The sequence below is a fragment of the Brevibacillus sp. NPDC003359 genome (assembly GCF_042878995.1).
In the GTDB taxonomy this organism is placed as follows: Bacteria; Bacillota; Bacilli; order Brevibacillales; family Brevibacillaceae; genus Brevibacillus.
In genome coordinates, this window is record NZ_JBIAOR010000009.1 from 172,774 (window position 1) to 214,363 (window position 41,590).

Below are 41,590 nucleotides of genomic sequence, written 5' to 3' on the forward strand. Positions count from 1 at the left end.
CGTTGTTGCTCCCCCGCCGCCGCATGCTGTCACGAGAACGGTCGTTGCCAAAACAAGTGATGTAATCAGTCCAAGTTTCTTTTTCATTTTGATGTTCCCCCTTTTTCTTTTTGAAAACAGATAACAAGATTCAAAATTTTGTTTCCCCTCTATCGGTTGGGGTAGCCCTGGCACATGTCTTCCAGTCGCCTGTATCCTCTCTTCGTTCGGGCGGTCTCCTTCCAGACATGTACCAGGGCTAGCGAAAAACTAGTGTGTAGTAGGAGCCTTTACAATCAAGAAGGAAACAAAAGCCTCGTAGAAGAAGCGTATTTCCAGTCCAAGCGCCTCTGGAGCGGACAGTCTTCACTCGCAGAGGGGCGGAGGCCGAAGCGTAGACTGGAAATGCGCTTCTTCCCCACGTTAGCTACGCAAAAAATCCTCTTTCACAGAGAAAGAGGACAAAAATCGACAAGATTCTCGCCTCTTATCTGTCAGGTATTCTACCTGTTGGAGTTAGCACCTTGGCTCGAAAGAACTCAATCTCTCGTGCTAGGTTGCCGGGCTTCATAGGGCCATTCCCTCAGCCTTCTCTTGATAAGAGTAGTTTTTATTTTCAAAACGTTTGTGTAAGTATATACAGAATATAATCTGGCAATTACCTATCTGTCAACTGGGTTTAGCGAAAGAAATTTCTTGATAAATATTCCAGTTTCTCATGTAACATCAAGAGGGATTTTGTTGTGTCTTGTCGAATTATCGTAGATTGATACAAGCCTAGCAAATATTTGCGATGGGGATGCTACATGAGTCTATTAAAAGAAGTCATACTTCAATGGTTTTTTGCCATTATCCCGTTTGTGTTTTTCAACATTTATTACCGTGACAAAATGCGGAACTACAGCCGTTCCTTTATTGTCATTACCAGCTCAGCCTGCATGTTTCTCGCAATGACCTTCGCCCCGAGTGTCACGACTGGCATGTTTTTTGATATCCGCCATGTCATCATTCTTTTCGGACTCGTTTATGGCGGAGTCGAGATTGCCTTGCTCCTTCTGATTGAAGCCTTTCTTTATCGTTACTACCTAGGTGGTGAAGGAACGTGGGTTGGCATGCTGATCCTGGCAGTCAATTTTCTCTTGTCACTCTTTATTTATCGGCACTACAAAGCCAGTTATCGGAAAACACTGTATCTTTTTATGACGAGTACGATTTTTTCTATAGTTGCTTTAGGGACTACGTATTATTTTTTTCCCACGTATGTAACTCAACACCTCGTTTACTACACCATGATTCCTATTCAAAACTTTTTCGGCCTCTGGTTATTAATGTCGCTTTTCAGCAAGTGCGTTTCGGATAAGGAGCTGTTTATCCGCCACGCGCAAAATGAAAAAATCCAGACGATGAGCCATGTTGCTGCATCACTCGCACATGAGGTTCGCAATCCGCTGACGGCAGTCAAAGGCTTCTTGAAATTAATACAGGAATGTCCGGAAAATTTGGTAAAAGTCGATCAATACATTCGCATCAGTCTCGACGAAATCCAACGGACAGAAGCCATTTTGACCGAATACCTTGCGATTTCCAAGCCGCTCAAGGAACGGCATGAGCTCATTAATGTTAGCGTGCATCTGCATACCATCCGTGAAGTCATGCTCCCCTTTGCCAATATGCATAACGTGGAGCTTACGCTGCAAGACTTTGAGAGACCTGTGACGATCAAGGCCAATCCAGACGAGTTCAAGCAAGTGTTGGTGAATTTCATCAAAAATGCTATCGAAGCTTGTTCGGATATTTCGGACGGAAAAGTCACCCTGGACTTGCTCATAGAACGAAACAAAGCATTGCTAGTCATCAAGGATAACGGCGTCGGAATGGATGCAGGACAGATTAGCCGTCTTGGAACGATTTACTTTTCTACAAAAACGAGTGGGACCGGACTTGGATTAACGTATTCCTATCATGTCATTCATGCGATTGGCGGAACGGTCAATGTATCAAGCAAACCACGAGTAGGGACCAAGTTCACCATTATGCTCCCGTATAAGGCACAGTAACTGCATGCAGGTTTTGCAGTGTGACTGTGCCTTTTTCCATTCGATAGCTAATGATGTAACGGGGGGACTTTGGCGATTGATCGTTGCGAGAAAGACTTGTTCGGACTCTATCCCCATTTTCTTCAATTCGTACACAAGCCATTGCTCATCGCGATTCCGGTATGACAGCACATCTCGATAAATCTTGCCTTCCACAATGACGGGCAAAGACATTCCCGCAGAAGAAGCCTGGATGTCCAAATCCTGTTTCGTTACGACCTGCTGCTCTACTTTTTTGAGCACAGTTAACCGACCGTTCGCCTCGATAATAGCCAGATCAATCTCTGCCAGATCAAAAATATCTTTTTCGCGAAGCATATGGAGGATATTATCGAGCGAGTAGCGGATTTTTTTCAAGTTTTTGACGTGAAAAGTCCCGCTGTAGAAAATGACGGTCGGTTCAAATGTAACCATTCGGCCAAACCAGCGAAAGACAATAGACAACTGCGATACAACCCGTTGCAAGATACCCAACGTCATAATCGCTACGGCAATCGAAATATGCCGGACATCTGGCTCTGCGATGTCAGCCCCTGCCACTGATCCCAATGTAATAATGATGATAAAGTCAAAAACAGGCAGCTCTCCAATCGAGCGCTTGCCCATGAATAAAGTGACCAGCAGCAATAAAGGAATAATCGTACATACGCGCCCGATGACGAGCATGCTTTCTCCGAATCCTTCCACGCTTGTCCCTCCCCTTTCGAGCATTCGAATCTATTTTTACTATGCAATTTCTGGGAGGGCATTATGCAAAAACAAAACACCAGGAGTCTCCCCCTGGTGTCTCTCTACTAGAATGCAGCCATTTTCTGCTTATGGCATCGATTTCCCGGATGGTTGGGAAGATCGCGTTTTTGCTTTATGCCGCTTGATGATTAAAAAACAAATCTCCAAATGATATCGATAGCCACACCAATAGTTAGAACCATCATTTTTTGGAAAAAGCTAAGCTTGGCCTCTTTACCATTTATTCTTTTATAGGAGGTTTGCAAACCTAGTAGAATCATATACCCGCCTACATAAGCCAGAAAAATCCTGAATAGCTCTGTTAAAATCCAATCCAATATATATGCTCTCCTACATGACAAATCTACCATAAAAAAACCCAAGCAAATACGATTTCTATAGCCACCAGTGCTGTGACTACCAGAAACATTTTCGAGAATCCAATCTTGTCTTCCCATCGAAATAAAAAAAGGCTAGTCAAGCCTTTGACAGGCCGCCTAGCCGTTGCGAGGTTCTGTGAGCGACATCCTTTACCCGTTCAATCAAATACTGGAGTCGTTCTTCCTTCAAATCATACGTAACAATCCCAATGCTTAACGCCCCGATTACCTTTTGGTTGTAATCAATCACCGGTGCTGCGACAGACGCCGTATTTTCTGTCCGCTCCGCAAAACTGACCGCATGACCAGCTGCTCTGATCTCCTGAAGCTTCTCCATAAAAGCAGGCACCTGCTCTTCTCCCACGAGCTGCGCTACGGTTTGTCGTGCTTCTTCCAAAGACATATGTGCCAGCACGACTTTATTGGCTGCACCGATATGCATCGGAATTCGCAAGCCCAACTGGTCGTAGATGCGGATATTATGCTGACTGTCTACGCGCTCAACGACAATCGATTCGAGTCCGCTAGGCTGACTGAAGTAAACACTTTCGTTCACTTCTCTGGCAAGCTCTTCGATCATCGGCTTGATCACTTTGCGATAATCGATCCGATCGAGCACCCGCAAACCGAACTCCATCCATTTAAGGCCCAGCGTATATTGCTTGGTCGCAGCGTCCTGCTCGACCAGCCCGTGCTTCATCAACGTGTACAACAGTCGATAAATGGTGCTGATCGGGAGCTGGCATTCCTTCGCTAAATCATTGATCGTCCACCATTTTCTATGTTCATCCGACGAAAGTGCCGTTGCAATCGCCATCGCTCGATCAAACGATTGAATCACGGTCATCCCCCCTTTTCTCTCTATCTTCTCATATGAAACTATGTTAAACCATTTGCTCTAATTTTGTGAATCGCAAAAAAACTCCAGGTTGGAATCTCAGATTGACAGTCAGAAATCAGAATGTGTAAACTAATGATGAACATTTCGAAATATGAATAATATTCTGCAATGTGGAAAAAGGGAGGCAACTATGTTCCAAGGCAGCCAATCCATGGTCAAAAAGATGAAAACCGTCATCATCAAGCATCCCCACCAAGCATTTATCAGTCAAGAACATCTCGATCAATCGTGGAAAACCTTCAACTATACAGACCGCCCTGACTGGGACCGCGCTCTGCATGAATACGCCAAATTCGAATCGATTTTGCGCGATCATGTGGAAAACATCCTGCACTTGCCACAATCCGATAAAACCGGACTGGATTCCATTTACGCTCACGACCCGGTGAAATTCACTTCCAAAGGGGCGATCATTCTCAAATCTGGCAAAGAGCTCCGTCAGGGAGAGGCTGAAGTATACAAAGCGTTTTTAGAAGAAAACAATATCCCGATCCTGGGGCAGCTCACTGGAGATGCGTTGTCAGATGGCGGCGATCTCGTCTGGCTGGATGACAAAACGCTCGCTATCGGCCTTGGATTCCGCACGAATGAGGCGGCTATCGCTCAAATTACGGAAATGGTCAAGGATTTTACGGATGAAATCATCGTGGTACAGCTCCCATATGATCGCGGTCCGGCGGAATGTCTGCATCTGATGTCAGTCATCAGTATGATCGATCATGATTTAGCTGTCGTCTACTCCCAGCTGATGCCAGTATTTTTCCGCCAGCTGCTCATCGACAGAGGCATTCAATTAATTGAAGTACCGGATGATGAGTACGAAAATCTCGGCAGCAACGTGTTGGCACTCGCACCGCGTGTGTGCATGGTCGTGGCAGGCAACCCGATTACCAAGCAACGCCTTCTCGATGCAGGTGCAACTGTGTACGAGTATGAGGGTGAGGAGATTTCCTACAAGGGAACAGGTGGACCTACTTGCCTGACAAGCCCAGTGGAAAGAGTCTAGCAACAATAATGAATGCAAAAAAAGACCACAGCATATGTGGTCTTTTCGTTATGTTAGTAAAGTTATTTGGTAATAGGTATCACGCCATCCAAGGGGAATCTCTCCAACTCTAGTCCGCTCATCTCTACCTTGTACGTATCCTGTTTGGGTACCTCGAAAGTAAGTGAAACGGTCTCCAGGTTCTCTGCGATAATAAAATCCTTGTAATACTGACCTTCTACACGCAGATTAATCTCCTCTGGTCCTTCGTTCGGGATGACGATGAAAAGCTTGCCTTTTTCGTAATACACCTTATCTATGTTCAGCTTTTTCTTTTTGCCAAACAGGATGCTTTGCGGATATTTGGCATTCCGATCCAGCACTATGTTTTCTCTAATGGACCTATTCGCAGATACCTCGTCGAATCGAAGCTCGAGTTTTTCCGGTACGTCTTCAAAGAAGAGAGATGGGAAAAACTGCATGGTATACTTGTCACTGCTTTGAACCCGGGTAGCATCGCCACCTCGAACCCGTTCCAGATTCTCATTGATTCGGTCATCCATTGCCGGATATTCCTTTCCATTCCCATCTACCAGCTTCACATTCTCCAAGCGATACAACTCGAATCCATCCTGCAAAGCAGCTTCCAGCTCCGCTTCCATCACCGTCGGAGAAGCTATGATCTGATTTACTTTCAGCCTCGTCAACAGGCTGTCTGTTTCTAGCACAGCATCTACTTCTGCATCCGGTTGGATTACTTTTTCTGCTACAGTGACGGACCTTGGCAGGGGCAGCAACACCTCGGCTACCACTTCATCAGCTTCTTTCTTGCGCATATCTACAATTTGCACAGGCAGAACAGGCTTCGTCTGATTCATGAACTCCCGCATTTTTTTCTCGTCAATTCGGTAATTCGGTGTGATGATAAGATAATGCACACCATCGATTAATTGAAAATCTTTCGGAGCATGCCCTATTTCTTTCAGCTCCCCCAAATCTACACGAAGACTCCCATAGAGCATCTCGCTTCTTTTCGATTCATCCGGAATCCGCGCGATCTCCTCCATTTTTTCACCGGAGATTAACAGCGTAAACGTAATCCGCCTCCGATCCACCATAGCGTCCTTGAGTTGATACACAAAACCGTCCTTCTCCAATTTCACCTCAGGCAGAATCGGATAGCCGTTCTTCAAAGCGTGCATGAAACCTTCATCGGGCGTGATCCATTCAAATACTTCCTGACCTCGCTCTGCCCCCGTCAGTCCCCACGAGCTTCCCTCAAAGGGCTGAACAATCTGGAAGAAAAAAGTAGCAGCAACAGCTACTCCAGCTACCCAAGAGGTTACCTGCCAGCGACGGCGACGCTTCTCACGCTGAATTTTTGCCAGGACGTCCTGCTCCAATTTTTCCAAATGAAACGGATATTTCTCACGAACAGCTTGCTTCGCTGATTGGCTCCATTCCCTCCACATGCGATCGTCGCTCATCCTTTTACCTCCTTCGACATGGTCTCCTTCAATTGCTTTCTGGCTCGATGCAAACGAGTACGGACAACCTCTTGCGAAACCGTGAGAATGTCCGCCACTTCCGCAATCGACAGGTCTTCGTAATAGTGTAAGAGGATAACCTGCCTGTACTTCGGTGCGAGGGATTGAATGTACGTGACGACCTCTTCCCGCTTCACCCGGTTTAAAATCTCTTCCTCTACCTGATTGTTTGCCTGCCGATCCATCAGGTCGCCGAGATGATCATCCATCGTCGGAAAAATGTTGCGGAACGACCACGACCGAAAATGTTTTTTGCTTTCATTCATCGCGATCTTGTAGAGCCAATGCTTGATCTGTCCGTCCCCACGGAACTGATCGAGATGCCGATATGCTTTGATAAAAACATTTTGGGTAATATCGTCCGCCAAGGCATGATTCTTTACCGTGAGGCTCACCAGATGAAAAATCTTCTCCCCGTATTGCTGCATCAGCCATTTCAGTCTGGCTTCCCGTGTAACCTCCAGACTCGCTGGCATTGTTTCTGCTTCGTTCAATCCGTTCACCTCATCCGTTGATTGCTTGCTAGTAGGTATGATCCGTCTCACGGCAAAAAGGTGACAGAAAATGCAAAAAGAAACCGCTGTGGGTTCCACAACGGCTACTTCGCTGTTTGTTCGTCCTTTTCCAAAAACCAAACCTTCTGGATCGATCTACAGAAAATGCTGCATCCAAATATTCGGCTCGATATATACCACTTCGTCCTTTTCCACGTCAACCTGAACGGGAACTAATGCGTCTGGAATGATGTATGATCCTGACTCCGGGAATTTCATCTCCGTCCAGCTTTCCCAATCCGTCAAGCTTCCTCTGATCAGCATGGATTCCGGCGCAACCTGCATGATCGTCGCTCCCAGTTTCCAATGCGTACGCACCCATGGATCAAACGGAGCGTCATCGGACGTTTTCCACTGAACATAGTTGTCCATTGGCGTCAGCGGGTACTTGTGCTTGAGCGATGGACGTACGGGTGCCACCAAATAAGCCAAGCCATTTTCCTTGGCGATATCCTTCATCGCCGTAACCATCTGCTTGCTGAGACCGAGTCCACGATAGTGGGGATCGATTGAGATAGAGAGTGCCGATAACGCGTTTGGCTGCTTTTCTTGGCGGTAGTCTTCAATCCCTTGCAAAAAGACATCATCCCAGCCTTTTGGCAGCCCTTCCGCAGTGCCATCCCAATAAAATGGAATCGCATTTCCTACAGCCATCAACTTGTCAGCCTCGTCCGTCAACATGAATTGATAAGAAGAGAACCAGTCATTCAGATGACCGTAATATTCGTTAGCCACTTCGTCATTCAGCATGAAGGCAGACCAGCTTGCTTCAATGAGTGCATCAGCTTGATCGTTTAGATCTGATCTTTGTGCGAACGTGTAGATGTTGTATGACATGCTTGGAATCCTCCTACGAACTCTGATGTGTCTATCCTTCCATCTATTCCCTATTCGATTTTCTTCGACATTTTCCTCTTGGGGTATGTCACACAATCGCTCTCACTCTCGTTATATGGTCAAACCAAACGAGGAGCTGATTGGCATGAAAGAAGTAACATGTGTGATTGTCGGAGGCGGGTACGCAGGTATCAACGCACTAAAAGCCGTTCGGGACACGTGCAAAGGACGCCCGATCCGCTTCATCTTAATTGATAGAGAGCCTCATCACCTTCGCAAAGTACTGTTGTTCAAACCAGCGGTTGCTAAAACAGACATCTCCATTCCGCTAAAAAGCCTGTTTCCAGAGGGCGTCGAATTCATGCAAGGTACAGTCACGTCGATCAAAGGGAAGGAGAAGACCCTCTTATTCCTGAACAAAAACGGCCAAGAACAGACGTTGCCCTACGACATTCTCATCTTGGCAGTAGGAAGCGTCATTCGCCAACCGGAGCCAGAACAAGGCGGCATCGCTTTGACGGGCGTCGAGGCAGCCGAGGAAGTTCGGGATAAATGGCTTGCCAACATGCGCCAAGCCGTCCATGAGAAACAACCATCCGAACGCGAGCGATTGTTGACGATCGCCGTTGCGGGCGCGGGCATCAGCGGGATGGAGACCTCTGCGGAGTTAGCTTTTGCTATGCGCGAGGAAGCGAAGAACCTCGGCATCCATCCTGATGAAGTCAGGGTCTATCTCATCAACGCACAAAATCGCTTGTTTGTAGAAGGTCCTGCCAAAATGGGGCACAAGCTGGAGAGTGCACTCTCAGATAGCGGCGTTACCATTCTCCATGGCCAAAAAGTACTTCATGAGAGGGACGGAATGCTGACGCTAAACAGTGGTCGCACGCTTGCTGTCGGGCTATGCGTCTGGTCGCTCGGACTCCTGCCCAATCCCGCATTGCGTAGCATGGGCTTGCCACTGACCACACGCGGACAGGTGGTCGTCGATGAATCCTATCGCGTAGCGGGTACTCCAGGGGTGTACAGCATTGGCGATTGTGCACGCATCGTAGATCCAGCCAGCGGGCAAGCAGATACGATGACCTGCAAGGAAGCCAGCGGACAGGCGGTGCGCCTGGGCAAAATTGTGTTGGCAGATTTGGACGGTACTCCTGCCCCCGCACACAAAAGCTACATGGACTTTTACTGCATTGGACTTGGCCCAGAACGCGGAATGGTTTGGACGAGAAAATGGGGACTCGATATCATTTTGACAGGGAAATTGGGGTGGAAAATTCGCCAGTTTACCTGGAATATTGCCAGCATGATAAAATAAGGAAAAAACAGGGACGTACGAAGACACAAGAGGAAGTGACACAGCCATGGAGGCTCTGTACGAACAATATAAAGGGCTCATGTTCCGGCTTGCCTATCAGATGCTCGGCTCGGCCACGGATGCGGAGGATGTTGTGCAGGACGTATTCGTGAAGGCCTACGATGTCCCGCTTGCGCAAATGTCTGAACCGAAGGCATACCTGTGCAAAATGACCACCAACCGCTGCCTCGATTTGTTAAAATCGGCCCGAAAAAAACGGGAGCTGTATACAGGACCGTGGCTGCCAGAGCCCATCTCTACCCCTGGTGCTGACAGCTATGACGCTGTCATTACGAAAGACTTGCTATCCTATGCAATGCTCGTCCTGTTGGAGCGGCTGTCTCCCGCAGAAAGAGCGGTGTTTGTCCTGCGAGAAGCCTTTGACTTCCAATATGACGAGATTGCCGAACTGGTTGGGAAAACCGAAGCGAATTGCCGCAAGATCGTTAGTCGGGCTAAAAAGAAAATGGGGATTGCCACAGAAGAACCTCAACTCACCCCAGAAAAAGAGAGCGGGGAAGAATGGATCGGCCGTTTTCTGTCTGCACTGGAGCACGGAAATGTCGAGACATTGCTCACGCTTCTTGCCACAGATGCGGTACTGCTCTCCGACGGCGGCGGCAAGGTCACCGCAGCTCTGCATCCGATCTTATCTGGCGAACGCGTGGCTTCCTTCTTGCTCGGCTTGATGCGCAGCTTCTCAAAGCGTCCACATTTCTCTGTAGCGCTCGCACCTCTAAACAACCAGACCGGGTTTGTAATCAGACAGGACGGAAAAATCTACACCGTGGTGTTTTTGCATATCGAACACGGAGTCATTCGCAACCTCTACTTTGTCAGAAATCCTGATAAGCTAAGATTCATAGAGTCGTAGTCGGCTCCTAGCGTAGCAAACGATTCACACAAGAATCTCACAAGTAAAACCCTCTTTCCTATTTTAGTGAAAGAGGGTTTGATTTCGCGTCATGCATGTTCTAAAAAAGTGTGATCAAAATAGGATTGAAAATTCGGATACAAAAAGACAAGTGACTCTTTAAGCTTGTTCCGATCTGTATTTTCTTCATCCATCTCAAATAACATTTCATGTTCAATCTCGTAGATGGCACACTTCTCTTCATCCGGGCTTTCTTGCAAATCAATACAGTATAGCTTGCCGTACTCCGTATCCCATGAAAAAGGAAGGTAGCCTAACTTGCAAAGCAATGGATTGTACATATCCTTTATACGATCAATTGGCTCATCAATCCCTTGTTCAGGAATGACGTCGAAATAATGATGATAGGTTGAAATAAATGCCTTGTACCACTCCGGAAATGTCAGCCCAAATTCTTCTTCGAGCGCAGCCACATCATCGTGACTTACGATAGAAGGAACTAGCTTCCATCTGGACCATTCTTCATCGACATCAGCTACCTTCATGACATCAGGGACGTCTGGCCGCATCCATCTGCAAAAACCTTCCTCTGTTACTTGGTTATATCGGGCATAGTAAGCCTCAAAACCATTCCTGATATACTCTTTTATATCCATATGTTAGGTCCTCCTTTTTCCTATAGGAAGTCAGTTCCCCCATAATCGCTTCGTTTCCACGAGCACTTCACCCTGAAATTCCATTTGGTAAATATCAGGCTTGGACATCGTCAATAAAAAATCCAAGTCGTACTGACTGTCAAAGTACCCCATCATCAATGTCATAACGGCACCATGCGTTCCTATTACAACTTTCTGCCCTCTATATTGCTCTAAAATATTTCGCAATGTTCTTACCACACGATTCCGACAAATTGTTAAGGACTCTCCTCCACGTAACGAAAAGTCTGGCTCAGTAAACATCTTCTTTACCAATGGATACAATTCGCTATCGGCCATGATCTGATTGTTTCCTATAAAAACGAGTTCTCTCAGCTCTTCTAAAACGACGATCTCTTTCCCTACGGACTGGGCTAGTTCTTCTATGGTTGCCATTGCCCTTTTATACGGACTTGAAATGAACGCATCTATCCCCTCGTCTTTTAACAATTGAGTAATGATACGGGCATCTGACCTACCTTTTTCAGTTAGTCCTCGTGTTCTTTCGTCCCCTTCGGTTTTTGGTGATTCTCCGTGCCTGACCATGTAAATAAAGGTTTTCATACATACCCTCCGTGGAAACTTTTTATTTTCCGCCCTACACCCTTCCTGAAAATATATTACAACAAACCTACCTTCCGTTTTTTACCAGCAAAAAGGGGGGGGCACTCTTAAATTTTAAACCGATGCACGATCTCTTCCATTGTCTGCGTCAAGCCGACATTTCTCTCTGAAATAGCATCGACCTGTTGATTGTTATCCGCAATAATGCGAGATTGCTCTGTGATCGCCTCCACACTGTGGGCACTTTTCTCCATCGAGTTCGTCACTTGCTTCACGACAGAAACCACACTGCTGATTGTGGAATTCAATTCTTCAAAAGACGCATTGAATTCTGCCAGCAACGTATGAAAACGGTGTGCATCCAAAGTGTACTTCTCCGATGTTTCCATCATGCTATCATAGTCAGGACTGACCCGCGTATCGATGAAGTCCAATACACTCGACGAATGAGTCGCCAGATTGTCTACGGATTCGCCCGCGAGCTGGCATCCTGCGCGGTCACAGCACCTTTTCAAATATCTAGTCACTACTATTCATACCACGGATTTAAATGGATCAATACCTCTTCTACTTCTTTCATTTCACTCATGATGGAGACTTTTATGATTCTGCTTATATCGTGTCCTTCTTTAATCGTTAAATCATTTGAAATACTGACTCGTACGTCCACAATCACATAATGGCCATGTTCTCTTGCTCGAATCCGGTCAATTCTTTTTACTTGTGGAACCGCTCGCACAATGCTCTCAAGCTGAAACAACTGCTCAGCAGGTAAGCTTTTCTCCATTAATACACCAATAGACTCCTCCCCCATTTCGTAAGCCAATTTCATCACGAAATAGGAAACGATCAATCCAGCTATCGGATCTCCATATTGTGTAAAAGGTAGATCGTAGCGATCCCCAATTAACGCTACACCAATCCCTACGACAGCAGCAATTGAAGCGTACACATCCGCTAGATGATCGTTTGCCGTTGCAATCAAACTTTTACTATTCTTTTCTCGTCCAAGGCGTATGCAGTATACGTAAAGAACTTGTTTCCACACTAAAGATATAATGGCAGCTATCAATGCTATAATACTTGCTTCTACTGCCGGTTCGAATAAGGCTTCTATCGATTTATAAACCATGAATAATGCAGCTAAAGCTAAAATAATCGCCACAATACCAGAAGCGATAACCTCTGCTTTACCGTGACCATATGGATGGTCTTTATCCGCTGGTTTTTTGGACACCAAAGACGATGTCAAAGCAGCGAATGTAGCAATCACATCACCAGCATTATGAATACCATCCGCAATGAGGACCTGACTATTGAATAAAATTCCAACAACAACCTTTATCACAGTCAATGCCACATTACTGATCAAACTAATCCATAATGCGAGCAATGAAGATGAATTTTGCATATTACCTATCCTCCCCACTTCCGAAACAACATGCTGACTTATTGTACTGGATGATTTTTGAGTGGGTCTAGAGAAACAGTGTTTACTTTATTCATGCATGTAGTAGAAATGAAAATAAGTTGAGTCGCCCCAAAATTTTTTTAAAAGAACCCAGACTGTGTTCCTATTCTCCACCTTCATAAGGTCCATCATCTAATTTTACCCTTTCCTCAATTTCTCTAAGCGTTGGTTTTACTTAGTTAGTCGTTGGGTACCTAGTTTCGGTCAGAGTGAACTTCTCTACCTCGTCGACAGTAATAAAATTTTGTCCTGAACTTGTCAATCCTTCCATGAATTTACTGTGTTTTACCAATATATACAGTAAGATTTACCATTAACACCGTGCCAATAGTGTCAATGAACACCGTATGAACTTATGCCCAAAAACGCCCTACACCGCCATTTGTTATGTTAAAATCGGCTCGAACAAAGATGTTCAAAACGTATGTAGGAGGATACCCACATGCAAAATCGTCAAAACGAAATTATTATTCCTGAAAATCCTGTTTCACACTTCTTGTTCACCAGCACGAATTCCGCTGCGATCTGGTTGATCATCAGACTGTATGTCGGATATGCATGGATTACTACTGGATGGAAAAAAGTCCAGTCCGATAACTGGACCGGAGATGCGGCGGGTGGAGCGATTCAAGGGTTCGTAAAAGGATCGCTTGCGAAAGCAGCCGAAGGAAAGGACGTAACGGCGTGGTATGCCTGGTTCCTGGAAAATGTCGTATTGCCAAATGCCAAGGTGTTTGGCTTCCTCGTCGCTTGGGGTGAGGTTCTCGTCGGACTCGGTTTGATTCTCGGCTGCCTGACAGGGATCGCGGCATTCTTCGGTGCCTTGATGAACGTCAGCTTTCTGTTCGCAGGAACGGTCAGCAGCAACCCGCTCCTCTTTGTTTTTGCTACCTGGCTCGTTCTGGCCTGGAAGGTTGCGGGCTGGTATGGTCTGGATCGCTGGGCACTTTCTTATCTTGGTACACCTTGGACGCGGAAATCGCGCGATGGTGTTTTGCCGATGAACAAGTAATTCTGTCTTACCTCCCTAATGACAAAGCCACCTTTTACGGGTGGCTTTTGTTGTCCCTTCGGATAAATGATTAATTAGGTAACGGACAAATTGTATGAATTTATTCCCATCTGTATCCGTGATTTCCAGCGAACATTTATACATTGTGTTGAATGACTGGATGATTGCTGTGCATTATTCTTTTGGGGAACTGTTAATTTTCTTACTTTTCAAACAATTAAACAGGAGGTATGTATGAACAAGTGGCTATTAGGCATTTCTACTGCTGTATTGTTGTTTAGTCTCTCCGTCGGCTGTAGCTCGAAGCCCGCCGACAATGTCCAATCCCCTCCAGCGGAAGCGACAGCAAAGCCTAAGACCGCAGAGCCAATGGTCTTGCAATGGAGCATCACTGGCGAGCCGTCTACGCTGGATTCCGGCATTGCAACAGATTCGACCTCCATGGACATGATCAACCTCACCTTCGAAGGACTGACCAGTGTCGACCGTCAAGGCCAGATGATCAACGCCATCGCAGAGAGCTACACACATACTCCTGACTTCACTCATTTTACTTTTACCATTCGAAAGGACGCCAAATGGAGCAATGGCGATCCTGTTACCGCTCATGATTTTGAGTACGCCATCAAGCGCAATCTCGACCCCAAAACCGCTTCCGGCTACGCGTACCAGCTCTTCTATATCAAGGGGGGCGAGGATTTTTACACCGGAAAAGGCAAGCAAGAGGACGTCGGGGTAAAAGCAAAGGACGACTACACACTAGATTTCATCTTGCGCTCACCAACACCGTTTTTCCGCGAATTGACCTCATTCACTACCTACTACCCACTTCATAAAAAGACGATCGAGAGCAACCCCCAGTGGGCAACAGAAGTCAAAACGATTGTCGGCAATGGCCCGTTTGTCATGGATGCGTGGGAGCACAAATCCAAGCTCACCTTCAGCAAAAGCCCTACTTATTGGGACAACGCCAACGTCAAGCTAGACAAGATCCATATTGCCATCATCGAGGATAACAACACCGCCCTGTCCATGTTTGAAAATGGCGATCTGGATTGGGGAGGCTACCCTTCCTTTGGCTTGTCGCCAGATGCGGTCGGTCAGATTAAAGCGGAAGACAAGCTGCTCGTCGCAGATAACCCCGGCACTAAAGCTGTCATTTTCAATACAGAGAAGCCCCCATTCACGAACAAAAAAATTCGCCAGGCGTTTTCGTATTCGATCAACCGACAGCAATTGGTGGATAACATCCTACAGACTGGTGTTCCACCCGCTTATGGTTGGGTTCCCGTCTCCATGGGGTTGAATCCGGACGGCTACTTTAAAGAGGATGTGGCAAAGGCCAAGCAGCTTTTGGCAGAAGGCTTGAAAGAGCTCGGGCTGACGCAATTCCCAAAAGTCACGTACTACTACGACACTGGAGAAACGGACAAGAAGCTGGCTCAAGCGCTCCAGGACGAGTGGAAGAAAACACTCGGAGTCGACATTGACATCCGCACCTCGGAATGGAAAGTGTTCAACGAAGATGTCCAAAATGGCAAATACGACTTCGGCATCTGGCTATGGGGGGCCGATTTCAACGACCCGATCAATTTCCTCGAAATGTACAAGAACTTGGGTGGCAACAACGTCGTTCGCTTCGACAACAAGGAATACCGCGATCTGCTAAACAAGAGCTACTATGAGACCGACGAGCAGAAGCGCAAGCAACTCATGTTTGATGCCGAAAAAATTCTCATGGAAGAAATGCCGCTGGCACCGCTGCACTTCCGCGGCAACGCTTATGTGAAAAACGACAAGGTGAAGGACTTTGTGATCTTCCCTCTCGGCGGCTCCTACTTTAAATACGCGTATATTGAAAAATAATAAAGCGCGGGCCTCCTCTCTACGTCAAACAAAGAGAGGAGCCCGCGCTTTCCACTATTCAAGATTCCCCGCAATACGATATGGGTAGGAACTCCGACGGTTTTCTCCGATAGACAGGAAACCGTTCCATCGTAAGCGACTCTCCTTCTATAGCGTTTTCTCCATATAATAGCGATCGTTTCCACTACCATATTCCGCTATCCGTGTCTCGATAACCGCAAAGCCTGCTTTTTGATAGAGTCCAACTGCTCCGGTATTATCAGGGCTTACGGTCAGGCAAATCTGGCGAAACCCATCCTCACGCAACTGCTCCAGCAATCGGTTCAAGAAAGAGAACCCATACCCCATCCCTTTACGATCTGCTCGAATGTAATACCCGTACATGTAGCACTTGTCCGGCTGACGAAAATCCCTCAAGAGCTGACATACCCCGACAGGACTCGCCTCCTCCGCTTCCATGAAAAGAGCAACGCAGCCATGTCTCGCAAGTGGTACGAGCACCCATTCATCAATCGCTCCATGTACACCAAAAGCCTCCTGCTCCATTACCTTGATCATTTGAAGCTGGCTTTCTGTCAATGCCTCGACGACTTCTACTCGTGTATTTTGCATTCCAGTCATCCCCTTATACGGGTTGCCGCTTCGCTCCGATGACTTGCTCTGACTTAACCGTTAGTTCGGCAAGCACCGCTTCGTCTAGCTCTACACCTAATCCTGGCTTATCTGACACAAAAATCTGGCTTCCGTGAATCGCAAGCTCGGCTACGTCCCGCGAAATGATCGCAGGTCCTGCCAGCTCGTTGGAAATGATGTTTTTCTTCGCCAGTGACAAATGAGCACCAGCCGCACTGCCAATCGAGGACTCCAGCATCGAACCGATCTGACACTCCATCCCAGCCATTTCCGCCTGATTCACAAGTTTGAGAGCAGGATAAATCCCTCCGCTTTTCATCAGTTTGATGTTAACTTTATCTGCAGCTTTCTTCGCGATGACCTCCCGCATTTCCTTCGTCCCGTGCAATCCTTCGTCTACCATGATTGGAATAGTTGTTTGCCTGCGAATATCCGCCAAAGCATCCAGATCATCCGCCACAACAGGCTGCTCCATCCAATCAATGTGACAATCCTCGATCTGCTTCAAAGCCAGCAAGGTGTTCGTACGGTTCTCCCAACCTTGGTTGGCGTCCACCCGCAGCCCTACGTCAGGGCCAACTGCCTGCCAAACAGCTCTGATTCGCTGGATATCTGTCCAAAGATCAGCTCCCACCTTTATTTTGATAGAGTCATACCCAGCTGCCACTGCTTGCCTGGCTTCAGCTGCCATGACCTCTGGCTCCAAAATGCTTAACACATAAGGGAAGGAAAGAGTTGTGTGATATTTTCCGCCCAAGAAATGATAAACAGGTTGACCAGCCGCCTTTCCCATCAAATCATAGCAGGCGATATCGATGGCGGCTTTTGCTGCTGGGGCTCCCCAAACAGTCTGGTTCATCTTTTCATGGATTCTCTCGATATCAAACGGATTCTCACCGATCACAACAGGTGCCAGGTTTTGAACGAGCATCGTATAGGTGGACTCCCACGTCTCTCCGGTGACATTTTGATCCGGTACTGCTTCACCTAGTCCGACCAGCCCATTGTCTGTCTCTACTTTTACAATAATGGACGGCATATCCTCATACGAGGCGTACGCGATAATAAATGGGCGTTTTAGCGGCAACCTTATGGCATGAACACATACAGTCGTTATTTTCATATTCGACTACCCTCCGTATCTGCTACTCGTGGAATGATCCGATAATACAGGGACATGGCTTTTACAGAGCCGTCTTCGCCTGTTACAAAACCAACTGTCAGCTCGCTTCCCTCTCTATCGGTGATAAATTGATGCTCTCCAATTGGTCGCAATAGATAGTTCAGTTGTTTTCCACCAAACGCATCCAACGTCTTATCTATCATCATCAGGACACCCTCTACCACATATACGATGATATCCATTCCTTCCCCACTAGCGTATCGACCGGCATACTCCCCTAACTGGGAAAGAGGGACGCTATATGTCTCGAATTGGTACTGTGGCGTATTCAATGGACGCCCTTCTACGGCATGGAGTGCTGTCAGAGTGGCTTTTTCGACGAGACTTCCGGTTAAATTGGCCAAAGCCATGGAGGTAATCCCCCGCTCCGGAACAATCGCTAAATTGGAGGCGACACCTTTGATCGCTCCACCGTGCTTGATCAAGGTACCCCCATAGTAGTCGGGTTGAATGGATAAGCCATATCCGTAATACCTGCCGTAGCTGTTCTGGACATGCGGATAGATCATTTGTTTGACGCTCTCCTCGGATAAAATCCGTTCCTTACCCACGCATCCGCCCGTACGGAATATTTCTGCGTAGTTTAACATGTCTCGTACTGTTGAATTCAAATACCCCGAGGCGGCTACCAACAATCCGTCCTCCCACAGTGGATCAGGGTAAATCTCAGACACTCCATTGTTCTCTTTCAAATGGTAGATGGTGGTGACAGCCGGCAAGTGAGGCAGATCGCTGAGAAGGAAGGTGCTGCTTGGCATGTCTGCTGGTTCCAAAATATGCTCTTTGACATAAACGTCATACGACTTCCCACTCACTCGGGCTATGACTGCTCCCAAGAGAGAATAGCAATCATTCGAATAGCTAAACAATTGTCCTGGAGAGCCCACTAGCTCATATTCCGCCAGGGCAAGAGCTTCCATCAGCTCTTCGAACGTGGAGATCAGTTTCTGGTACTCCTTTTTCAAGTAACGGTGAATCGGGTTATCTTCGTCAGGCATGTCATCGAACATGGAGTTGCGAATCGCCAGGTGATCAATGGGCAGCGGCGGTATGCCCGTCGTGTGCGTCATAAAATGGTGGATCGTCATCTGCTCCGTTTTTTGACGATCCGGGGTACGAAACTCAGGGAGATATTTGATCACTGGATCATGAACAGAGAGCTTTTTCGCTTCCTGTAGCTGCATGATCGCCATGCATGTAAAAGACTTCGTAACGGAAGCCAATCCCATCACGGTATCAGGCGTGATTTCGAGTTCCTTTTCACGATCCCGGTAGCCAAAGCTTTTGCGAAGCAGGCTCTGCCCATCCAAATTCACACCCATGACAAAGCCCGGAACCCTGCCTTCCTTCATTTCTTTTGCAACCAGCTCTTCCCATTCTACTAACCAGCCTTGCTGTCTCATTTGTCCACCTCTTTCGAATGATTTCGCTTTATTCGTTCACCCACATGTCTTGAATAATCAAGGTTGCTAAGGGATTGGGTTTGACGCCTTGAATACGGTTGTTGACGACCACGAATGTTTTTGCGGAATAGAGCGGAATCCAATAGGCCTGTTCCACGATTCTTTTTTGTATATCTGCAAAAATCTTTTGGCGCTGTGCTTGGTCTGTTGTTGTTCGTCCTTTATCTAGCAAGCTATCGAGCTGTTGATCACTGAGGCGAAAGAAATTCAAGCCCCCGATCTGACTCGAATGCAGTAACAAGTTCAAAATATCTGGATCGACGCTGCCATGACCCGTTGAGAATAAATCGAACTCGCCCTTCAGTGCCTGTTCATGAGCTGTCGCCGATTCATACTTTTGGATATGCAATTCGACACCAATCTCTTTGAACATGCTTTGCACCAACTGATGCCCGGGATTTGTATTTTCGATGAGCATCGTCAGGCTGAGCGTTTTCCCATCCTTTTCCCTTATCCCTTGCGCGTTTAGATTCCATCCTGCTTCATCCAGCAGTTGTCTGGCTTGCTCAGCATTGTACTTGTAGCCGTACTGCTCTACTGCCGCATCGTATCCAATCATTGTAGGCGGGATCGGTCCGTAGACAGGTACCCCCTCTCCTTGCAAATCTGCTATGATCAATGCGTCTTTGTTGATCGCCAGGTTCAGTGCCTTTCTCACGCGGACATCTTGCAGGATTTCATTTTCCAGATTCATCCCAATAAAGTTCTCTGTAGGCTGCATCCCTTCCAACACCGTAAAATCTTTGTGATCCTTGTACTTCTTCGCGTCTTTCGGAGGCACAGCGGCCATATCAATCGTTCCACTGTCGAGAGCAGCCATCATGGTCTGGTCGTCTTGAATAAATTTCAGAACGAACTTGTCGGGTCTCACAGGTCCTTGATTCTCAGCAAAAGGAGATGCCCACTTATACTCCTCGTTGCGTACCAGTGTGATCGATTCGCCTGTTTTCCAGCTTTCGAACTTCCATGGACCTACCCCGACAGGATTGCGTCCCAGCTCATTTCCGTATTTGTTTCGTGCCTCTATGGAAATGGGTTGCTGGTAGCCGCCATATGATAAGTTAGAAAGTAACGAAGCGGAGGGCTCATCCAAATGAAAGATCAATGTGGAATCATCAGGAGCTGAAATGGATTTGATCGAAGATACATCCGGTCCCGTAACCGGTGAGGCTGTTTTCGGATCGAGTGCACGTTCATAGCTTTGCTTAAAAACTTTCGCGGTGAGCGGTGTCCCATCGTGGAACTTCACGCCAGAACGAAGCTTGAACGTCATGGTCTTGCCGTCTTCTGAGATCGTGTACGATTCAGCGAGATGCGGCTTCAACTCAAACGTAAAGGGATCGAGGATCAGCAAGGCTCCCCCCAACAGGCCCCCAACAAAATTTCCCGCTGGCATCGACGTCTTTTGCGGGTCCAGTGTATCTGGCTCCATCTGGTAGCCCATGGTGATCGTCCCTCCCTTTTTGGGTTGGGAGCTTTTTGCTGTCTGACTTGCTTGCTTCTCGTCTGTAGCCGGAGTGGGAGCAGAACTGCAGCCAACTATGGGAAAGACGAGTACACACATGAGTAAAACGTTGCGTATTTGGCCTGTTAATCGCTCTGATAGCATGGCGCGACCTCCTTTTTTCGAGTCATTTCCATTCAAAGTCTACTCACGTCGGTATATAGTCGCTAATTAAATCGGATTGCTTCTTAGATGAGGGATGTGGGGGTCCCGGATTTCCTTGCAAACGGAAAAACCGGGACAGGTTGATGTTCATGAGGGGAATCATTGATGATTAAGACGATACACAGCCCGCGGGCGTCCTTGCTGATACGGCTGCTCTTCCCCGACGACCTCTACGACCTGATGCTCGATCAGCTTTTTCAAAGTTCTTTCCGAGCTGCGGCGACTGATCTGGAGGTACTCGGCTAAATCTGAAGCGGTGAAGCGGTTATCGCGGCGAAGCTTGACATACTGCATAATTTTCGTGATAGTAGCGACACTTGCGCCAGTCTTCTCCGCGATCTCCAGCACTTCCTTGTTCTCGCTTTTTAAATGGAACGTCTTCGATTCTGTATTCAACGGACCGATCACTTCTTTTTCATCCGTCACCAAATACGCACTGCTTTCATTCGTTTTCCTGGCATGATAAATCGCAATGCGTGCGTTCGCTTCGGCCTCTTTCGCTGTCAGACCACAACCAAACCCGATGGCAACCGTCACTTTGGCAAGCAGATCGACATTGCCCAATACTTGCATGATCTTGCCGTATTGAATCATTTGCTCAATACTGCCTCTCGTGCCATAGATGATGAATTGATCCAGTCCCAATTTTTGAATGGAAGCGTCAGTCTCTTTGACGAGCTCCAACAGCTCTTGCAGCAAAATAATCGTCGCATCCTGCCATTGTGTTTCGACGGGCGGACCATCATTTTGCTGGATCGCTGCAATCCCCACGGCGATCTGCGAATTTTTGCTAATTTTCAATTGACCATAAGCAACGGCTTGATTGACGGCATCGCGAATATTTTTATCAGGACAGACGAGCGATGCGGAAGGGATGTTCAGCTCACGCAATCGACTGTAAACGTAGTCAACGCCAGTCAAAGCAAAATGGCTCTGTTTCTGTTCCCAGCGCTCCTTGTGGAACTGGATAATCTCCTCCACGTCAAATCTCGTCCCGCCTTCTTCAATAATCTCACTGTAGTCTTTTACATACCAAGCCGTAGAGGTCATGCCCAATTCTTCAGCGACCTTCTCGATATACTCCGCTTTTGGCATATCTATCGAGATGTGGTCCAGTCCTCCTGGTACGTTCAACAAGGTATGAAACAAAGAGAGGGAAATCGTGTATTCATCGAGCGGAATGTACACCGCAGGCAGCTTCTTTTGCTCTACCTTTTCCTTGGCAAAAAAATAAGGAAGTGGGCCAGCAAAAAGCAGCACGTCGCAGTCATGGATTTGGTCAAGCAACGCAGCGCTCTCTTTTGGGTTCTGGTATGTATACGAAGTCAGTTGAATGGAATCGATGGATTGGATATGCTTCAAGATCCTTGGCAAAAATTCTTCCGAAGAGATTAACGCTATCGTGATGGTCAATGTTCCACTCCCTCATCTCTCTATGATTTCCACACGTCCTTGAACACGCGAATAAAATTTTCACCCAAGATACGCTCAATCGCTTCATCCCTGTACCCTCTTTTGGCAAGGGCACGCGCAAGCTCCGGAATCTTGGTATGTCCTTTTACGACATCAAAATCTTTGCGCCCTGCTTGGATAAACACACCGGGAGAATCATATTTCATAAATGGCTCGATGATGTCCAGACCCAGTCCGACGTGCTCAACCCCAACCAGCTTCACGACGTGATCGACGTGGTTGATCATGTGCTCGATATCAGCCTGATCGTCTGTGTCCGCTACGAACAAATTGACGCCATTGATGCCGATTACGCCGTTCGTGAATGCGATCGCCCTGATTTGCTCATCCGTCAGATTGCGCATGGAGCTCGCTAATGTCCGACAGTTGGAATGGGAAGCGATGATGGGCCTACGCGCTACCTCGATCAGATCCCAGAAGCCTTCGTCATTCAGATGGCTGACATCAATGATGATGCCCATTGCTTCTGCCTCTTCGACGACGCGGATGCCGAACTCGGTGAGCCCGCCCTTTCGCCCTTCCCGTACCGGGCTAAAATGACTGCCGTCTCCAACGAAGTTCCGCCTACTCCACACGAGACCCATAAGCCGCACGCCCAGCTCGTAAAAAACACGGAGCATACTCAGATCATTATATAACGGTTCCGCGCCTTCCAGAGAGAGCACAAAACCAATTTTCCCCATTCGCTTCGCGGTCTCGATGTCACTCATACTTTTGCAAACCATGATTTTCTCAGGCGATTCATCTGCCTCCGCATGCAGCGCGCTGATTTGTTGCAGCGCCTTGCGCAAGCCCATCTCCGGCAGAAATTTGTTATCGATATAAATCGCTGCGACTATCGTCTGCACCCCACCCGCCACGAAATCAGGCAAGTAATCCGTTTCAATAACTTTTCGCCGGCCATGCTCGCGTTGAATGGCAACATCCAGCAAAAGGTCAAAATGCCCGTCGATTACATGTGTCATGCCTCATGTTCCTCCTGTTCTTTCAGGTTTTCCGGGTTAAGTGGTGCAAGCTCCGGTAAAAGAAAGCGTCCGTCTCTGCGAATCAAATGATCATCGAACCAAATCTCACCGCCACCGTACTCCGGGCGTTGAATCATGACCATGTCCCAATGGATGTTTGACTTGTTACCGTTGGATGCCTCGTCATAGCATCGTCCCGGCGTGAAGTGGAAGCTACCGTCGATTTTTTCATCGAACAAAATATCCTGCATCGGTTCCCGAATGACCGGGTGAACCCCCAAGGCAAACTCCCCAATGTACCGGGCACCTTCATCCGTATCCAAAATGTTGTTCAAGCGCTCCGTGTCATTGGCTGTGGCTTGGACGATCTTCCCGTCCACAAACTCCAGCCGTACCTTTTCAAAGGTGAAGCCTTGATAAGGCGACGGCGTGTTAAACGATATGACACCGTTCACCGAATCGCGAACAGGGGCCGTAAATACTTCACCGTCTGGTATGTTGTAGTGACCCGGACATGGAATCGCTGGAATGCCTTTAATCGAAAAGGTCAGCTCTGTGCCAGGTCCCGTGATTTTCACGCGGTCAGTTCGCTCCATCAGCTCCTTGAGCGGCTGCATTGCTTTTGCCATTTTGGCATAATCCATTGTGCAGACATCGAAGTAAAACTGTTCGAACGCTTCTGTACTCTTATTCGCTAGCTGCGCCATGGAAGGCGTCGGATAACGGAGATAGACCCATTTCTTTTTGAGACGCACGATACTTACTTCTTTGAAAAAGGACGTAGCCAGCTTCATCTGCTCATCAGGGACATCTGACACTTCATTGATGTTCAGCCCACCCTCGATGATGATGCACGCTTGCATTTTTTCCATTCGCTCTTTGTCCATCTCCGATTCTAAACGGAATTGCTCCTCTGTTCCCGCTAGCAATAATTGACGGCTAATCGAGGATTCACGCAGGTTCACAAAAGAATGTCCGCCTGCTCGTGAAACAGCTTTGACGAGCTCCTTAATCAGAGCGGTATCCACCTCCATCGCATCGATCAGCACGTTATCTCCCGGCTGCACATTCGTCGAGTAATTCACGAGCACATTCGCCAGCTTCGTAAGACGAGGGTCTAGCATCTAACCATCACTCCTGCTTCCTTATTTTTCATAGAGATGACACGCAACCAGTCTGCCGTCTGTGTCTGTTAATAGAGGGGCTACTGTCTTGCACACGTCCATGCACGCCCAGCAGCGCGGGTGAAACTTGCAGCCCTGCGGCGGATTGGACGGAGACGGCAGATCCCCTGTTAAAATAATCCGTTCTTTTTTCTCGTCAGGATCAGTGATGGGAATCGCGGAGAGAAGCGACTGTGTGTAGGGATGCAGCGGACGTTGAAACAGCTCTTCTTTTTTCGCCAGCTCAATCACTTCTCCCAAGTACATCACCGCTACTCGATCGGCGATATGCTCTACGACACTCAAGTCATGCGAGATAAAAAGATACGTGAGCGAAAACTGCTCCTGCAAATCCTGAAGCAAATTGAGAATTTGCGATTGAATCGATACATCCAGTGCGGATACAGGCTCGTCAGCTATGATGAGCTTTGGCCTAAGCATCAAGGCGCGAGCGATCCCGATTCTTTGCCTTTGTCCTCCGGAAAACTCATGCGCGTATCGTGACAAATGACTTTTGTTCAAACCGACGATCTCCATCGTCTCTTCGATCATGGCTGCTCGCTCGCGCTTTGGGATACCATGGGCAATCAACGGCTCTGACAAAATGTGCTGGATCGTCAGCTTCGGATTGAGGGTATCAAATGGATTTTGAAACACCATTTGCATATCACGCCGCAGCTTCTGCATGTCTGCCTTCTGTAAGCTGCGGATATTTTGACCCTCGAACACGATCTCGCCGTCAGTCGGCTCCACCAAGCGTAGAATGCATCTGCCGAGTGTTGACTTGCCACAGCCGGACTCCCCCACGATTCCCAGCGTTTCACCTGCGTTGACAGTCACGTTCACTCCATGGACGGCATGCACGTAACTCGGCGGCTGAAACCACCCTTTGCGGACAAGGAACTTCTTATTCAAATTTTTCACTTGCAAAAGAGGCGTTTTCATCCATTCACCGCCGCGCTTTCCCTGTTCTCTCGATACAGCCAACAACGGCATTCCGACTGTTGATCCACGTCCAGTAAAGGAGGATTTTGTTCCAAACAGACAGGCAGTGCCTTCTCACATCGCGGAGCAAAACGGCATCCCTTCGGATAATCATCGGGGGGCGGCACACTTCCCGCGATACTGTGCAATCTCTTCTGGCCTTTGGCGTTATGTGGCGTCGATTTGATCAAGCCCATGGTGTACGGATGCTTGGGGCTGCGCAACAGTGTGCGAACATCGGCCGCTTCAATGACCTGCCCGGCATACATCACCAGTACCCGGTCACATGTCTCCGCGACGACGCCCAAATCATGCGTGATCATAATGAGCGACATACCCAGCTCTCTTTGGATTTTTTTCATGACATCCAATATTTGCGCTTGGATCGTTACATCTAGTGCAGTTGTGGGTTCGTCCGCGATCAACAGCTTTGGATGGCAGGCAATCGCCATCGCGATCATCACACGCTGCCGCATCCCACCTGACAGCCGATGCGGGTACTCGTGATAGATTTCATTGGCACGAGAAATGCCTACCTGCGTCAACAGCTCGAGCACTCTTTGTTTCGATTGGGCTCGGTTCATGCCCTCATGCTTTTCCAGTCCTTCGCTCAATTGCTTGCCGATGGTCAGTACGGGATTCAGCGAAGTCATCGGCTCCTGAAAGATCATGGCTACCTCTTTTCCTCTGATCCTCTGCATCTCTTTTTCGCTATAGCGCAAGAGATCGGCTCCGTTCAGTTGAATGCTGCCCGCAATGTTTCCGTTTTTACTGAGCAAGCGCATTATGGATAGAGAGGCGACGCTTTTTCCACACCCTGATTCTCCGACGATCCCGACCGATTCGCCTCTTTTGACCTGCAAGCAAAGATTGTCCACCACCTTGAAAGCCTTTTCATTTTTTGAAAACGTGGTAGTCAATCCTGTCACTTCCAACACGTTCGCCATGTTACTCACTCCTTTTTCGTAAACGGAAGCTCGTAAACTATGATTTGGGATCAAAGATATCGCGCAAAGCATCCCCGAGCAGATACACCGTAAAAACGACTGCGGTAATTGCAAGACCGGGAAAAGTAGCGAGCCACCAAGCTTCTCGCAAGTAATTTTTCCCTTCATTCAGCATCGTTCCCCACTCCGGCGTAGGAGGCTGGGCACCCAAACCGATAAAGCCCAGCGCCGAGGTTCCCAAAATGGCACTGCCAATGAACATGGTCGTATAGACGATCAGCACGTTCGAGATGTTCGGGATGAGCTGGCGCGTAATGATCCACCAATTCGAGCTGCCGATGGAGCGGCTTGCTTCCACATATCCGGATTGCTTGATCGAGAGTGCCGCACCACGGATCAGAATCGAAAAGGCCGGGATCGATGATATTCCTATCGCGACCATCGCATTTTCCTGACTCGGTCCGAGTACAGCTACAATTGCTAGAGCAAGCACAATGCCGGGCAACGCTAGCATGATGTCCATGATTCTCATGACCAGATTGTCAACAAATCCACCGAGGTAAGCACATGTCACACCAATCAGCGTTCCTGCTACAAACGTCATGACAGACGCCAGCACAGCTACCGTCAGTGTCACTCGTGTTCCGTACAGCATCCGGGATAAAATATCACGCCCAATCGCATCTGTCCCTAGCCAAAAGTCTTTCGACGGCCCTTGCATGAACGCTTCGTAGTACGTTTTCGTAGGATCATGCGGAGCAATCCATGGCCCGATGATTCCCAGCAATACAATGCAGAGCATCATCAGGAAGCTGTATTTCGCTTTCTTTTGCTGCATAATCTTCTCCCATAACTCGAAACGAGGCATGGACCATTGCCTGCTCCAGAACACGTTACACCCCCTCCTTCGCGGTGTAGTCAATGCGGGGATCGAGAAGAGCGTACAAAACGTCAATCAAAATGACGACAAGGACATACACGGTCCCAATAAACAGGGTCGTTCCTTGAATCATCGGAAAATCCCTAGAGCTAATTGCTTGAATCGCCAAGGTACCCACTCCCGGCCAACCGAATACTTGCTCGACAATCACAGCCCCACCCAGCAATCCAGCCAGTTCCAGCCCAATGACAGCCACAACTGGAATCATCACATTGCGAAAAGCGTGCCGCAGCAGCACAATTCGTTCATTCATGCCTTTCGCACGTGCTGTTCGGATATAGTCATTGGACAAAACCTCTACCATTCCAGCGCGAGTGAGTCGGCTGAGTGCCGTCGCCATCAACGTCCCCAAGGTAAACGCTGGCAGAACGATGTCTTTTAGCCCCGTCCCTCCTGCAATCGGAAACCAGCCCAAATGGACGGAGAACACAAGGATGACGAGTAAGCCTAACCAAAAACCGGGGATGGACATACCAAAGGTGGAAAAGGTCATGATCGCTCCATCGATGGGTGTATCCTTGTATTTCGCCGCTAGGACACCCAGCCCGATCCCGATCACAACTGCCACCACGAGGCTGGCTACTGCCATTTTTGCTGTCGCAGGAAAACGATCCGCAATTTCTGAGCTGACAGGCCGGCCCGTTTTCAGGGAAGTGCCGAGATCCCCTTTCAAAACACCAGAAGCATAGTCGAAATACTGGGCGACAAGCGGTTTGTTCAAGCCCAGCTCTTCACGAAGTGTCGCAATTTGTTCCACAGTCGCCCGCTGCCCCAGCATGATCCGCACAGGATCGCCGGGGATGAGATGAATGAGCAGAAACGTAAAAACGGAGAGTCCAAACAGGACAATAATGCCCGACAATAGGCGCTTCACTATATATTGCTTCATGAGGTCTTCACCCAGATGTGAGAAAGCGTATAAACTAGCTTCTTCCTGTTGCGTTCCGGCACTTTGCTCTCCTCCCTCTTTCTTCATCAACGACACCTGTCGTTATAGTGTCGTTATTAGTTAAAAATAGTCTATTCCAAATTTACAGAAAGTTCAACTCGTTTTTTCTTGCCCCATTTAAAAAGAGCTGAGAGCATCCTCTGTTCATCGTTCTAGTGGAGGAGAAGAAAAAGCGCAGTTCTCTTCGACTCTGACACACCAGCAGGGGGGAATTACTGTCCGTCTACACTTAAAAAAGGGGACCGTCGAGCCAAAGCCACCCTACGGGCGGAAGGTTCTCGAAGAAGAAGTGTTCGACAAGCTGGTCCCCTTTTTTAAGTTCCGACTGGGTAGGCGTTGTCAAGGTCTACGAGCCCTGCGCTTTTTCTTCTCACCAGCTTTGTTGGTTGACCGCTATCTTTAAAACTTATTATAAAAAAGAAAAGGTTGATGCCTTCTGTCACGGCATCAACCTTCACCCATTAACTGATCGCAAACCTGTTACATTTTGTTACGGCAGCAAGCATAGCAGCCGCCAGCTCATTTTCCCGGCTATCTCTGACTCTTCTGAAATATAGACAGCGCAAAAAGTTCTTGCTGTTCACCCGAGCGATTGCTTGGGTACGACTTTTCGGCAGTTCTGCACAGCTTGCCAAACCATTGATCCAGTCGGCAAGCTCCTGCTCGGTAAGCAAACCTTTGTCTATCATGGTATCTACGATGCTCGCGAGTCGTTCGTCCTCTTCCTCATTGAAAATGTGCTTTTCGTTATGAAGTACGCCCTGGATCGCATGAAGAACGTCTCGCTGTACGGCTTGATCGCTCTCTGGGCACTGCACCAGCTCTACGAATACGTCTGCACCGTGAGCCGTACTGTGAGCCCAGCCTCCCTCGGACAAATAGCCGCGCAAATCCTTCTCCTCTTGAAAATAGCGGAGCATGGCAGTTTTCACGTGCTGGAAATCAGCTTGCTCCAAAAAAGGCTTCTGTCTGTGACGACGCATAATCAATGCAATCGGCAACGAAGAGAATGTCCTCGTAAATACGGATGGGTCGCCATCGCTACCGATCTGATAGAATAGATGCTGCTCGTCTGTCAGTTCTCGCAGGAGACTGCGCAATTGCGCCTCCGTCAGATGTTTCTCATCAAGAATCCAGTAATAAAATGCCGGATAAATGAGATTATCACGCAGCTCCGGGTCAGGGTCCCCGATGTATTGCAGCAATAGCCCGACGAAATCCTGTAGTTGCTCCCCTTCACGAATCAGGTATTGTTCCTGCTCCAATCTTTGCAGGTCCAGTATGAGTTTTGTTCTCGTATCCCTCACGTTTTCATCCCCCTCAACATGATCAAAATTTCCTCGACCACGATATCCGGTTCATCATGATGAATATAATGCCCGCTGCGACCGGCAATTCTTTGCTTGCTTGATGTAGATAGCCGCCTGAAATCGGCTTGCAGATTTTGTTCGATTTTCAAAATTTCCTCGTTCGGCCATTCCTCGTCCCATATGTCCGGTAAGCCTCTCGTGATAATCGAGACAGGTATGTCGCTTTGCCGAAAATAGTCCACGATCTCTTGATAGCTCCGTATCTTATCAATCTTCTCGCTGTTTCGCATCGGATTCTCGTAATATTCCCTATTGGCTGCGATCAGGTTATCAGGCAAAACCTTTTCATAGGCGAGCTCCTTATATTCGGGAGCAGCGTCAACCAGAATCATCCCCGAAACGAGATGCGGATACAGGCTGGCAAACAGTCTAGCGACCAAACCGCCAAAAGAATGTCCGACCAAAATACATGGCGGTTCCACCTCAATCTCTTGCAGCAACTCATACAGCTCCTCGACCAGATCACGACAAGTCCGTGGTACGACTGCCGCCGCTGGACTCCTGCCAATACCCGCCCGATCATAGGATAAGGTAGACGCTTCCTGCGAGATGCGGTCTTGAACGATCTCCCATGTCTCACAGCTATCGCCCATTCCTGCTAGAAAGATCACACACGGTGTCCCTCGTTTTCGTGAATACAGCCTATGTATCCGTCGACACATGATCCCAATCGTCCTCCATGTAACGAACCAGCCAGTTCAGTGCTCGGTGTCTTTCTACGACTACTTCGTCATTCAATCCGCCTGCAACCGTGCGATTGTTGATGCGCGCATCCACGCATGCCCAGTCATAGCGGTAGATTAAATCCGCCTGGTCAAGAATCTCTTGTTTGCTTCTCACAACTGCATTGCTATAGAAGGTCTCATAGTCACCTGCGCTTCTGAGAGCGTCAATCGCGGTGTTTACATCACAAATCTCATCTGGGAAATGGAGCTCTTCCACATAGCCGAGTGCCCACAGCAGTACCCAGTAGCATTCGTACATCCAAGCCATCTGAATCATATTGGTACGATCTGGCTGTGGATCATTCAAGAAGTCTCTCTCTTTCTCGGTAAAGAATTCCGCAGCGCCAAACTGCTCGATAATTCCCTCGATGAACTCCCGCTCTTCCTTGATTTGTCCGTTTTCGGCGATCCCTCCTGCATATACCGCAATCAAGCAGAGGGCAATCGCTCGCTGAACAATCTCATCCTTTCTTCTGATGACAGCGTCCTCATCCCCTACGATGACCGGAAGATGCGGGATGTACGGAATGCCTTGCTCTTGCAATAGCTGGATGCTCCGCTCCTTGCGCTCTTCTCCTGACTGAGAGGGCTGAATATGTCCATCGATCAGGTCTACGCTGACCGTCACCAGAAAATCGTCCACTTCCGACTCTCCTGCCGTATTGAGAATCAGCCTTCCTTGTTTATCGAGCATGTCTCCGGTAGGGAGAAAGACAATCCCGTGTACTTCTTCGGCAATCGCCATAATGGACGCAAACATTTTCTCGTCGATTTCCTTGCTCGCCACGATTCCTACCGCCACATTGAGCGCTGTAATTTGGTACAACAGCTTTTGCTGGACTTTCTCGTGGGGCGTTTCAATCTGTGCGAAGAAGCCATACATCCCTTTTTTCATCTGGAGAAACGCTTCTTGGTCATCGTCCTCGCGCATCAGATTGAATGTTATCTTGCTTTTGCTAAACCATTTTTTATCTGTCACGGACACGGCCCGCTCGTCTGCGGATACCTCTACCAATTGATCACGAAAAGCCTCGACAATCGCAGCGACTACTTTCTCGCATTGTTGAATGGAAACATAGATGGTGCTTTGATTCATCTGGTAGCCTCCTTTGCTGGGCAAACATTTTCAAAGTACCGAATTTTGTAATCAATAGTCTATTATGGTATTCTTACCCTGTTTAATCAAGCACAAATCTTTCTAGTTATCGGCGAATCTATGATTGAAGGTGAATCCTATGAAAAACATCCTAGTAGAGGAGTTCTCCCCTATTTGTCCAATTCAAGCTTTTGTCGAAGAAGATGAGAACGGCGTCTTTTTTTATTTGTGGGATTATCCAGGTGAGGAGCACGCCAACATTCGCTCCTGCTGGGTAAGAAATTACGGACCTGCACCGGACTCGATAGATTTTTCTGCGATGGAGGATGGTCAGGCTCCGATGCTTCCACGCGATTGCTGCGCTCATCCGGATGGAGCAGACAGGCTAGACCCGGAGCAGCTCTCGATCGTTTGGCTGGAGGAAGGCGATGCAGCGGTACTTTTGTATGAGAATGAAGTGCTGTGTGTGATTCCCAGTTGGGCTGGTCCTTCCCCGGACGGCTCGCACTATCCTTCGTATGCGCGAGATTGCACCGGAGAATCTCATTTGTGCTTTCCGCTGGGAACACCAGAGACGAACGCCATGTTTGCCCGCATCGAGGCTGCTCAGCATTTTTGGGCGAGCTGGGATGGCAACCCTTGGCCTGACATCCAGCAGCAGTTCATGGACGCAATTACCTCGACTCTCGGCCCAGTGAAACAATATTACGGCATCGACGGCGGTCACTGGCCCCCGAAAGCATTGGTGACAATCGAAAAAGGAGACATCACCTATGCGCTGACCCTCGGCGTGTCCATCTTGCGTCAGCCAAAGGTCGAACAGTATACAGAAGAGCCGGAGTCGCTGCGCCGATTCGAGCTGGCTTTTGCCTGCGAAACCAAATGGATCGCCCAAAACGAAAAGCAATTGCTGGCCTACATCAGCGGTCAAACCTCTCTGCCGTGGTCGTACATGACCTTCCTCGCACAAGGTCACACCATTCCGTGCCAGGAAATCAGTCAGATCAATAGTCGCTTCTCCTTCATGCTGCTTGCAAAACCTGAGGATGCACCGGTTATTCCACTTCCGCTCATGGCTGGCGATCCCGTGAATCTGTTATGGATGATTCCGATTACCGCGGAGGAACAGCAGTTTACAGAAATGAACAGTTCTGAGCAATTGATTCAGCACTCCGCGGGAGATGGAGCGGATTGGATTTTTAATGGGGTAGCGAAGTTTATGAAGTAAGCATGATTTTGAAGACAGTTTTCGCGGAGTAAACTTTGCGGGGACTGTTTTTGTTGTCTCCGAATGTTGTGGTGGGTTTCTCTGTTGTTAAATCTTCATGAATCGACTTTCAAGATGTGATATAAATGCGCTTCTTCCCCCACTACAGCTACATTTCACAAAAAAACCACCCTGCACAGGTGGTTCAAATCGCTAATTCTACATGGAACTACAAATCAAGCAACTCCATTCTCTCCATCTCTTTCTTCCTCTTCGCCTTCATCGCTCTTCTGCCTTCCGACCATGCTAGTGATAGAATCACGATCCCACCAATACCTACTAAAACAATAGTGAACTCACTACCTTCTTTAAATAGACCACTGGTATAACCGTAGGCCAAATACCCAAGAAAGATAGCCGGGAAAATTGCACCCCAATAAGCGTGATTCAGCTTGCCGAGTAAATTTTGCATCCCCACAATACCGAGCCCAACCAATAATTGAATCATTCCCGTACTCATCTGTCCTCATCTCTTTCTTGTTTATATTTTTCAATAATGAGCTTGGCTACTTCCAAACTCATCCGTTCGTCAATAACCAGGTTTTTGATCATTTGCACGAACTCTACTTCCGCTTCCTTGCTATGTAATTCAATCTTTTTAATGATTCGGTCGAGCTTGGCCCTCACTGTTGGGTACGATACACCGTACTCATCGGCCATACCTTTGAGAGAGCCCGAACTGATAATAAACTTCCTGATAAATTCGAGGGTCTCCTTGTCCAGAGCTAACACCCAAGATGGAATTTCGTCGCGTTCCATGAATCGCCTCGCCTCCCGTCTTTAATTATATTAATTAATACTTTAATTTTATTCAAGTATTTTTTAATAAAATGAAAATCAATCATAAAAAAGGAGCATCTTCACCTGATGCTCCCGCTCGTGTCCTCATCCTTCTACTCAACCTTCGTTAATCGAATATCCATCCAATGTGCCCAACTCTCATTATTGCCTAGCAATTCCCAAGTGCCAATGAGCGTGTTGCCATCAACACTGAATTTACCGGTAAAACGTTCGGTTTTCCCTGTGATCGTCCAATCTCTGCCCAATAAATTCGCATAGTAGGAAGCTCTGCTTCCATAATTGTCATATGCGTGCGTGAAGTACATTTGACTAGTCGTATCATAGCCGATGATCTCAATGGTCTTGACTTCTTTATCCCCAGACAGCCATTCGTAGGTATCGGTTGCTTTCAACTTCGCGGCTGGCCCAGCAGGACTTTCCATAATCAGTTTGACATGTTCATTCATCATTCGGAATACCTCCTTATCGGGCAGTGAATTACTGTTAATTCTAGAGCTTTCATGGATGGCATGTTTCTTATGGATTGCTATTTTATTAACCCCGAGCGAATAAAAATCCCGCCCCTCATGATGAGAAGCGGGATCTACTATGTTTATTTGAATTCCTTTCCTGTAACCGCATCCACTTCCGGAAAGGATTCAGTCGGACTCGTGAAATAGTCCATGAAATTGACGATCTCTCCAGTCTCGTGGCAGTTTTCATGACCCATGAGCAGTAGATAGAGACTCTTCAGGTGCCGCTGTTTGAAAATGTGCTCCCCATTCTCGCAAATACTCAATGACAGGTCCCAAGCCTTGCCCTAGCTCGGTCAACTCGTACTCTACTTTTGGCGGAACGACTGGATACACTTCACGCTTGACGATTCCTGCTTCCTCCAACTCCCGCAATTGCTCTGCCAGCATTTTATGATTCACACCGATTATATTTTTCTTTAACTCTCCGTACCTTTTTTTCCCTCGAAGCAGCTGACAAATGATCGATACCTTCCATCTTCCCGCAAAAACCGAAACGGCAAGCTCGATCGGGCAAGGATATTCCTTGCCGTTTAATAGGTACATCATCGATGGCCTCTTCATCCTATTCACTTCCCTTTTCGTAAGTATTAACCGAAAAAGTGCGTACTTACTTTTCTTTAGTGTATTCGGTATGCTCAGTTTTGTAAAACACTTTTAAAGGAGGGAGCTCATGGAAAAGCAAGTTCGAGCAGGCCAAGTCGACGTCGCTTACGCAGTGGAAGGAAACGGTCCCGCGCTGTTATTGATCCACGGTACGGGCGGCAGTTACGAAACGAATTGGAGCGAGATGGTGGGAGCATTGTCCTCCCAGTACACCATCATCACCCCTAACTATAGTGGTTCAGGAAACACCGTCGATCACCGTGAAAAGCTGGAGCTGGATGATCTGGTGGAACAAAATGTTCAAGCCATGAGCAATGAAGGCATCGAGCAATTCCATGTCGTCGGCTATTCCCTTGGTGCCGTGATTGCAGCTGCCATCGCTGCCAAGTACCCGGATCGCGTAAAATCTGCATCATTGATCGCTGGCTGGGCCGAAAGCGATTTGGCCACTGCCTATCAATTTGACCTGTGGCAAAAGCTGTTCCAGACCGACCGTACACTATTTGCTCAATTCGTGATTCATACCGGATTCAGTCAAGAATTTTACCGCCGCTTCCAAAGCATCGAACAGTTGCAGCAATTGGCAAGGGACTTCGCAACTACGCTAGCAGAAGGAACGGCTCGCCAATCCGAGCTGGACAGTCGCATTCATATTCGCCCGCTGCTGGGTAACATCACAGCTCCGACGCTCGTCATCGGCTTGACCCACGATCGCATGGTTCCGGTGGAGCATACCAAAGAGCTCGCCTCGCTCATAAAAGGAGCCATTTATCGGGAAATCAACTCTGGACATTTAGTGCCGTGGGAACAGGGAGAGACCCTCATCGAGGAAATCGCCCATTTTCTATCAACGGTTTCATAAACCTTTTCGAAAGTAGGATGACATCATGCGTAAAGATCAAATTATAGAAGCCTATCAATTCAGACATGCCTGCAAAGAATTCGATGCAGCCAAAAAAATTACGAATGAAGACTTTGACTTTATTATGGAGACAGCTCGACTGTCGCCCAGCTCCTTTGGTTTTGAACCATGGAACTTCCTCGTGCTGCAAGATCCAGCTCTTAGAAAGAAGCTATTGCCTGTCGCATGGGGGGCGCAAAAACAACTGCCGACCGCAAGTCATTTCGTAATTGTACTGGCGCGGACCAAACAAGAAATGGCCGCTGATTCCGACTATATCCAACATATGATGAAAGACACGCAGGACTTGCCGGAAAACGTCGTACAGCAAAAAGGCGCTACTTACGATCACTTCCTGAAAAACGATTTCGCCCTGTTTGACGACGAGCGAGTCATGTTCGAATGGGCATCCAGACAGACCTACATCGCGCTTGGCAATATGATGACGTCCGCTTCCATGATCGGCATTGATTCCTGCCCCATTGAAGGCTTTGCCAAAGAAAAGGTCGAGAATATCCTTGCGGCGGAGGGACTCCTCGACAGAAAGCGCTTTGGCGTCGCTTGCATGGTGGCTTTTGGCTACCGGAAAAATGAGCCCCGTGCGAAAACCAGACAAGCGAAGGAAGAGGTTATTCGTATTATCGGGTAAAACCAACGATTGGCTCCACGTAAAAAGCATTCGTATTCCGAATGCTTTTTGGCGTTCACCTACACAAAAAAGCAGTCGCCCGCAAATGCAAGCGACCTTCTTCCCTACCTATTTCCTTACTCATCCGTATACTGAAAGCCTGCGATACGACCTGCTTCATCCACGGAGATCGTGATTCCCTTGCCTTTGGCTGGACGGAACGTCATCAATGGCAGATTGCAAGCACCAAAAGGTCGAAACGCTCGTTTCAAACGTTTTGTCATGCTCGGGCATGTTGCGCAACTGAACAATTTCGGTATTTATATGGGTTGGAACTGGGCGTTTGTCCGTTTTGCGGTTCAATATTTGGGAGAGAAGATTCGCAACCGTTATATTACGACACACAATATCTGAAAATAGGAAAATACGCCCATTTTATCATTATTTAAATGGGTGTATTTAGTCCCAGTCCCCTTGAGCGTGTAAGAGAGAAGAGTTATTGTTCGAATTTTCCCAATTAACTTCTCGTATTCCCAGTATTATACACCCCATGATAGAATCGGAAAGGAAATTCCGTACATTTCCAATTATGTATAAAAAGGTGGATCAACTCAGATGAAAAAACTAGTATCCGTAGCTTTGCTGCTCTCCATGTTGGCTGTCTCTGCTTGTTCGAACAAACCAGCTGAAACAAAGCCAGCTGAGCAAAACGCAGCACAAACCACAGAAGCCGCTAAAACAACTGAAGCTCCAAAAACAGATTCTGCTGCAACCACAAACGACAAGCTGGAAGCGAAAAAGGTTCTGAACGACAAAGTGGAAATCTTGATTCCAAAAGGCTTTACTGTCATGTCTGATGAGATGGCAAAAGAAAAGTACCCGATGGAAAATCGTCCTTCCTTGATTTATACCGATGAAAAAGGTACCATTAACATTGCGTTTAGTCATACAGAAACACCTATTCAGGACAGCCTTCTCAAAGACATGAAGGATCCGATGAAACAAGCGTTCTCCAACATGTACCAAGATGCAACCTGGTATCGCGATGAAGTAATCCAAATCAACGGGAAAAACGTTGGTGTGTTCGAACTGCTGACTCCTGCTGCTGATACGAAAATTTACAACCTCATTTTCTTTACAGAGCTCGACGGCAAAATGCTGATGACTACTTTCAATTGCACCGAAGCACAAATGGAAGAGTGGAAGCCGCTCGCACAAGAAATTTTGATGTCTTATAAAGTGCAATAAGGAAACATCGCTCACTTCACAGAATAAAAGCACCCTTCAATGGGTGCTTTTTAGTTTTTCCTTCTAAGCAAAGCCTCCCGCGAAGGATACGGATTGGGCAAATGCAATGCTTGCTCGATAGATTGAAGAGCTTGAGCAGGCAAACCTGCTTTTGCTTGCGCATCCCCCAGGTTGTACCAATACATCGCCGAATTGCTCTCTTCGAGGACAGACTCATAGTGGGCAATCATCTTCTGAAAATAATAGGGATAGACATCGTCTGCGATTACCAGATTCCCTGCGTTCCACCTATACACCTCTACTTGAAACGCTTTTCCACTATCATGTATCCACAGCGCAAGCTCAGCGTTGCCATCCATTCCATTAACCCCTGGCATATCTTCCACCTCAACCCTGCTTGCTCGTGTCTCTTGATGGAGCATGTGCATAAATCCGTTCGCCGTCCACTGCAAAACATCTATGTTCGACCATACCCCACCTGTTTGCCACCCAATCAATAAGCTATCCATTTGGGCATCTACTACCCATCGAGATCAGCTAAGATAATCGCTGGTTGATCGTGCGGCTTTGGCATGACCACTAGTTCTGCCGTAGGAGGGATCAAGCTCTTTATTACGCGCCAATGCTGCGTTCCGATTCGCTCCATAATGATCTCACCCATTTTTCCAGTCTCAACAAAATATATGCTCTTTTTTTCACTACATATTCGCAGTATCCCACATTGTATTCACACATAAATTATAATAGACATTTTTGTAAAACGTCTATTATAATAAAAACATGACGCGTAAACGTTTGGATTTTATTTGAGGGAGGCACGTCATGAATCAGTTTGAAAACAAAGTAGCGGTCATTACCGGAGCTGCCAGCGGTATTGGTCGTGCATTGGCAATGCGCTGTGCCGAGGAACAGATGAAGGTTGTTCTTGTCGATGTGGAAGTAGCGGCACTTCAAAGAGTGGAGCAGGAGTTGAAGGCAGCAGGAGCAACTGTCCTCGCGGTTGTAACAGACGTAGGCAAAGAAAAAGATATCCAGGCGCTTGCACAGAGAACGCTGGACTCGTTCGGTGCTATCCATCTGTTGTTCAACAATGCAGGGGTTGGCGGAGGCTCGACTATCTGGCAAAGTACCCTCGCTGATTGGCAATGGGTCATGAATGTGAACTTGTGGGGTGCCATTCACGCTACACAAATTTTCGTACCCATGATGGTAAAACAAGGGACTGAATGCCACATCGTGAACACCGCTTCTCTCGCTGGTCTTGAGTCCGGACCTGGGAATAGCATTTATCGTGTAAGCAAGCATGCACTTGTCAGTCTGTCGGAAACCCTCTACCACGAATTGAAAATGATCCAGTCCAAAATCGGTGTTTCTGTTTTATGCCCCGGCTTTGTACAGACGCAAATATGTGACGCCCATCGCAATCGTCCAGCCGAATACAGCAAACCAGGAGATATCGTGGAACCTTCACCGATGACGACCGCCATCGACCAGTTCATTCGTTCAGGTGTCGAACAAGGAATCTCCCCGAAAGAAGTAGCTGATCACACCTTCCTAGCGATTAAGAGCAATCGCTTTTACATTCTCCCAGATCCCTCGTATAAAGAGACTGTGCGTCAGCGGATGGAGGATATCTTGAACCAGCATAATCCGACGTTCGTGATTCCCTCGCATATTTAACTCCGATTGAAAAATGCGTTCAAACAAAAAGCCACGCTCTCAAAGGAACGTGGCTCTTGTATTATCTATCTGTTAATTCTCGATCTCGCAAAGAAACCAATATCACAAAACCAATCATTACCTCTGTAATGTTAAACGCTACCTGCTGACCATTCCATACTTGTGATTGCCACATGGCAAACCACTCTGCGCCCACAATCACAAATCCGAAAAACCAGATGCAAAAAGCAAACATATAAGCGATGTATGCGAATGTTTTCGAGTTATTGAATGTTTTTGCAGTCCATAAGATTCCCTAGAAAATGGATGTTCCAAATGCTGCGGATAATACTACAACCAAAACCTTCAAATACCGTAACATCAAATTACTCAATTGTGCTCACACCTCATTTCCCTACTTCTTTTATAATCCGCAGATAAGGTTGAAGTACTGTCAATAATCAATTCTCGATTAGCGCTACCTCCCCTTTCCCTTTGCAAGAAAAATCTATATATTTTTATCACGAGTATTCATCACCACTACATGGAAACCTAATCTTACTCGATCATGTTTAATCTTTCTTTATACAAAACTCCTTTGGAAATGGAACCATCCAATTTATGATTTTTTTACCCATCCATGTTCAACAGTTTGGAACGGTTTTGTCACATGTATTTTTCTTAACAATGTTATGATGAAATGGATTCCCCCATATAACAAACAATGAATATGTGCAAGGTTGTGATTATCATTTGGAAGCCTGATCGGTCGAGCAGTCAAACTCTATACCACCAAATAGCCGATGAGATTGAACGCAGAATTTCATATGGAGAGTTCCCCCCTGGGAGCCTACTCCCTTCTGAGAGAAAACTAGCTGAGCAATTAGGAGTAAACCGAAGCACTGTTATTTTAGCGTACGAGGAACTTCGGGCATTAGGCATCATCGAGAGCAGAACAGGAAGCGGTACTCGTGTAAGTAAAAATAAATGGGAGGCAACTCCGAAGCACACACCCAACTGGCATCGATATGTAGAAGGTGGTCAATTCCTCCCGAATTTGTCTTATCTGCGTCGGATCAGAGAGGCCCTGCAAAAAGACAGCAGTCTTATCGATTTTGCGAGTGGAGAATTGTCTTCCCAACTCTCACCAGGCAAGGAAATCAGTACCTTGATGAAGGAAAACCCCTTCACGGAATATCTGGGCTACGACAATCCGCAAGGCTTTACGCCATTACGTGAAGAGCTGGTCTCGTATTTGTCACGATACCGGAATGTGCAGACAACCGACTCTTCCATTCTGATCACGTCGGGTTCTCAGCAATCTCTGTATTTGATTACACAATGTCTGCTTGCCCCCGGCGATGCGGTTGCTATCGAAGATCCTTCTTACAGCTACTCTTTGCCCATGTTTCAATCCGCTGGACTTCGTCTCTTCCGCCTTCCTGTCAGCAATCAAGGAATAGATCCGGAAGATATTCGAGCCCTATATAAAAAACATCGGATCAAGATGATTTTTATCAATCCAACTTTTCAAAACCCGACAGGGGTATGTCTTGATCCCACTCGGCGCACGCAGCTGTTGAATGTAGCAAGCGAACTTGGTCTTCCGATTGTAGAGGACGATCCTTTCAGTCTGACTTCCTATGACGGCAAGCCTCCACTGCCTCTCAAATCATTGGATCAGCTTGGCTCCGTTGTCTATATTGGTTCCTTTTCCAAAATTGCTGCATCCGGTTTACGAGTCGGTTGGATGGTGGCACCTCATTCGGTTGTCGAACGTTTGGCAGATGCCCGCCAGCAGATGGATTTTGGCCTGAGCGTCGTGCCCCAAAAAATTGCAGCCCAGTTTTTACATTCCGATAACTTCCTGCCGCATTTAGAGCGATTACGTATGCATTTACAGTACAGAAGAGATTTGCTTGTGGAAGCACTGCAAAAGGAGCTGCCCGATGATATCTCGTTCACCATTCCCCAAGGCGGATTACACTTGTGGTGTAAAATTAACCCGAATGTGAACGACAACCAATTATTTGAAGAGGCCCTTCGCAGAGGCGTCGTTTTTGTTCCTGGCAGTGTGTATGGATCAGACTCAGGGTACATTCGCTTTACCTTTGCGCGACCAAAAGAAGAGGAAATTACGCTGGGTGTCGCTAAATTTGCGGCTGCGTTGAAGGCTGTTTTGTCATAAAGATGGTTGTCGGCAAACGATTGTGGTCGGGGGAAGCCCTGCCACATGTTTTCCAGTCGCCTGTATCCTCTCTACGTTCGGGCGGTCTCCTTCCAAACATGTGACAGGACTTTCGTACAGCTTTTGTTGACTTCAAGCTTTTAGAGCGTTTTGCAGGTCAAGACAGGAAGCTTTGGTTTACAACTTGGATTTACTTTCAAGTATGTATGCCAAAGCTACGCAAGAAGAAGCGTATTTCCAGTCCAAGCGCCTCTGGAGCCCATCCTAGCACCGGAAGAAATGGCGGGGAATTTCAGCTTCACTGATATGAACGAGGACTGTCAATAGCATGACGGCCCCGTTTTTTCTTTTGCTTTTTTCTTGTTGCTTTATA

General features: G+C 47.5%; 45 protein-coding genes and 1 riboswitch (1 of these 46 cut by a window edge). Of the genes, 12 read left to right on the top strand and 33 right to left on the bottom strand.

The window, feature by feature from the left end; genetic code table 11:
• Positions 1 to 87 carry the beginning of a sugar ABC transporter substrate-binding protein gene (locus tag ACFYU8_RS20685; protein ID WP_390302718.1) on the bottom strand. Its footprint begins 939 nt before the window's first position, so the window shows 87 of its 1,026 coding nt (coding positions 1-87); its start codon is at positions 85 to 87; the stop codon falls past the left edge of the window.
• A 376-nt stretch (positions 88 to 463) separates the two neighbouring features.
• Positions 464 to 583: riboswitch (SAM riboswitch) on the bottom strand.
• A 202-nt stretch (positions 584 to 785) separates the two neighbouring features.
• On the opposite strand from ACFYU8_RS20685, the gene ACFYU8_RS20690 reads away from it, so the two are divergent.
• A complete protein-coding gene (locus ACFYU8_RS20690) occupies positions 786 to 2,036 on the top strand; it encodes an ATP-binding protein (protein WP_390302715.1) in 1,251 nt (416 codons plus the stop codon).
• Here ACFYU8_RS20690 and ACFYU8_RS20695 read toward each other — a convergent pair.
• The 3 genes from ACFYU8_RS20695 to ACFYU8_RS20705 all read right to left on the bottom strand — a co-directional run bounded on the left by ACFYU8_RS20695 (position 1,977) and on the right by ACFYU8_RS20705 (position 4,025).
• The gene (locus tag ACFYU8_RS20695; RefSeq protein WP_390302712.1) at positions 1,977 to 2,762 is read right to left on the bottom strand and encodes a DUF421 domain-containing protein; all 786 of its coding nucleotides are present in this window, start codon (positions 2,760 to 2,762) and stop codon (positions 1,977 to 1,979) included. The two genes, ACFYU8_RS20690 and ACFYU8_RS20695, sit on opposite strands and share 60 nt — an antisense overlap.
• Before the next feature lie 191 nt (positions 2,763 to 2,953).
• Positions 2,954 to 3,142, bottom strand: coding sequence for a hypothetical protein (locus tag ACFYU8_RS20700; protein ID WP_390302709.1), 189 nt, complete (start codon positions 3,140 to 3,142; stop codon positions 2,954 to 2,956).
• A gap of 139 nt (positions 3,143 to 3,281) precedes the next feature.
• The gene (locus ACFYU8_RS20705) at positions 3,282 to 4,025 is read right to left on the bottom strand and encodes an IclR family transcriptional regulator (protein ID WP_390302706.1); all 744 of its coding nucleotides are present in this window, start codon (positions 4,023 to 4,025) and stop codon (positions 3,282 to 3,284) included.
• Between the two features lie 190 nt (positions 4,026 to 4,215).
• Here ACFYU8_RS20705 and ACFYU8_RS20710 point away from each other — a divergent pair, with 190 nt between their 5' ends.
• Positions 4,216 to 5,091 (top strand): dimethylarginine dimethylaminohydrolase family protein, encoded by an 876-nt coding sequence (locus ACFYU8_RS20710; RefSeq protein WP_390302703.1) that lies wholly within the window; start codon positions 4,216 to 4,218, stop codon positions 5,089 to 5,091.
• Between the two features lie 62 nt (positions 5,092 to 5,153).
• Here ACFYU8_RS20710 and ACFYU8_RS20715 read toward each other — a convergent pair whose 3' ends face one another.
• From ACFYU8_RS20715 to ACFYU8_RS20725, 3 genes are all read right to left on the bottom strand, one after another.
• Positions 5,154 to 6,557, bottom strand: a complete 1,404-nt coding sequence (locus ACFYU8_RS20715) for a hypothetical protein (RefSeq protein ID WP_390302700.1) — start codon at positions 6,555 to 6,557, stop codon at positions 5,154 to 5,156.
• Entirely contained in the window at positions 6,554 to 7,111 is a 558-nt protein-coding gene (locus tag ACFYU8_RS20720) for a sigma-70 family RNA polymerase sigma factor (RefSeq protein WP_390302697.1), read from the bottom strand. Before ACFYU8_RS20720 ends, ACFYU8_RS20715 begins: the two co-directional genes overlap by 4 nt.
• Before the next feature lie 156 nt (positions 7,112 to 7,267).
• Complete coding sequence (locus tag ACFYU8_RS20725; RefSeq protein ID WP_390302694.1) at positions 7,268 to 8,008, bottom strand: GNAT family N-acetyltransferase; 741 nt, start codon at positions 8,006 to 8,008, stop codon at positions 7,268 to 7,270.
• Positions 8,009 to 8,153: 145 nt separating this feature from the next.
• Here ACFYU8_RS20725 and ACFYU8_RS20730 point away from each other — a divergent pair, with 145 nt between their 5' ends.
• A complete protein-coding gene (locus tag ACFYU8_RS20730) occupies positions 8,154 to 9,326 on the top strand; it encodes an NAD(P)/FAD-dependent oxidoreductase (RefSeq protein WP_390302691.1) in 1,173 nt (390 codons plus the stop codon).
• A 46-nt stretch (positions 9,327 to 9,372) separates the two neighbouring features.
• Positions 9,373 to 10,239, top strand: coding sequence for an RNA polymerase sigma-70 factor (locus ACFYU8_RS20735; RefSeq protein WP_390302688.1), 867 nt, complete (start codon positions 9,373 to 9,375; stop codon positions 10,237 to 10,239).
• An 89-nt stretch (positions 10,240 to 10,328) separates the two neighbouring features.
• Here the strand turns inward: ACFYU8_RS20735 and ACFYU8_RS20740 are convergent, their stop codons facing one another.
• The 4 genes from ACFYU8_RS20740 to ACFYU8_RS20755 form a co-directional block, all read right to left on the bottom strand.
• Positions 10,329 to 10,895 carry an SMI1/KNR4 family protein gene (locus ACFYU8_RS20740; RefSeq protein WP_390302685.1) on the bottom strand — a complete coding sequence of 189 codons (567 nt, stop codon included), beginning with the start codon at positions 10,893 to 10,895 and terminating at the stop codon, positions 10,329 to 10,331.
• A 30-nt stretch (positions 10,896 to 10,925) separates the two neighbouring features.
• On the bottom strand, positions 10,926 to 11,498 hold the full coding sequence (locus ACFYU8_RS20745) for a histidine phosphatase family protein (protein WP_390302682.1): 573 nt from the start codon (positions 11,496 to 11,498) through the stop codon (positions 10,926 to 10,928).
• Between the two features lie 107 nt (positions 11,499 to 11,605).
• Positions 11,606 to 12,025 carry a hypothetical protein gene (locus tag ACFYU8_RS20750; RefSeq protein ID WP_390302679.1) on the bottom strand — a complete coding sequence of 140 codons (420 nt, stop codon included), beginning with the start codon at positions 12,023 to 12,025 and terminating at the stop codon, positions 11,606 to 11,608.
• A gap of 2 nt (positions 12,026 to 12,027) precedes the next feature.
• Positions 12,028 to 12,909 carry a cation diffusion facilitator family transporter gene (locus tag ACFYU8_RS20755; RefSeq protein WP_390302676.1) on the bottom strand — a complete coding sequence of 294 codons (882 nt, stop codon included), beginning with the start codon at positions 12,907 to 12,909 and terminating at the stop codon, positions 12,028 to 12,030.
• 502 nt (positions 12,910 to 13,411) lie between these two features.
• Between ACFYU8_RS20755 and ACFYU8_RS20760 the strand changes: the two genes are divergently transcribed.
• Together ACFYU8_RS20760 and ACFYU8_RS20765 are read left to right on the top strand one after the other, a co-directional pair.
• Positions 13,412 to 13,981, top strand: a complete 570-nt coding sequence (locus ACFYU8_RS20760; protein WP_390302673.1) for a DoxX family protein — start codon at positions 13,412 to 13,414, stop codon at positions 13,979 to 13,981.
• 234 nt (positions 13,982 to 14,215) lie between these two features.
• A complete protein-coding gene (locus ACFYU8_RS20765) occupies positions 14,216 to 15,847 on the top strand; it encodes a peptide ABC transporter substrate-binding protein (protein ID WP_390302670.1) in 1,632 nt (543 codons plus the stop codon).
• 147 nt (positions 15,848 to 15,994) lie between these two features.
• Here the strand turns inward: ACFYU8_RS20765 and ACFYU8_RS20770 are convergent, their stop codons facing one another.
• The 14 genes from ACFYU8_RS20770 to ACFYU8_RS20835 all read right to left on the bottom strand — a co-directional run bounded on the left by ACFYU8_RS20770 (position 15,995) and on the right by ACFYU8_RS20835 (position 31,407).
• Positions 15,995 to 16,459, bottom strand: a complete 465-nt coding sequence (locus tag ACFYU8_RS20770) for a GNAT family N-acetyltransferase (RefSeq protein WP_390302667.1) — start codon at positions 16,457 to 16,459, stop codon at positions 15,995 to 15,997.
• Positions 16,460 to 16,472: 13 nt separating this feature from the next.
• A complete protein-coding gene (locus ACFYU8_RS20775; RefSeq protein WP_390302664.1) occupies positions 16,473 to 17,603 on the bottom strand; it encodes a mandelate racemase/muconate lactonizing enzyme family protein in 1,131 nt (376 codons plus the stop codon).
• Positions 17,600 to 19,066: a serine hydrolase domain-containing protein gene (locus ACFYU8_RS20780; RefSeq protein ID WP_390302661.1), complete on the bottom strand. Its 1,467-nt coding sequence runs from the start codon at positions 19,064 to 19,066 to the stop codon at positions 17,600 to 17,602. Before ACFYU8_RS20780 ends, ACFYU8_RS20775 begins: the two co-directional genes overlap by 4 nt.
• Positions 19,067 to 19,094: 28 nt before the next feature.
• Complete coding sequence (locus ACFYU8_RS20785) at positions 19,095 to 20,735, bottom strand: ABC transporter substrate-binding protein (protein WP_390302658.1); 1,641 nt, start codon at positions 20,733 to 20,735, stop codon at positions 19,095 to 19,097.
• 159 nt (positions 20,736 to 20,894) lie between these two features.
• A complete protein-coding gene (locus ACFYU8_RS20790) occupies positions 20,895 to 22,208 on the bottom strand; it encodes a helix-turn-helix domain-containing protein (RefSeq protein WP_390302655.1) in 1,314 nt (437 codons plus the stop codon).
• Between the two features lie 20 nt (positions 22,209 to 22,228).
• Positions 22,229 to 23,233, bottom strand: coding sequence for a dipeptidase (locus ACFYU8_RS20795; RefSeq protein WP_390302652.1), 1,005 nt, complete (start codon positions 23,231 to 23,233; stop codon positions 22,229 to 22,231).
• Positions 23,230 to 24,357 carry an aminopeptidase gene (locus ACFYU8_RS20800; protein WP_390302650.1) on the bottom strand — a complete coding sequence of 376 codons (1,128 nt, stop codon included), beginning with the start codon at positions 24,355 to 24,357 and terminating at the stop codon, positions 23,230 to 23,232. Before ACFYU8_RS20800 ends, ACFYU8_RS20795 begins: the two co-directional genes overlap by 4 nt.
• Before the next feature lie 21 nt (positions 24,358 to 24,378).
• Positions 24,379 to 25,341, bottom strand: coding sequence for an ABC transporter ATP-binding protein (locus ACFYU8_RS20805; RefSeq protein WP_390303148.1), 963 nt, complete (start codon positions 25,339 to 25,341; stop codon positions 24,379 to 24,381).
• Positions 25,338 to 26,327, bottom strand: coding sequence for an ABC transporter ATP-binding protein (locus ACFYU8_RS20810; RefSeq protein WP_390302647.1), 990 nt, complete (start codon positions 26,325 to 26,327; stop codon positions 25,338 to 25,340). Before ACFYU8_RS20810 ends, ACFYU8_RS20805 begins: the two co-directional genes overlap by 4 nt.
• 37 nt (positions 26,328 to 26,364) lie before the next feature.
• Positions 26,365 to 27,219: an ABC transporter permease gene (locus tag ACFYU8_RS20815; RefSeq protein ID WP_390302644.1), complete on the bottom strand. Its 855-nt coding sequence runs from the start codon at positions 27,217 to 27,219 to the stop codon at positions 26,365 to 26,367.
• A 1-nt stretch (position 27,220) separates the two neighbouring features.
• On the bottom strand, positions 27,221 to 28,243 hold the full coding sequence (gene nikB / locus ACFYU8_RS20820) for a nickel ABC transporter permease (RefSeq protein WP_390302641.1): 1,023 nt from the start codon (positions 28,241 to 28,243) through the stop codon (positions 27,221 to 27,223).
• A gap of 434 nt (positions 28,244 to 28,677) precedes the next feature.
• Positions 28,678 to 29,523: a DUF2785 domain-containing protein gene (locus tag ACFYU8_RS20825; protein WP_390302638.1), complete on the bottom strand. Its 846-nt coding sequence runs from the start codon at positions 29,521 to 29,523 to the stop codon at positions 28,678 to 28,680.
• The gene (locus ACFYU8_RS20830; RefSeq protein ID WP_390302635.1) at positions 29,520 to 30,248 is read right to left on the bottom strand and encodes an alpha/beta fold hydrolase; all 729 of its coding nucleotides are present in this window, start codon (positions 30,246 to 30,248) and stop codon (positions 29,520 to 29,522) included. The genes ACFYU8_RS20825 and ACFYU8_RS20830 overlap by 4 nt, the downstream gene beginning before the upstream one ends.
• Positions 30,229 to 31,407, bottom strand: coding sequence for a DUF4272 domain-containing protein (locus tag ACFYU8_RS20835; RefSeq protein ID WP_390302631.1), 1,179 nt, complete (start codon positions 31,405 to 31,407; stop codon positions 30,229 to 30,231). The genes ACFYU8_RS20830 and ACFYU8_RS20835 overlap by 20 nt, the downstream gene beginning before the upstream one ends.
• Positions 31,408 to 31,546: 139 nt before the next feature.
• On the opposite strand from ACFYU8_RS20835, the gene ACFYU8_RS20840 reads away from it, so the two are divergent.
• Positions 31,547 to 32,635 carry a suppressor of fused domain protein gene (locus ACFYU8_RS20840; RefSeq protein ID WP_390302628.1) on the top strand — a complete coding sequence of 363 codons (1,089 nt, stop codon included), beginning with the start codon at positions 31,547 to 31,549 and terminating at the stop codon, positions 32,633 to 32,635.
• Between the two features lie 208 nt (positions 32,636 to 32,843).
• On the opposite strand, the gene ACFYU8_RS20845 is transcribed toward ACFYU8_RS20840, so the two are convergent.
• The 4 genes from ACFYU8_RS20845 to ACFYU8_RS20860 form a co-directional block, all read right to left on the bottom strand.
• The gene (locus tag ACFYU8_RS20845; RefSeq protein ID WP_390302625.1) at positions 32,844 to 33,134 is read right to left on the bottom strand and encodes a hypothetical protein; all 291 of its coding nucleotides are present in this window, start codon (positions 33,132 to 33,134) and stop codon (positions 32,844 to 32,846) included.
• Positions 33,131 to 33,433 carry a DUF2089 family protein gene (locus ACFYU8_RS20850; RefSeq protein ID WP_390302622.1) on the bottom strand — a complete coding sequence of 101 codons (303 nt, stop codon included), beginning with the start codon at positions 33,431 to 33,433 and terminating at the stop codon, positions 33,131 to 33,133. Before ACFYU8_RS20850 ends, ACFYU8_RS20845 begins: the two co-directional genes overlap by 4 nt.
• Positions 33,434 to 33,567: 134 nt before the next feature.
• On the bottom strand, positions 33,568 to 33,924 hold the full coding sequence (locus ACFYU8_RS20855; RefSeq protein WP_390302619.1) for a hypothetical protein: 357 nt from the start codon (positions 33,922 to 33,924) through the stop codon (positions 33,568 to 33,570).
• 249 nt (positions 33,925 to 34,173) lie between these two features.
• Positions 34,174 to 34,536: a winged helix-turn-helix transcriptional regulator gene (locus ACFYU8_RS20860; protein ID WP_390302616.1), complete on the bottom strand. Its 363-nt coding sequence runs from the start codon at positions 34,534 to 34,536 to the stop codon at positions 34,174 to 34,176.
• A 124-nt stretch (positions 34,537 to 34,660) separates the two neighbouring features.
• Between ACFYU8_RS20860 and ACFYU8_RS20865 the strand changes: the two genes are divergently transcribed.
• Both ACFYU8_RS20865 and ACFYU8_RS20870 read left to right on the top strand, forming a co-directional pair.
• Positions 34,661 to 35,455: an alpha/beta fold hydrolase gene (locus ACFYU8_RS20865; protein WP_390302613.1), complete on the top strand. Its 795-nt coding sequence runs from the start codon at positions 34,661 to 34,663 to the stop codon at positions 35,453 to 35,455.
• Between the two features lie 25 nt (positions 35,456 to 35,480).
• A complete protein-coding gene (locus tag ACFYU8_RS20870) occupies positions 35,481 to 36,143 on the top strand; it encodes an NAD(P)H-dependent oxidoreductase (RefSeq protein ID WP_390302610.1) in 663 nt (220 codons plus the stop codon).
• Positions 36,144 to 36,259: 116 nt separating this feature from the next.
• On the opposite strand, the gene ACFYU8_RS20875 is transcribed toward ACFYU8_RS20870, so the two are convergent.
• Entirely contained in the window at positions 36,260 to 36,406 is a 147-nt protein-coding gene (locus tag ACFYU8_RS20875; protein ID WP_390302607.1) for a hypothetical protein, read from the bottom strand.
• Between the two features lie 331 nt (positions 36,407 to 36,737).
• On the opposite strand from ACFYU8_RS20875, the gene ACFYU8_RS20880 reads away from it, so the two are divergent.
• The gene (locus tag ACFYU8_RS20880; protein ID WP_144619077.1) at positions 36,738 to 37,370 is read left to right on the top strand and encodes a hypothetical protein; all 633 of its coding nucleotides are present in this window, start codon (positions 36,738 to 36,740) and stop codon (positions 37,368 to 37,370) included.
• A gap of 50 nt (positions 37,371 to 37,420) precedes the next feature.
• Here ACFYU8_RS20880 and ACFYU8_RS20885 read toward each other — a convergent pair whose 3' ends face one another.
• Positions 37,421 to 37,879 carry a hypothetical protein gene (locus ACFYU8_RS20885; RefSeq protein ID WP_390302604.1) on the bottom strand — a complete coding sequence of 153 codons (459 nt, stop codon included), beginning with the start codon at positions 37,877 to 37,879 and terminating at the stop codon, positions 37,421 to 37,423.
• Between the two features lie 11 nt (positions 37,880 to 37,890).
• Positions 37,891 to 38,031, bottom strand: a complete 141-nt coding sequence (locus ACFYU8_RS20890; RefSeq protein WP_390302600.1) for a hypothetical protein — start codon at positions 38,029 to 38,031, stop codon at positions 37,891 to 37,893.
• A 161-nt stretch (positions 38,032 to 38,192) separates the two neighbouring features.
• On the opposite strand from ACFYU8_RS20890, the gene ACFYU8_RS20895 reads away from it, so the two are divergent.
• A complete protein-coding gene (locus ACFYU8_RS20895; RefSeq protein ID WP_390302596.1) occupies positions 38,193 to 39,050 on the top strand; it encodes an SDR family NAD(P)-dependent oxidoreductase in 858 nt (285 codons plus the stop codon).
• A gap of 61 nt (positions 39,051 to 39,111) precedes the next feature.
• On the opposite strand, the gene ACFYU8_RS20900 is transcribed toward ACFYU8_RS20895, so the two are convergent.
• Complete coding sequence (locus ACFYU8_RS20900; RefSeq protein WP_390303145.1) at positions 39,112 to 39,342, bottom strand: DUF2165 family protein; 231 nt, start codon at positions 39,340 to 39,342, stop codon at positions 39,112 to 39,114.
• A gap of 411 nt (positions 39,343 to 39,753) precedes the next feature.
• Between ACFYU8_RS20900 and pdxR the strand changes: the two genes are divergently transcribed.
• Positions 39,754 to 41,217 (top strand): MocR-like pyridoxine biosynthesis transcription factor PdxR, encoded by a 1,464-nt coding sequence (gene pdxR, locus ACFYU8_RS20905; RefSeq protein WP_390302594.1) that lies wholly within the window; start codon positions 39,754 to 39,756, stop codon positions 41,215 to 41,217.
• The last annotated feature ends 373 nt before the right edge of the window (positions 41,218 to 41,590 follow it).

What these genes read in the sequence shown, in the direction of transcription:
- ACFYU8_RS20690 (WP_390302715.1), top strand. Translation starts at nt 786, where the DNA reads ATGAGTCTATTAAAAGAAGTCATACTTCAATGGTTTTTTGCCATTATC.
- ACFYU8_RS20710 (WP_390302703.1), top strand. Translation starts at nt 4,216, where the DNA reads ATGTTCCAAGGCAGCCAATCCATGGTCAAAAAGATGAAAACCGTCATC.
- ACFYU8_RS20715 (WP_390302700.1), bottom strand. Translation starts at nt 6,557, where the DNA reads ATGAGCGACGATCGCATGTGGAGGGAATGGAGCCAATCAGCGAAGCAA.
- ACFYU8_RS20725 (WP_390302694.1), bottom strand. Translation starts at nt 8,008, where the DNA reads ATGTCATACAACATCTACACGTTCGCACAAAGATCAGATCTAAACGAT.
- ACFYU8_RS20730 (WP_390302691.1), top strand. Translation starts at nt 8,154, where the DNA reads ATGAAAGAAGTAACATGTGTGATTGTCGGAGGCGGGTACGCAGGTATC.
- ACFYU8_RS20735 (WP_390302688.1), top strand. Translation starts at nt 9,373, where the DNA reads ATGGAGGCTCTGTACGAACAATATAAAGGGCTCATGTTCCGGCTTGCC.
- ACFYU8_RS20740 (WP_390302685.1), bottom strand. Translation starts at nt 10,895, where the DNA reads ATGGATATAAAAGAGTATATCAGGAATGGTTTTGAGGCTTACTATGCC.
- ACFYU8_RS20745 (WP_390302682.1), bottom strand. Translation starts at nt 11,498, where the DNA reads ATGAAAACCTTTATTTACATGGTCAGGCACGGAGAATCACCAAAAACC.
- ACFYU8_RS20755 (WP_390302676.1), bottom strand. Translation starts at nt 12,909, where the DNA reads ATGCAAAATTCATCTTCATTGCTCGCATTATGGATTAGTTTGATCAGT.
- ACFYU8_RS20760 (WP_390302673.1), top strand. Translation starts at nt 13,412, where the DNA reads ATGCAAAATCGTCAAAACGAAATTATTATTCCTGAAAATCCTGTTTCA.
- ACFYU8_RS20765 (WP_390302670.1), top strand. Translation starts at nt 14,216, where the DNA reads ATGAACAAGTGGCTATTAGGCATTTCTACTGCTGTATTGTTGTTTAGT.
- ACFYU8_RS20770 (WP_390302667.1), bottom strand. Translation starts at nt 16,459, where the DNA reads ATGCAAAATACACGAGTAGAAGTCGTCGAGGCATTGACAGAAAGCCAG.
- ACFYU8_RS20775 (WP_390302664.1), bottom strand. Translation starts at nt 17,603, where the DNA reads ATGAAAATAACGACTGTATGTGTTCATGCCATAAGGTTGCCGCTAAAA.
- ACFYU8_RS20780 (WP_390302661.1), bottom strand. Translation starts at nt 19,066, where the DNA reads ATGAGACAGCAAGGCTGGTTAGTAGAATGGGAAGAGCTGGTTGCAAAA.
- ACFYU8_RS20785 (WP_390302658.1), bottom strand. Translation starts at nt 20,735, where the DNA reads ATGCTATCAGAGCGATTAACAGGCCAAATACGCAACGTTTTACTCATG.
- ACFYU8_RS20795 (WP_390302652.1), bottom strand. Translation starts at nt 23,233, where the DNA reads ATGACACATGTAATCGACGGGCATTTTGACCTTTTGCTGGATGTTGCC.
- ACFYU8_RS20800 (WP_390302650.1), bottom strand. Translation starts at nt 24,357, where the DNA reads ATGCTAGACCCTCGTCTTACGAAGCTGGCGAATGTGCTCGTGAATTAC.
- ACFYU8_RS20805 (WP_390303148.1), bottom strand. Translation starts at nt 25,341, where the DNA reads ATGAAAACGCCTCTTTTGCAAGTGAAAAATTTGAATAAGAAGTTCCTT.
- ACFYU8_RS20810 (WP_390302647.1), bottom strand. Translation starts at nt 26,327, where the DNA reads ATGGCGAACGTGTTGGAAGTGACAGGATTGACTACCACGTTTTCAAAA.
- nikB (WP_390302641.1), bottom strand. Translation starts at nt 28,243, where the DNA reads ATGAAGAAAGAGGGAGGAGAGCAAAGTGCCGGAACGCAACAGGAAGAA.
- ACFYU8_RS20830 (WP_390302635.1), bottom strand. Translation starts at nt 30,248, where the DNA reads ATGTGTCGACGGATACATAGGCTGTATTCACGAAAACGAGGGACACCG.
- ACFYU8_RS20835 (WP_390302631.1), bottom strand. Translation starts at nt 31,407, where the DNA reads ATGAATCAAAGCACCATCTATGTTTCCATTCAACAATGCGAGAAAGTA.
- ACFYU8_RS20840 (WP_390302628.1), top strand. Translation starts at nt 31,547, where the DNA reads ATGAAAAACATCCTAGTAGAGGAGTTCTCCCCTATTTGTCCAATTCAA.
- ACFYU8_RS20845 (WP_390302625.1), bottom strand. Translation starts at nt 33,134, where the DNA reads ATGAGTACGGGAATGATTCAATTATTGGTTGGGCTCGGTATTGTGGGG.
- ACFYU8_RS20850 (WP_390302622.1), bottom strand. Translation starts at nt 33,433, where the DNA reads ATGGAACGCGACGAAATTCCATCTTGGGTGTTAGCTCTGGACAAGGAG.
- ACFYU8_RS20855 (WP_390302619.1), bottom strand. Translation starts at nt 33,924, where the DNA reads ATGATGAATGAACATGTCAAACTGATTATGGAAAGTCCTGCTGGGCCA.
- ACFYU8_RS20860 (WP_390302616.1), bottom strand. Translation starts at nt 34,536, where the DNA reads ATGATGTACCTATTAAACGGCAAGGAATATCCTTGCCCGATCGAGCTT.
- ACFYU8_RS20865 (WP_390302613.1), top strand. Translation starts at nt 34,661, where the DNA reads ATGGAAAAGCAAGTTCGAGCAGGCCAAGTCGACGTCGCTTACGCAGTG.
- ACFYU8_RS20870 (WP_390302610.1), top strand. Translation starts at nt 35,481, where the DNA reads ATGCGTAAAGATCAAATTATAGAAGCCTATCAATTCAGACATGCCTGC.
- ACFYU8_RS20875 (WP_390302607.1), bottom strand. Translation starts at nt 36,406, where the DNA reads ATGACAAAACGTTTGAAACGAGCGTTTCGACCTTTTGGTGCTTGCAAT.
- ACFYU8_RS20880 (WP_144619077.1), top strand. Translation starts at nt 36,738, where the DNA reads ATGAAAAAACTAGTATCCGTAGCTTTGCTGCTCTCCATGTTGGCTGTC.
- ACFYU8_RS20885 (WP_390302604.1), bottom strand. Translation starts at nt 37,879, where the DNA reads ATGGATAGCTTATTGATTGGGTGGCAAACAGGTGGGGTATGGTCGAAC.
- ACFYU8_RS20890 (WP_390302600.1), bottom strand. Translation starts at nt 38,031, where the DNA reads ATGGGTGAGATCATTATGGAGCGAATCGGAACGCAGCATTGGCGCGTA.
- ACFYU8_RS20895 (WP_390302596.1), top strand. Translation starts at nt 38,193, where the DNA reads ATGAATCAGTTTGAAAACAAAGTAGCGGTCATTACCGGAGCTGCCAGC.
- pdxR (WP_390302594.1), top strand. Translation starts at nt 39,754, where the DNA reads ATGAATATGTGCAAGGTTGTGATTATCATTTGGAAGCCTGATCGGTCG.